We start from the raw sequence: 57671 nt of genomic DNA, 5'->3' as shown, positions 1-57671 counted from the left end.
TCCGCAATGAATTGAGCGAGGGTGTTCAGACGACAGCTACTGCCGGCAAATGGCGTAATCGAGCTACAGATATTCTCGGTAATCACGAATATGGAGTCTGTGTACATAATGAATCACAGTCGTTTGGAACTGTCTCTGGATCGGTTATTACACTGGGTGCTGACGGAAGCGGTAATTATCAGTACGCCAATGGTTCACCATGCACGACGGCGTTTGAACATGTTGAGACGACCCTCAACAGCGAAAACGATCCTACTACATCGTAATACATGGAACTGATAATAAGATGCAAGGGTAGTCTGGGTAATTTACACTCACTTCAAATGAGAGCTACAAGAGTATATGATCAATAGTATTCTCGGTCAATACTATTTCAGGTCAAGTTATATTTTGAGAACAGCTCACCGTAATATCTGTAATTACGAATATGATGTCTGATATTAAATCCGTAAACCACCCCACCCTACTCAGCCGCTAGCGCGGCTCCGGTGAGGGTGGGGCTGGGGTTTCCTGCCCTGTTCTGTTTCGACAACACGCTTTCCATCCACGACGCCACAACTTCCTGACGACGTGAACACAGCGAGCGCAGTCTCGATGGGTGTTACGCCTTTGGACTGCCCCAGTCCTAGCTTTTAAAACCACGAGATAACATATTAATCGCTACGTTCGCGTCTCTATCAATCGTTACTCGTTTGATTCTGTGGTTCGGACGATTTTCACGTCTGCACCACGCCATCGTTTGGGAACGAGGACATGAGCTCCGTTCCCTGTGGCTGTCACCTCACCGTCGATAACTTCGTGACCTTCGAGTTCGTGTCTATCCACTGTCGTAGTATATACACTGTTGAAATATAAATGGGTAGATTCGCGGGCTTGTGGTGTGGGATGGCGAGAGAGCATTGTAACTGAGATGATGACGGCAGTGTATCCACATTCCTGCCCTCCGCCGCACTCGGTCGGCTTCGCCTCGCTACTTAAGAACGGAGGCAGGGGCTTACCGTCTGTGAACTGCTAAAATCAGCAAGCGCCGGCATGAATCGGTGTTCGCCATCCACATTCCGAACAACTTACCCAGTAGGTATCTGAGTCGTATTCGACTGTACTATCGCAGGATTGGCATCTGATGATATCGCTCATAGCACACGATTCGCACGCAGCCAATGTGAGGGCTTCGGTTGACGCGTGTCATTTGCCTTATGTAATGTCAACACTGCGCGCGCTCGCCAGATTTAACAGACCTGCAGCGAGTAAATAAAATATGAGTGTTGAGCCCGCTGAGGCGGATCTTTCAGAGGATGAACTCAAAGGACTCGAACTTATTCGAGAGACGAGTGGTATTCATCAAAGTGATTTCTGGAAAGAGCTTGATATTTCGTCACGTAAAGGAAGCCGAATTGCAGATCGACTTGCCACGCTAGGGTTTATTGAACGAGAAGAGACCGTTTATAATGGACATAATACATATCATCTCGAACCAGCCGCTCGCGAACTTGATTTCTCAATGCTGATGGCAGGCGATATGCTTTCACCATTCATCGGAGAAGAAGAGGTTAATCCGACCAGTGATGCCTTCTCGCAGTGGTTGATGAACCTAGCGTATGATGAGTGAACTGTCTTGACAACAATCCTTGGACTACTGTAATCTGTGGACATTATCCAGTATCAGTATAGTGAGTCCCATCATTTTGCTATTGGATCAGACTCAAAATAATTAGCATCGACCACCACTCGTGTATATCTCTAGTGACGTGTGCGGATAATGTATTGACGATTATCACCAGGACATAGAATCAACGTATACTAATTCGATGTGTCGAAGATATGTGTATAAGTACTGATAGCTACGTTTTTACTCGTTATCTGGATCTTCAGTCGCCTCAAGATCATTATCAGTGATATACGTCGAGATTTCATCGTTCGTCAATTCAATGAATTCCTCAGTATCAGTCGCAACCGTTGCAACATCAACGCCAGCAGCAGTGAGTTCATCATCATTTGAGATCGCAACTGTACGAAGTGCAAGACCAATACCTTCATTCAGGCTCAGTTCGTTAGTATAGTTCTCCTCAAGATGTTCTTGAAGATTACTCCGGTCAGCACCAATTGAGACAGCCTCCCACTCATATGGGGTTCCAGATGGATCTGTTTCATAAAGCCGTGGTGAGCCATCCTCAATACCACCGATGAGGAGTGCAACTCCAAATGGACGCGCACCACCGACTTGTGTGTACTGCTGAATATTGTCTGCCACGTTTTTAGTGAGCGTCTCAACACCAACTGGTTCACCGAACCGAAGACGATTGACTTGTGCCTGTCGACGGGCGAAGTCAATCAGTTGGCGAGCGTCAGCAACGTGACCGGCAGACGCGATTCCTACATGATCATCGGTTTTGTGTATTTTCTCGACACTTGTCGGCTCCATAAGTGGTGAGCGCGATCGTTTATCTGCGGCGAGTACAATGCCGTCAGGTGTTCGAATACCAACACTTGCTGTTCCACGTTTAACCGCCTCACGCGCGTATTCGACTTGGTAGAGACGACCATCAGGTGAGAAAATTGTGGTTCCACGGTCGTATGCCTGCTGTTGGGCTTGTCCCTGCATAGTATCACTCGAAGTCGAGTCTCGTCGCCCCCGTGAACGTATCTGTATCACAACCACTGTCAGCGCCGGTATCAGTGTTACTGGTGTCGTCTATACTGCCTGTTGCAACATCGACACATAACCCGCGAATGACAGCAGGTCGTGATTCGTTCTTGAACACGACGTTGCTCTCCTTATAACATCCGGTCCGCCCGTTCAAATACCTTTCCTCACAGGCCCGAACAGTCCCCGAGATGCCCAACACACGGATTCCGACAGCATAATCATCAATTTCGTTGATGCATGCAACTGCGGTGCGTGCGTGCGACTCTGTATCGCGACGTGTTCGGATGATTGTCTCTCCACGACCATTTGTGAATTCAAAATAGAACACTGCCAGATCGGTCTCTGCACTCTGTGTGTCACCGTAGAGATCCTGCGCTGCATACCACAACTCACGCTGGAATGTTGCCCGGTCAATACTCGCATCTGGCCACGACTCAATCACGACAGCAAGATATCGCCATCGTGGACGGAGATGTTTCGGAAGGTGTTTCATATGAGTATTAGCATGATTCGGGCAAATAAATCGCGCTTAGTAGAACAAAGTTAATAATAAATTATTGTTGCTCAGCAACAATGACACCGACCTGTTCGTGGATAAATTCGACTTCAGTGACCGCCATCCCAACATCAGTCAGTGCATCGGTAAGGATACCAACAGTTGCTGGGTCATCAACCGATGGACTGTAGAATGGTTCTTCTGGATCAGGCGATCCAAAGAACATCACATCACCAAGGACAAATCGATCGGGTTCGAGTGCTGAAATAACTGTGATTGCTTCGCGTTTTTCATCATCCGAGAGATGATGCATTGCAAAATTTGAGGTGACAATATCAACATCAGTGTCAGAGTCGAGATTTGGTTCACGGAATCGTCCTTCAGCAAACTTAATATTCTCAATGTTCTCCGCACTTGCTTTCATACGTGCCTCATCAAGCATCCCCGTGCTGATGTCGCGACCAATGACACAATCTGCTGTTGATGTGAGTTCAAATGCAATCGCTCCTGTTCCAGTACCGAGATCTAGCACAGTTTCGCGTGCTGTTGGTGCAGCATGGTCGACAACATGTCGTGCACATGCATGATATGCTTCTGAATCTTGTTCGTCATCATATGTCGATGCTGCCTCAGAGAATCGTTCAGCATGTTCATCGATTGTCTTCTTCATATCGACCATATTCAACCCCAGGGGCTATGAACGACTCGGAGCGTCGGTGTCGGTTCCGTGCGATAATCTCATTCCATCCCGTGAGCCCATCGTAGATACATGTCTCGCCAAGACCGATCTCGGCACCGACTGCGGCAAGCTCTCGTGGCGTTCGGAATTCAAGATGTGAGTTTGGGGTAGCACTGACAACATATGGCGCGTCGTAATGATCAATAAGACGTCTCAGCTTGTTGAGTCGCTTGAGATGTTTAATCCGACGCCCACCGTCGGCACGGATGGCAGGTCCAAGATTTAATTCAACCGCAACTTCGTTGCGTACAGCAGCGTTAATTAATACATGATTGATGTCTCCCATACGAGAGTTATTTGACCCAATAAATGGCTGAGTGAGTACGTCAACGCGTGGTTGCTCAACGGCAAATCGGTTTAATTTATTTGTCCCACCGCGAACGGATACAACCGTTCGCTGAGGACGCTCATTACCGAGAGCGCCGCTTGCATGCTGCGGATCGGTGCTGATAATCTCGACACCATTGACAATATCAGGCTCTGGTGGCTCTGATTGTGGCGTAGTGGATTGCAACGCCGGAATATCTGCATCTATGTGCGATTGCCCATCTGGCTCAGATTCAGATTCAGATTCAGATTCGGATTCTGGATTAGTGCTCGAGGTTGTATGCTTGTCTAAGCCACTGCTAGATGTGTCAGTTAACGCTGTTCGAATCTGATCAAAATCTGGGTCAGCATCAATAGCACGGACAACAATCCCATTATAGCCGTACTCGATAGCGGTATGTGCACACCGGGTGACCGTACTTTTGCTATCAGGATACACATAGACCGCTTCATACATAGATATCAAGACAGACTACATGGACATGGAAATTACGTTTCTCGACTATCGTTGTCAAATTACGATTAAGTAGTATACTAGTGTTGTTGAAGATGGTAGTCGTTCACTAGTTACTACACAATATTCTCAGTAATACTCAGATATGTTCGTTAATCGATGAGTCGTTGGGCTGCATTCGTGAGTGTACGTGATGCCTTCATAACCGAACTGACAGTAACGTACTCGCGATCAGCATGTGCGACTGCACCAGTATCATCAGCAAGAACGCCAGGACCGAACACAACAACAGGTGTAGGGGCAAAGTACGATGCCTCTGTCGCTGCAGTGAAATATCGCTGTTGAGCTGATGGTTCAACCTGTCTTACGGAATCTGTGAGAATTGTGACCAGTTCATGACCTGGATCAGTCGAAAACGCCTCTAAAAACGGGGTTGGACGGTCTGTTAGTGAAAATTCAACTCCAATATCCGTAGAAACCGCTGTATCAATCGCGGTTGTGAGTTCGTCTCGAAATGTGTCAGCGGTTTCAGGGGGGACGCTTCGACGGTCAAGAATAACGCGACAGGATGCTGGCACTTGATTGGTTGCCGTCCCACCGTCGACTGTCGTCGGGGTCAATGTTGGTTTTCCCAGCTGTGGATGTGTGGCGTTGAGTCGATCTGTATCGTACGTCCGAATTGTTTTGAGCGCATCCTCAAGTGCTGTAATAGCATTTACTCCGGTTGTTGGCGCTGCAGCATGTGCAGCAGTGCCAGTAAGCGTCAATGTTCCCTGAAATCTTCCCTTTGCTGCTGTGCACACATCAAGTCCAGTTGGCTCACCAACAATATACATATCAGCGTCAAGATCAAGCGCCGCAGCGCCAGTAGAGAGAACTTCTTCATCCGGTGTCACAGCCAATGTAAGCGTTGTTTTCGGTGTTAAATCCACACTCAAAAATGCAGTAAGCATCGCTGCTAGTGGACCTTTGGCATCGCATGCACCCCGACCGCGGATTCGATCAGTGGGATCCGTGTTTTTAGCGGATAAGGATGACTGAGTTGACATGGAATCATCTGAGCTTGCGTCTGTGTCTGGTATGATATCGTCCGGAATTGTCGCCACATCTTGAGGTCGCTTGAGTGGAATATGTGGTGAGACCGTGTCAATATGTGTATTGAACACGATATGTGTCTCAGGAGTAGATTCTGAGTCTTGTGAGTCAGCATGTGAATTTGTAGCCGTATCACGCTGTGTTCCTCGCGTCGCAATTGTATTCCCAGCCGCATCGACATGCACATCAATATCATGACGCTCAAGCGTTGTAACGAGTAGTTGACGCATCTTCTCGACATCATCATTCGACGGGCAAGCGACTGCTCGCTCAAGAAAATCAATCGGATCAAATGGATGATTATTATTGAGTGACATCGTCTGGAGGTGTGTTCGGTGATGACTCTATGGTATTCTCAGATTCCAAAGCAGAATCTGAGACTGATGATGAGTCAGAGTACGGTGTTGATCGAGTCAATGATTCAGTGATAACTTCGAGTTCTGTTTGGAACGCACGTTCTACCGGACCAGTGAGTGTCGCTGACTGACCAGGGGTGACAGTGACACGAAGTTCACCGCCTGGTGGTCTGACCGTCATTGGAATGTCTGAATCAACGATTCCGAGCCGGCGAGCAACGGCACCGACAGCTACTGCCCCTGTTCCGCAAGACTGTGTTTCATCTTCAACACCGCGTTCATATGTTCGTTGTTGGAATTGAGCAGCACCGGTTAATTCCCCGAGTGTAACATTAGCACCGACTGGAAATATATTTGCATGCCTAATTGGAGGCGCAATATCACTTAATCTGATGGAATCAATATCATCAACGATTGCAACAGCATGCGGGACTCCCGTGTTTACTGCAGTGACGGAAAGTGAGTCAACCTGCTCATCAATAAACGCAGTATCGCGGTCAGCGACGAGTGGGACACGGCTTGGATCAAATGTCGGCGTTCCCATTTCAATTGTTACAGTGTCGCCCGAAAGTGTCGCATGCTGGGTGCCAGCAGGAGTTTCAATCATCAGATCTGTCGCTCCTGTTCGCTCAGCCGCCCATGCAGCCGCAACTCGGGCACCATTGCCACACATTGCTGCGGTTGAACCGTCCGGCTGAATAAGTGTCATAATTACCTGTATCGGTGTATGCTGTTGTTCAATCGAGAGGAACAATACACCGTCAGCACCACGTCGGTCGGTCGTATCATGTGAGATGCCCGTGTCGCGATCGCAGTGAGCTCTTGCAAACGCCTCACGATCAGGAATTCTTTCTGTGTCGTTGACGATGATAAAATCATTACCAGTACCATGGTATTTCACGACGCTGACCAACGCGGTCTCAGTGCTCACTGTGGTCCACCGCCAGGGGGTGCATGTGTTGTTGAAGATACGGGTACAGTCGAATCGGATGTTACCGAGGAGCTCGAATGAGATACTATTGATGACAGTTCTATTGAGTCCTCATCTGACGCTGTTTCAATTACATCTAACTCATCAAGCGTCTCGCGACGACGTGCGAGCTTGACAGTATTATCATCATAAATGACCTCTGCGGGTCGAGGTCGAGCGTTGTATGTACTTGCCATCTCGTATCCATACGCTCCTGTGGTCCCAATTGCTAAGATATCGCCACGCGTTGGTGTTGCGATTGATCGGTTTTCGGCAAATATATCAGATGATTCACATATCGGACCAGCAACGGTCACTGGTTTCGAATCTGTTGTTGATGACGCTGAGATGTTCTGAATCTCGTGGTAAGCATCATACATCGCTGGACGGAGCAGCGTTGTCATCCCGGCATCAACACCAACAACGGTTGCTTCGCGTGCATTCTTAATCGTATTCGCCCGTGTCAAGAGGATACCTGCATCAGCAACGACATACCGACCTGGTTCGATTGCCAGTGTGGCATTGACTGTTCCAAGTGCATCTCGCGTTCGCTCAGCCACATCATAAAGATCAAGCGGTGGATCACTCGGGCGATACGGGACGCCGAACCCGCCACCGACATCAACAAACTCAATCGATCCCGCGCGCTCAGCGACTGTTCGTGCGAGAGTTCCCATCCGACGAACAAGCTCCTCATGTGAGGAGAGATCCTCGCCACTGATCCCACTACCGGCATGCGCGTGGAGCCCAACAAAATTAAATTCTGCTGCCCATTCAGCGGCTAGTTCAGCTACACGTTCATGTGGAATACCAAATTTCGCGTTGGCACCAGTGGTTACTTTCTCATGATGACCAGCGCCAACATTTGGATTCACACGAATGCAGAGGCGACCATCGAAACCACGTTCTCTGAGTCGTTCAACCGTATCGGCTGCACCAACAGTAATTGTCATCTCCCTATTGTCACGCCACCATTCAACGATTGCATCGAGATCACGGGCTGGTGGATTGACCGCAGTATACTGAATCCGAGCGCCATCGAATCCGGCGGTAAGTGCCGCTTTGACTTCGCCAGCGGAGGCGCATTCAACATCGATCCCAACATCACGAATTACTTCGAGAACTGCCTGTCCACTGTGTGCTTTGATTGCGTATCGGACTGTTGCCGCTGGAAACGCGTCAAGAAGCCGAGCACAATTTTCTCGAACTCTATTCATGTCCATCACATACAATGGGGTTTCAAATTCTGCAGCAAGGTTACAGAGGGCACCCGCATCCCATGCAGCAAGCCGCCTGATAGGGACACCAGTTTGTTCAGTATTAGTGGTGTTCATTCGCGTAAAGCCTCTTCACGACGCGTCTGATCAACTGTTTCGGCTTCAATATCGACTGCAACAACAGCTGGTTTGTACGCCCCTGATTCAAAGAGGTCATGATCACCAAGTGAGGATTCAACATATCGAGTGAAAGCACGTCGGTTTGCAGGGAGTTTTCCGTAATAGACTGTCTCATCGACAAGATCATATACGGGAATTCGAGGCGACAATAATGTGTTCTCGCCAATAATGGTATTCTCACCAATATGGAATCCAGACGTTACACGACATCCAGCACCAAGCGCAGCATCCGATTCAATAATCACTGGAGTATCTTCAACTGGTTCTAGAACTCCTCCAATAAGAGTATTTGCTCCAAGCTTGACGTTCGAGCCAATCTGTGCACATGACCCAACAGTATCACAGGAGTCGACTAATGTTCCATCGCCAACATACGCACCGATATTGACGAAGGACGGCGACATCATAATACAGTCTGCGCCGAGATGTGCGCCTCGGCGGATCACAGTCCCATCAGGTGTATTTCGCGTCCCACGATCGCCGAGGTCATGACTTTCACGTAACGGAAGAACATCATGATAAGTAACATCCCCATACTCCCGCGGTCGGGTTTCTCGCAAGCTAAAATTCAATAAGATTCCCTGTTTAACCCATTCATTTACATTCCATCCCTCGGGACCAGTGGTATTACCTGTTGGTTCGGCTGCTCGGATATCACCAGATTCAATCGCTGCCAGAAATGTATCAAGCGTTTCATATACGGCTGTGTCAGTTGTTTCTGCGGTGAGTTCGTCGTTGTTGTACTGCTGCCAGAGAGTATGGATATCAGATTCAATGCTCATGATGAATCCTCGGTATATTCATCACTATTAGCACCAGCATCTAAGACAGCATCGAAGTCATACTGACTGGGAGGGCGTCCAGCAATCCACGTCGCTGCATCCAATGCGCCAGCTGCGAAAATACCTCGTGACCCAGCTCGGTGTGTGAGTTCAATTACCTCATCACCGCCAGCCATGAGCACCTCATGTTCACCAGCGATATCACCAGCACGACGTGCATGAACACCTATTTCTGATTCGCTACGCGGTGTGTCGCCCACACGACCGTGAACGCGCGTGGCGGACTCCGTTTCATCTCGTGCAGTGTCAATGTCATCAAGTAGTGTTACTGCCGTCCCTGATGGTGCATCGCGCTTTCCATTATGATGGGTTTCAGTTACTTCGATATCATATGACGGAAGGGTTGAGACAGCTTCAGTGACGGCTCGACGAAGTGCTGCGATACCACGTGAGAAATTTGAAGCCTTGAGGATAGCGGTCGTATCGCTAAGTGAGGATATCATCGAATGTTGAGCATCATCGTACCCGGTTGTCCCAATAACGGCTGCGATATCCCTGTCTGCCATGTCGACAGCATCAAGATATCTAATACTTGCGTCCGGAGCAGTGAAATCAATTAATACATCTATACTGTGTGTCTCAAACGCATTTTTGAGTGCTGTCTCAGATATTTCGCCAGTTATCTGAACGGTTGCATCTGGTGCATCAACCGATTCAGTGCTTGGGTCAGGTATCGCATCAGGAGTTCGCGTTATCGCAAGCGTGAATCCGATATCAGATCGCTCATTCGCCAGTGACCGAAGTTCAGTACCCATTCGACCGCTTGCACCGGTAATGGCAACTCGAGTCTTGGACTGTGTGGGTGGGTCAACATCAGTAGTATCTGTAGAGGTCTTGTCGGTACTTTGATCTGTGTTTGCTTGTGTTTCGGACATTGATGTGATCAGATGACCTCCGACTGTCCAGCGAGTGTCATCTCACGATCAGCGTCAAGCTCATCAAGAATTGATTCAAGTTTCATGCGGTGTTCATCGGCTAGCTCAGTTAATGGAGAACGAAGTGTCCCAGGACCGTATTCACGGTACTGCATTGCAGCTTTCACTGGAATAGGGTTGGTTTCGATGAAGAGGTGGTCAAAAAGTGGAGCCAAATTATAATGAAGAGTTCGTGCACGCTCATAATCGCCACTGACCGCTGCACCAACCATTGCAGTTGTTTGAGCAGGTTCGATATTCGCTCCGACGGAAATAACTCCATTACCGCCAAGTCCACAGAGTGGGAGCGTGAGGATATCATCACCGGAAAGCACAGAGAAAGACTCAGATCGGGTCTGCTCGATCACGGATGATATTTGACCAACATCCCCGCTTGCGGCTTTGTAGCCGATGATATTTTCATGTGAAGCAAGCGCAGCAACGGTCTCGGGTTCAATATTCGTCCCTGTTCGTCCAGGGACATTATATACGATTTGTGGAGTATCAATCGCATCGGCGATGGTTTGGTAATGATTCCTAAGCCCAGTTTGCTCTGGAATGTTGTAATACGGCGAGATTAATAACAGTGCATCAGCGCCGGCATCAGCGGCACGCTCTGAGAGATTGAGCGCTTCACGGGTTGAATTCGACCCTGACCCAGCAATGACAGGCACATCATCGACGGCGTCGATGACCGTTTCAATAACTTCAATATGCTCATCATGGGTCAACGTTGCACTTTCGCCCGTTGACCCTGCTGGAACAAGCCCGGATACACCTGCCGTTTCAAGTCGTCGTGCATTCGTGGCGAGTATATCGTGATCAATGCGTCCGTCTGGTGTGAATGGCGTTGTCATCGCAGGGAACACGCCAGTAAGATCAATATTTGTCATGTGATGTATGTGAGTATGTATGTCGATTGTTCTTACGAGACGATACTATATTGTATGACGTGAACTCAGTATAATGACTGTGGTTGGTGACGCCAACATTGACGCACGGTGTCGTGTCAGCGGCTCAGATTTGAGACACATCGAAGAGACACTATATTGATGATTCCGCCAAGGACAAGAGTGCTAGGCTTGCCCAAGACTGGAAAAATTGTATGCATGCGCTCGCGGCTATATTTATATCTATTATTCTGTTCGTGCTCGCACTTAACCCAGGCGTAGTGCATACACGCGCCCGACGTGGATCTCACACAGAGCGGAAATACTCCACACAGATTGAGGATACCCTGGTGAACACGCCAGTTTGACATCCTCCTCCGCGTAAAAGCGGGGGAATCCTGAGCGTGAGCAGGAGCAGTGGAGATTGCAGGGTTGCAGTTCCACCAAACCCCGGCACAGTGAGAACCCATGTGGGGTTCACGGACCGTCGCGGATAGAGTGGGAGTGCCAAGCTCCCGGTACTCCTATCCTCCATCGTGTTCGGACTCTCACAGTTGGTTGTGCCGTTGGGAGTCCGGCAGACTTCGGTGGACTCGAAGTTACTGTCTGTGCTGTGTTCAGGCAGTCGGGCACTGCATCGATTCAGTCTCGGAACCGACCCGACCCGACCGGTCACCTGAGTGGGTCCGATTATTGTTTCATTGCTTGGGGCGGACAGACCGCCATCATAGGACTGACCGGAGTCGCTCGGTTCCCAGCCTGATTCCTATCCATACGCGGAACTGTCTGTCAGTTTAACTGACGGATTGTGAACTCTCAAAGTGGCTCTCGTAGCGGAGATTGACTCCGACTCCGAATTCGAATTGTCGGATTCATCCTGTCCTGTCCTGCGGCTGAAGCCGCAGGGATTCTGCTTGAGTCTGTATAATGAGTTGAATATACTGGCACGGATCACTCGTTGACGATGAGTCGTCAGCGATGATGCCGTGATATCTATCATAATTAATTCGCTGATTACACACGATTAAATCCATTTCGTCATATGTGTATGAGAGCACCGTAATGAAACGATAATGACTATGAGATGAGTCGAAATGATCGAATTTTTATATAATATCGTATATGAATATCGATACGGATACGACCGTAGATTAATCTATGAGCCGTATACAAAATATGTATGACCGAGATTCATCCCGGACAGCGGGTCGCGGTGCTAGCAGACGCACAGAACCTCTATCATACCGCACAGAGTTTGTACTCACAGAAGATTGACTACGGCTCTTTGCTCAAAAAAGGCGTTTCGGGGCGAGAGCTTACACGTGCAATTGCATATGTTATTCAAGCAGATGCACCTGAAGAGGAGACATTTTTCGAAGCACTCGTTGATATTGGGTTTGAGCCGAAAATTAAAGAAATTAAAACGTTCGGTGACGGTTCAAAGAAGGCTGATTGGGACGTTGGAATGAGTCTCGATGCGGTGACCCTTGCCAATCACGTCGATACTGTTGTTCTTTGCACCGGTGATGGTGATTTTTCTCGGCTTTGTTCACATCTAAGACATGAAGGAGTCCGCGTTGAGGTGATGTCGTTTCGTGAATCAACCGCTGATGAGTTGATCGATGCTACTGATACCTTTATTGACCTTTCAGCACGTCAGGAAACATTTCTTTTATAATTATGATTATGATCACTGAATCAGCTATAACTAACCGGTGGGAATCGCTTCAGAGTCAATCCCGAGACACTCGCTTCAATTTAGGAGTAGATCATATAGATAATTTAAATACCGAGTGCTTGAATGAGTGGGACGCCGCTTAGCAAGGCACCAACGAGGTATCCACCAATTGCACCGCCGTTTAACAGTGGCAACCCAGCATGTGCTCGACCTTTCAGCACGAGCCACATGAGAATAAACAATCCAATAAACGTCCCAATCATTGCCGTGAGTGCTGGAAGAGTCATCGCAGGGATACCGAAAACGCCAAGCGAGGGAGTCAGCTCAGTCGGAAGAAAGAATGCCGCGCTTGCGACTAGAACCGTTGGCATGACTGCATCACCAAGCCCAATAAAGAATGCATCCCGAACGTTGTCTGCTTCAGTGGGACTCTCATCTGTGTTACCACCCATATTGGCATTGTCTTCAGCTTCGACTGGGTCACGGTGGGTACCTGTTTTATGATTGTCAGCAGAATCGTCGCTGGCATGATCATCTGTTGTAACTGATGTGGTATCCTCACGAAGAGAGTATGAAAGCGATGTTGGGATAACAAGAACAACAGGGAGATTCAAATCCATCACCCCGGAAGCCAACTCAAGCATATGTTCAGTCCCATAAACGCTAATTGCGTCATAGACTGCGAGAATGCTCAACAAAACAAGTGCTGGAAAGAGTCCAAAGCTGATCCCGAATAATCCTGCTGCACCCGCGCCCATCAGTACGCCCGCAGCATCAATAACATACCATTCAGGATAAACGACTAGAAGTACTGCAATCCCAGCAGCGAAGATGAGTGCTAACCACGGTGAAACAAAAACGGAAAAAACATACCATGCGAGCGACCCAGCTGCGAGGGTTACAAACCCCTTCACAAGCCATTGAAAATTATATTTGAACGCAGCAAGCATCACCACCGTTGCAACGAGGATTGCCCCGATGTATACAAGACTATTTGTTGGATTTGTTGGATCCTCAACAGTCTGATATCCCTGTTCATAAAATGTCGGGACAAGCGCGAGTGCACCGAGTTGGACAAGAAAAAAAAGCACTGCGGCAAAGCCGACGCCGAAAGCGACGCGTCTGTGCATGCGGTTATTTTTCGGTCACAATGTATGCTAGTTGCGTTTCGCGGTCTAGTCTGACACAATTGTCTTTATCATTGTATTATCTGGCGTATATCTTTTCTCCGATTACAGCCGCTGGAGAGCAGCTTTCAACTGGGGTGATCGCCACATATGGTCGGTGAGTTGGACCAAATACATCAACCACCCGACCGACCGTTGAAAGTGATTCATCAACCGCTTGCGCGCCGATTGAAGGGGACGTTTGCATATCAGCATCGCATCTCGCAATCAAGAGATGTTGGACGTGCTGTGTTACTTTGCCAAGACGTTGCATTAGTGTATTACTCTCGAAGAATATGAGTGTAGGCAGCGACTGCCTGAACAAGGTCATTTTTACTTGAATCATCAGCGCCTTTGACGACGACGCGCCCGTTTGTTCCCCATTCGCGAGGATGTGCAACATCGTGTTCAATAACAGCATCATACCCAATCTGTTGAACAGCCTCTGCAATTTCATCGACCTCTGGATCGTCAATGGCATCTTGGAGCGAGACGCGGCGACCATCAGATCGAGTGATTGACGCGTCAAGATAGCGTGGCCAGATAACGTTCTCAACAGCCATAGACGAAGGACTACAGTGTGGATATAATATACTGTCGACTGACGGATGTCAATTAATGACGACAAATGATGTAGCGATATCAATCTTCACTCCCGTATATTGATCATCCAGTTGAATGATTATTATACTCAGATGATATTAGAACGTGAGATATACTAATTTATTATTGTATGTCCTGTGGCTGTCCGACGGACGCAACTCAGCAATGATAGATCAAGCTGACAATTTTGATACGCCCTACCGCCAGTGGTCGATTATGAGGGGAGCCGCACTTCCAAGCACAAGCTCTCGCAGCCAGCGTTGGCTGAAGAGTGGGAATTCGTCTGTGTCTATCTGGTAGACGGCGTCGTAGCAGTGTATGTCGGTTTTACTCTTTGGTCAAGCCACGACCCCGATGCACTCGCCTTGCTATCTGTAGACTTTCTTGTTGAAACTCTCTAAGACTACGAAATACGTGTATTATTTGCGCTCAGGAAGATACCGGATCTGTGTATTATTGATATCTAATCACATTCCGCATCAGCCGTGCCGCTATGGGTATTTGTTTTAGCGATTGTATTCGTTTCATGATGGGTGTGATGATAAAAATACACGAGAGCATCTCCCGTATCAGCCTGTACCGGATCAAAACAGACACGTTGGTACCGATCGTTTTCAATAAGATTCACCATGAGTCCGGCATCATGTGCTGAGACGGAATCATATGCGTCATCACAGATTGGGCATCGACTCGGAGCGTCGCCTGGGACGCGCATTAGTTGATTTCAAATTAGCATTCATGTATTTATATCATTCGGCCTGAACTGGCTCAGAAGTCAATATCAAATAACATATTTTTGATTTTCACGGTTTTCGTGAGGTAGTTCATCGGTATGTATCATGGTGCACCGCTGTCTCGGATGAGGTTTACAGGAATTTCAACCCGAATGTCATAATTATAATTCGAATTCAGTGAAATCACTATGCTGTTTCTAATTAGGATTAATTTATCTGAATCTGAATCAGAATCAATAAGAATAGACTCCTGTACGCAGAGTAGACGCAACATTACGTCGTTTGACCGCGGATACGCACCGTCACTCAGCCCCTGCTCAAGATGACTGAGTTAAACGGGTTCCCATCAACTGGTAGAGGCATGGTTGCAAACCTGAAATTCCCACGCTTGGGATATCTGCATCTCCAGGCGCAAGAGGATGTCAATCGGAGAAAACGTGGAGGGCTAGATTAGCAGTGTATTATTATGTCAGCGGAAGACGATTGAAAATACGAGATATGTAGTGTATCTGGACAGTCGATATCAACGATTTGCATCAAGTTCGCGAGTATGATTACTGTCGGTGTCGGCATCGGAGTCAATGTCCATATTTGCTCGGGATTTAGACTCTGAGCTAGAAGTAGCGTTGGTAACATCATCAGTAGCACTGAGGTCGGTCGAAAACTCAACAGATGCACCAAGAATTTCAGCGAGAGACGTTGTTGCTTGTCTCAGTTCCTCTATCTGTTGTTGTTGCTGCTCTAACTGTGAAATGACTTCTTCGACTGACGATTCAAGCGTTTTGAGATCTGATCGGAGTCCCGGCGGAACATCTTCTGTTAGCCGAGCAATAGTTTCGCGCATATCAGCAACGGTTTCTGCTGAAGCAAGATCATACTCACCAGGGTTTGTGAGCATCTGCCGATGAGAAAGGATAGCCTCGGAGACACTCTCGCTACCGTCTGGGAGTCGAATTGATAATGGTTCTGCCGTCGATCCGCTTGTATCAACGATATTATTTATTTGATCGTGGTCTGTGTATTCGTCTTCATCGGATGATGCAGCACTATGATTTGATTTCATATACGGTCGATTCTATGCGTGCCCTAATAAGTTCTCGTCAGACAATAATAAATTATCCTATATTATTGATGAATATATATGGGCATACTGATATCAATTTCACTGATAAGAGCTGGGCGGGTCCCTGTCCTCGGGGGTATGGCGACGGACAGGGCTCAGCTGGCGTATTCCGCCCGTCAGAAGGAAGCATGATGACAAATATATATCTTGTGTGCGCTCAAATGCACTGAAAACGCTGGATTATATATCATATATTAGTTTCTCTTTAGTAACAAGCGAATACCGATCAAAGTCACAAAAGCAGTGAGGCCCTACGTGAGTCAATTCAAACTGGTAAGTATACTGAAATAATTCATTTGGTATGTATCAACCGTATTCAGTGCCACCAAGTATGTTCAGATAGTATTATAGATATGTCTCTTGCAGACCGCGTCCGTGACCGTATGTCGGCTGTCGGTCGAGGATTCGACGGTGCGACTGATCTGCTAACGATGCAGTGGCGCGATGTTTTATTCGCACACTGGCGTGTCAATCCTGAGGTCGTCGAAAAGCAACTGCCATCAGGAGTTACCGTTGCAACATACAACGGTAACGGTTTTCTTGGAATTGTCCCATTCAAGATGGCCGATATCAGACCCCGTGGATCGCCTATCGGTCGGTCATTCCCTGAATTGAATTTGCGAACATACGTCCGCCAGCTAGGGTCGAAGACGCACGGTGTGTACTTTTTTAATCTTGATGCTGATGATACGCTCGGTGTTGAAATTGCACGACGAGGATTCAAATTACCGTACTATCATGCTGATATGGAGTTATCATACGACACTACCGACAAGAGCGAAGATAAGAAGATCCACATTGCAAGTCAACGGACGCAGGATAATGCGACCCCAGCACGGTTTGAGGCAACGTATGGACCCGTCAATAAAGCAAGTTACATAGAACCGACCCCAGGGTCATTGACTGCATTTCTTACAGAAAACTATCAGTTCTATACGGATGGACGGAGATTGTATCAAGGAACAATCCGTCACTCACCCTGGAAGGTGGCAGAAGGACATCTCACAATCGAAGAGAACACATTATTTACCGCAAATGGGTTTGAGCATCCAACTGAAGGACCGGTTGTTCATTATGCACCGGGGACTGATGTAACAGCCGGGTGGATTCAGTCGGTCGGTGATTCATAACGATTGGAGAATTAATATTCAGGTGTAGACCTCCCATCGCGCCAGATCGTCGTTTATTGATTAATGACGGTAAGATACTCAAGAACAATTTTTGAGATTCGTGCCTTACTTATCGGTGTGTTGATATATCATTTTATGTTCTATAAGTATCGATGGATGTCAATACGCAACGATTGATTACACTCGAAGTTTCATCTCAAGGTCGTATCGATGAAAAAAGTGCTATTCGTTTCATGTAAGTTGTTATCATGGTAGTTGACCTGATGATGACAGCCGTTCATATTGTGGCAGGTACGATATGGACTGGCAGTATCGCATTTATGACTATAGCCGTCCTTCCCATTGCTGCGACAGGCGAGATTGATGCGACTCCCCTGGAGCGGATTGTCGGGCGGTTAATCACGCTTTCTCGTAGTGGGGCTGTTCTGACGATGCTTACGGGCGGTTACTTAGCTGCAACAACGTATACAACTAAGACATTGCTTAGCACTATCGATGGTAACCTCGTGATTACAGCAGTATTAATATGGTTCATACTTGTTGTCTCTGTTGAAATTGGTCGTCGAAAGCTTGTGGGTGGACTGCAGGCAAAACGTGTTCGCGCACCAGCTGCCGCATCCACTCGGAGTTTTCAGCTGGCAACAGTGGCGAGTATACTGTTAATTATTGATATTGGATTGCTCGCAACGAATATGATTGTCTGATGACTCTCAATTATCATATACGAGCGCACAACCGAGTGATGAACTTTACTACCAATCAAAGTCGTAGATTCCTTCCCTGGGAAAGTGACAATCCCATCCGTCGTGGGTGTAGTGCTCTAATTTCTATGTTGTTTGTACAGTGGTGACGTGAACTACCTCGGGATCAAGCCCCGTGGTATTCGCCTCGATTTTCTGTAAACTCAAATTAGCGACTCAGACGAGACGATATTTATGCCGTCATATCTTAATAATAAAAACGATTATGCGTGTGTATCGACCCCTGATTGATATCAAAACTGTTTCATTACAATGAATCGACTTGACCCTCGGATTCGGTTTCTGTGGATTGGTCGTGCCCTGGCGATTGCAGCACTACTCAGTGGGATCACCGCTGGTGCACAGTGGTTATTTGATCTTTCTGTATTACCCGTCTGGGCACCAGGAGTGACATTCGTTGTCGTCGGCGGTCTTGGTATCATACTTGCGATTGCCCGGTATCGAATTTGGCGATATGAAATCAGAGCAGATTCGCTATATCTCGAGCGAGGGGTCCTCACACGTGTTCGAACGGTTGTCCCATTTGTTCGAATTCAACATGTCGACACTGCGCGCTCACCGATTGAACGGTTTAGTGGATTAGCAAGCACTGTGGTATACACTGCTGGGTCGCGGGGGGCTGATGTTGCCGTTCCAGGTCTCAGTCGGATGAACGCAAATGATCTTCGCGAGCGCCTTCGAGAGTTGGCGATTCAATCAGAAAGTGAGGACGCAGTGTAGTGATGACCCAGGTGCGGACACTTTCAGCAATATCAATTCCATATCGTGTCCTCCAGCGTAGTGGAAGTATAGCGTTTGCACTTATATTCATACTAACGGGCCAGGGAGGCGATCTCCCTGAACTTCCTGTGATTGGTGTTGTTGATTCAAGCCTCATCGGCGCCATTGCAATCGTTATTGTACTTGCTCTCGTCGGCTATGAGACTGCGTATGTTAGGCGATTTCAATATAAGCTGACCGCTGATAGTCTTGATATCGATTCAGGGGTCCTTTCTCGACGGAATCGTGAGATACCGCTTCGTCGGATCCAGAATGTCGATATTTCTCGGAATATTATCCAGCGCGGTCTCAACATTGCTATTGTCTCATTTGAGACAGCAGGTGGTGAATCTACGGAAGCGACGTTACGATACGTTTCAGCGCAAGAGGCAAAGCGGCTGCAACGTGAGCTCGGACGTCGAAAGCATGCTGATGGCGATAGACGCAAATCACAGAAGGTAGATTCAACAGAACATGACTCAGTTGGCGGCGAGAGCAACACTAGTGGTAGCTCAGCAGGTCACACAGCAAGTGAGCTATTCACCCTCGGTGATAATGAGTTAGCACTTGTTGGATTCTTTTCGATTGATCTTCGAGTCCCTGGATTGCTTGTTGCGGGGATTTCAACATTTGGACCTATTCTGACGAGTATCGTTCCGACTGCAAGTCCACTCAGATCATTACTTATGTTCATTGGTGGTCCATCAGTCTTAACTGGGGGATTCACGGCTCTATTGGCACTTTTACCGGTCTTTATTGGAGTTGTTGTGCTTTCATGGCTAGTTGGTGCAGCCTCGGCTGTCTCATCATATTATGGATTCCAACTGACTGAAACGAGAGGAGAGTTGCGGTATGAACGGGGGCTTTTTCAGCGATACGACGGCTCGATTCCATTTGAAAAAATCCAGACACTGACGATTGAGGATGACCCACTCAAGCGATACTTTGGATATGCAACATTATATGTGGAAACAGCAGGATATGCGCCCGGACAGGGTGGCAGTGGGGGACGAGGGTCTGAGGTCGCAGTCCCGCTTGCACAACGTAATCGGATAAATGAATTAATCAAACGAATCGAACCGGTTGACACAATTGAATTACAGCGCCCACCAAAGCGCGCGCGACGGCGATATCTCGTTCGTGCCGGACTCATTGTTGGCGTGGTTAGTGTTGGATTGTTTGCGATTAGTGTCGTTACGTCAATTGCATTCCCATGGTGGGTTGCGGTTGGATTACTTCCAGTTGGCGGAATTATCGCTATTGCACTGTGGCGTCACCGGGGACATTGGATTGGTGAGGACTATTTTGTCACCCGAAATGGTGTCTTTACTCGAGAGACGCGAATTGTGCCATTGTACCGGATACAAACTGTTATTGATACACGGACTGTGTTTCAACGACGACTTGGATTAGCTACAATTACGGCTGATACCGCTGGGTCACGGTCGCTTGGTGGGAGTGATGCACGAGCAGTCGACATCAGCGCTCAACGTGCAACGACACTTCGGACAGAACTTGAAACACGTCTCCAGCAAGCAATTCATGACCGACAGGAGCAAAGTCAAACAGAGACAACATCCGCAGCAGATGTCTCATTGCCAGAGTCAGACACGACTCCGAGCGATGAGAGTAAACCGATCACAGCTGAAAGTGATACCGATGATTCGATGGGTCAGATAGGCAGTACAACTACGAGTGATGATGATCACTCAATAGATAGTCACAATCACAGCGGCGATGATAATAGTGATGACAGTAGCAATAAAAAAGCACAGGAAAGTGATAATGCAAAAGACGATACAACTAGTTCCGAGAATGCATCTGTTGACAGAGACGAATAAATCTTTTATACAAATTAAATCGAATAGTTCGATGATCTTCGATTATCAAACTCAAGCGAGATTAGTCCACTAGCAGATCATAAAAGTGACTATGTTCTCTACCGTCATTGAAAAATAGGATATTCTGATTGATATAAACTAACTTTGATAACTCAGGGGTAATCTGAGGGGTTTCAAATTATACGTCGAGATGATATTTGGAGAATATTACGCCATACTCAGGGTTTTGTCTCTATGATGAGGGTGATGTGTGGCACGTGCGAGCGGCTTTAATTTCCCGTGTGAACGTTTCTGCTGTTTCAGTAATCGACTCAAAATCACCGGCAGCAATCGCGTCAGCATCAATAAGTGCACTACCAGCGCCAACGACTGCTGCACCAGCCTCAATATAGTTCGCAACATTCGCGGTATCGATTCCTCCAGTCGGCATCAACGGAAGATGCGGAAGTGGTCCAGCAATACTCGAAAGATGTGTTGGTCCAACTGTCGCGGCTGGGAATACTTTCAGAAGATCTGCACCGGCTTCGTATGCATTGAGTGCTTCTGTTGGAGAGAGGATACCTGGCGCAACGAGTGTTCCATGTCGATTACACAACGTAACAATGTCAGGATCAAACGTCGGTCCAACGACGAATTCAGCGCCGCTTGTTATCATCTCCTGGGCTGTCGGCACATCAACTACGGTGCCAGCCCCAACAATGGCTTCTGAGTCAGTAAATGATGCACGGACCTCACTGATTAGGGTAGCTGCATTAGGGTTGTCAGCAGTTATTTCATATGCAGTCACACCGCCATCGTGAAGCGCTGTTACGACGTCAATGATCGTATCCGCATCCGCACCCCGCATCACAGCAACGACACCACTGTCCGTCAATTGATCAAACAGGCTTGATATGTCAGATGTCATTTCACTCAATCAATATTGATACCGGAGATATACTGAATGTTGCCCCTCCATGTGTAATGTATTGACTTCTATATGATTACAATAACTTGATATTATTCGGTCTGAGGAACAGCTCTTGTGCCAGCAAAAAATACAATAATCGAAACAACCACTACAATACCAAGGTTGATCAGCGGGGTTGTTGTTGCGTCGACGTATGTCACCGATCGAATTCCCCGGGCAACGTATGTGAGCGGTGATAGGTTTAATGCAGGACGAAACCAAACCGGGAGCAGCGATGGGGTCACAAACGTCTCTGAAAGAAATAACAATGGGAGTGCAATAGCGTTCGATGCAGCAATAACCCCATCTTGAGAATCTGCGATGCGACCAATAATGGCACCGACTCCACAGAATAATATAACGCCGAGAGCGACAAAGGGGAGAATGAATACTGTTGTCAACCCTAGTGGAAGTGTAGTGTTGGTCACAAACACTGATAAGATCAGTAATAGCCCAGCGGCGATCCCGATGACAACCACATTGACAAGTGATTGTGCAAGAAGCCATTCACCACGAGATAACGGTGTTGTTGCAAGTTTCTCAAATCGACTGCCACTACGATATCGGGCAACGGTACTGCCAACACGTGACAGCGGTGTAAATAACACTACAACGGAGAGATACCCGGCAATATAGTACGCCCGGGGTTCAGCAAAAAGACCACCACCTGTCGGTTGGGTTTGCACCAATGCACCGAATATAATCACGATTATCGCTGGGAAAAAGAAAGTGAAAAATACTGCTGTTCGTCGACGGATAAACGCATGCCATGCAGCAGTGAATTCGGCATAAATACGGCTACGACGGGTCATCGGTCAGGTTCCTTTGTAGCTGTCGTGACAGTAGTTTGTGATATGTTGTTATCAGTACTGTTCACAGCAGTCTCAATATCATTGTTTGTAGTTAATTTATCGACCGTTCCGGCAGCACTGAGGGGTTCGCCAGCCAGTTCAAGATAAACATCTTCAAGATTAGGTTGTTTCCACGTAAGTGATTCAACAGTCACGGTGGTCATATCAACGGCATTGATAACGTCACCAATATCACGCGGACCGACAGCTTCAATGACTGTGCGAGTGCCTGATGCGGTAGTCTGAGTATCGAATGGAAGCGATGAAAATACTGTTGAATTAAGCGCAGTCTTAGTTTCGATAATAAGTTGGCTCCCCCCAGCGTAAGTATCGATGAGTGACTGTGGGTCACCGACAGTCAACAACTTACCATTATTCAGGAATCCGACACGGTCGGCAAGTCGCTCGACTTCCGTCATCGAATGGCTTGTGAGGAAAACAGTCGTCCCGCCAGCGGCTAGCGTCTCAAGAAGTTTCCATAACGAACGACGACCTGCAGGGTCAATACCGGTTGTTGGTTCGTCTAAAAACAGAACTGCCGGGTCATTGATTAACGTGATTGCAACGCAAACACGGCGTTTTTGCCCACCCGAGAGCGTTTCATACCACTGTGTCGCCGAACTATCACTGAGACCAACATCGGTAAGCACACTCGCAGGATCACGGGCATCGTCATACAGTCCTGCGTAATACTCAATAAGCTCATATGCAGTCAGTCGACCTGGCGGTGTGAACGATTGCGGTAGTACGCCGACTTGTGATTTATCAAGCTCTGTTGGATGGACTCCAAGGACGGACAGCTGTCCTTTCACAGCTGTTGTTCCGGTCAGTGCGCGAACAAGTGTCGTTTTACCAGCGCCGTTTGGTCCGACCAATCCAAACATCTCTCCAGTATCGACTGAAACTGAAACATCATCAACTGCTGTTACGTCGCCATATGACTTAGATACATTTTCGGCGACGAGTGCCGCTGTCATACATGTATATTCAGCACATGATATAGTAAACAGTTCGAATCAGATGAGTCTCGATAGTCATAATAATTCAAATATTATCTCAACTCAGGAATTAGTCCTCTCAATATGGTGGGTATAGTTATAAACTGAGAGCCAAGCTTATCCGAACTCCGCCCTATTGTTATGTATGGATATCACTATTGTGGCGGGTCAAGGAACACAAATCCCGATTCAGGCTGGGTTCGGGTTGGGTCCGTCCCTTGTCGGGTTGCTAGCACTGTTCCTTGCAATTGTCACTGTCTATCAGATGGTCGAGATTGTCGATGCATATGAAAAGGAAGCATTGACTGTCTTTGGTGAGTTCCGTCACCTACTTGAGCCAGGAATTAGCTTCATTCCACCGTTTGTATCGCGAACATACGCATTTGACATGCGAACACAGACACTAGATGTTCCGCGACAAGAAGCAATCACGCGAGACAACTCACCAGTCACTGCTGACGCTGTTGTGTATATTAAAGTCATGGACGCAAAGAAAGCATTTCTTGAAGTTGATGACTACAAAAAGGCTGTTTCGAATCTTGCACAGACGACCCTTCGAGCGGTACTCGGCGATATGGAACTTGATGATACGCTGAATAAGCGACAGGAAATAAATTCAAAGATCCGTGAAGAACTCGATGAACCGACTGATGAGTGGGGAATCCGTGTTGAATCTGTTGAAGTGAGAGAGGTTAATCCTTCAAAAGAAGTTCAACAGGCAATGGAGCAACAGACCTCTGCAGAGCGCCGGCGTCGTGCAATGATTCTGGAAGCACAAGGAGAACGCCGATCAGCAGTTGAGCAAGCAGAGGGTGAAAAGCAATCGAATATTGTTCGTGCACAAGGTGAAAAGCAAAGCCAGATCCTTGAAGCGCAGGGAGATGCCATATCGACGGTCTTACGAGCGAAATCCTCAGAATCAATGGGTGAACGTGCTGTCATTGAGCGTGGAATGGAGACGCTCGAATCGATTGGTGAAGGTGAATCAACAACGTTCGTTCTTCCACAGGAATTAACCAGTCTACTTGGTCGGTATGGTCGGCAACTGACCAACTCAGATGTGCAGGAAGAAGCTGGTCTTGAAAGCCTTGATTTCGATAATGAAACACGTGAGCTTCTTGGACTTGATAATATTGAGAATATTCTTGGACAGATTGACGAGGCTGCAGAGATGGACCTCGAAGAGCTTGAACAAGAAGCCGAAGCAATCAAAGCAGGCGAACCAGGCGATATTAAAAATGCAGACCAGATTGCTGCTGAGAAAACTGATGAGATGCAAGACGGCGAAGCCGAGCGTGCCGTTGAAACCGAGCGTGAATAACTAACTCAGGACTCGACCTAAGAGTACAATGACTTTCGTTACCCCGTATTATATTCTACCTTTCAGCATAGATTAGATTGTGATTAAATTTGGTAATCAAAGTCAGTTAATTGACATACATATAGATGGGAAATCGCAATATCGACGAGGATAAGCGGGCGACACTGCGACGGTTCGCTACAATCGGTGCCGCATCACCACTCGCAGCACTTGGTGGAGGGAAAGTAAGGGCGGACTCAGACGCAGAACGTACACAGAGTCAAAACCAAACGGAGACTCATAATAATTCAAATGAGCATAGTGAGGTCCGTGAGGCAATTGTTGGGTATGTTGGATCAACGCCTGGAGCGCACTTTTCGAAGGTCCGTGATGATCTTAAGCTTGGGACCGGTGAGACACAACATCATCTCCGCCGGCTTGTCGATGCTGATAGACTTACTGTTCATCGTGATGGTGATTATAAACGATTCTTCTTACCCGGTCGGTTTAGCGGGTTTGAACAGGTAGCCCTTGGGTTTCTCCGTCGAAGGACTCCACAGGGTATACTGATTGAGCTTCTGAGAGATCCAACAGCGACTGGTGCCGACCTCGCCGCAGTTCTCGATGTATCCCAAGCAACGGTAAGTACGTATATTTCAAAACTTGACACTGCTGGGCTCATATCTCGTGTTGATGGTTATAGCGTCAATCAGCCTGAAGTAATCCTCACACTGATACTCAGATATGCCGATTCACTTGGACCAAATGCGGTTGCAGTCGCCGATGAAGCAGCCACATTGTTCGAGTATAGTCCATAACTTTGGAACTAATCGGACATCAGATGCTACAATTATCAAATAAAAAATACTAAACACAAATCGTGAATGAATGTATCTACCGATATATCATTGAAGTGATCTTAGCGATTAGTTGATTTGAGATTAACTTTCCACGTTGTACCCGAAGAGTATCCCCACTTTTCAATAGTAATTGTAGTGTTATTGTCGTCAATAATTGCAGGCATATTCGCGCCCACTTCTTTTGCCGACAGACCAAGCTCATCGGCGATAAGCCGAGATTTAAAATAGGTTTGCTGATCAACCCGTTGTATGAGATATTGCAAGATCCGTTGCTGTTTTTCACTCAAAGTTGACTCAGGTTGGTTCTCGGTCGCGTGCACGTCCACGTTTGTTTCTGTTTTTGACTCTGACTCCGCATCTGTTGTGGCACTCATATATAATAATACATAATTCATCGTATGAGCGATTTGGTACAGACAGTTAACCCGCCGCTGTCTAGTAATTTAGTGAGAGGACGAACTCAAGCAAACGGGTTTTTCACAGCTACAGAGTGACCCGCGGTACGATCGTTTAATAATTACGAGGCTAAGTCCCCTTCCTCACGGAATGAGTGAAACGAACAAGTAGGGAAGGGGATACAGCCGTGCATTATCTTGGCAAGACATGACTAGCATGCTTTCTAACGCTAAATTGTGACGAGCAGTCTTCATCAGACTGACTTAGAATGGAATAATAATCACGGTCAGCCTGAGTTATCGTCGCCATTATTGAGTAGGGCTGGGACAGTCCGAATCGGAACGTTTGTCGAGACTGGTATCACTGTGGGTACGCATCATGCGGACGTACCGCTTGTAAATACTATCACAGAAGTAGAAAGTCCAATGCGAGAGCACGGAAACCCCACCCTCAACGGGGTAATGTGGTATTTCACCACATCTGTACGTCACCGTATGAGAATATGAATTACTATCCAACCGAAAGCGGCTCATCTTTTTTATCATAGAGATAAGAATATATGTAATTTAGCGGCACGATGATCTGTGCTGCATCTGAAGTCAGAAAGTTCATACATCGTGCACCGCCACACAATGGCAATGGAATCCCCGTCTGCTGGGTCAGCGAAATCAAATGCAACTGGGAGTGATGATAATGATGATGATGACGATGATACTACAGCCACAGGCAGACAAACATCCAGTAGTAATGAACCGCCAGCAGCCGGAAATAACGTCAGTGTAACTGTTGTTCTGCCAGCGTACAATGAGGAATCAACACTAAAGTCAACAGTTGAGAAGACAATCAACGCACTCGAATCATTCTGTGAGCCGACGTCAATTGAAATAATAATTGCTGAGGATGGATGCACAGACAATACACCAGAGATTGCAGATCAGCTTGCTGCTACGGATAGTCGCATTCGACACATGCACAGCGATACGCGATTAGGACGAGGAGGGGCACTTGAGCAGGCGTTTGAGCTCGCGAATGGCAATGTACTCGCATATTTCGATACGGATCTCGCGACAGATATACGTCATCTCGAGGAACTCATCACCCGGGTACAAACAGGTGAGGCTGATGTTGCGACCGGGTCACGGTGGTTGCCTGAGAATATCGCCGATCGACCAGCAAAACGCGGCATTCCAAGTCGGATCTATAATACGCTTGTTCGTCTTTTTCTTCGCTCAGACCTTCAAGATCATCAATGTGGATTCAAAGCGTTCACTCAGGAAGCATTTGAATCACTCAGACCTATCGTTGAGGATAGTCACTGGTTTTGGGACACCGAAATGCTTGTTCGGGCGCAACGGGCAGATTTAACCGTTGTTGAATTTCCTGTTGAGTGGACCGCAAAAGGCGATACAAAGGTTGATCTTGTCCGTGATGTCTTTGGCATGGGAAGTCAGATCTTGCGGACATGGTGGCAGATATCGGTACAACCGCGATTATCGCCACGGGTGAGTCTCGGGGCAGGCGCTGTATTGGCTATTGTTGCATTAGCGTTAATGACGCAGTACATTGATTTCAATACCGTTATTACTGAAGTTCGTACTGCTGACCCATGGCTAGTTGCCGCTGCGACGGCTGTGTATATTATATCATGGCCGATTCGCGGACTGCGATATCGCGACATATTATCTGAACTTGGATACTATGAGCGCGTCCGTTTCCTTACTGGAGCAGTATTTATCAGTCAGACAGGTAATCTTGTCTTCCCTGCACGAGCAGGTGATCTTGTCCGTGCGTATGTTATTAAAGCACGACGAGGGATTGCCTACCCATCGGGGTTCGCGTCGCTTGCAGCGGAGCGTGTATTTGATTTATTGACGATTGCATCATTAGCTGGAGTCGTCTTGCTGGGATACACTGCAAGTGGTCAGACAGCGACTCTTGCTCGAACAATTATTGGCGCTGACGGTGCTGGTCGCGTGGCTGTCATCGTCTCAATGAGTGTCGGTGTGATTGCTGTCGCGACTGTCGTTGGGATTATATTAAGTGCACGGAGTGAGGTTAACATTCCATCGACTGTTGTCTATCGAATAAGTACTGATAGTTATGCTCAGATGGTCGTTAGTGTAATAGATCAATTCATTGAAGATTTACAGACCGTCGCTGGGACACGTCGTGGATTTGTTCGGGTGGGGGCGACGAGTATCATTATCTGGTCGATTGATGTAGTAACTGCATTAATTGTCTTGACAGCGTTTTCACCTAACTTAGGTGCTGTACAGTTACTCGCGGTGAGTTTCTTTGCTGTTAGCGTTGGAAATCTTGCTAAGATTCTTCCATTATCACCTGGTGGTGTTGGACTGTATGAAGGTGCATTTACACTGCTTGTTGTTGGACTCACACCAATTACAACAAGCGTTGCTATTGGGGCTGCAGTTGTCGATCATGCGGTAAAGAATCTTGTAACAATCGTTGGTGGATATGCATCGATGTTTGGATTGAACGTCTCATTAATGACTGCCGTCGAGGAGACACGCAGTGCCCGCAATCATGATGCCGATATATCTGATGAAGAGGTCACTCATACACAGGCACAGACACAAACACAAACACGGAGTCGGTGATTATGATTTGCTTTGATATCAGAGCGTGCGATATTGAATACGCTCATAGAAAGAATAAACATCAAATAATTTGATACTGTTAAAGGCGTAGAGCAAATTAGTCGCTTGTTAGTAGTCATTGACGATGCATGACAAGTCCGTGTCGGCAGGCGGATAGATGGGGACTTGGTTGATTATGAAAATCATCATCAAGAATGTGAATCGATGTATCAACATCCCACCCTCTGTCGCGGAATATGCCTGCGTCTGCATGCGTTCCATGACCGCAGTGATGAAGTACGACATGGTCGGGAGTAGCCGTTTCAACTTCCGTCCGTGTGACTTCACAAGAGCGTTCACCAGAATGAGTGATGTCCATCTACAGCAGCAATCATCTCCGGACACAATTGCCGGCTGCCATCGGCGAATCTAACCATTCCTCGGCATAGACGGTCACTGTCGTTACTCGTAACGCGACGACGGACAGCCCTCAGTCGTTCAGGTGCATGCGATACAAGTGTTGACCAAGCCGTCGGTCGATCAGTTTTCTCAGCAAGTGTAAAAAGGGATTAGTAACTAAATCAAGGGTATCTGGCGCAAGATGACAGACGGTGCAGCCACAATCACGGAGTCTATCACGAATCGATATTTGAACTGCATCGGCAGTGCAGATAATATCAGGCTCAAATGTCTCAACTCGGTCATAATCAGGATTGAGTCATCCGGATGACGGGACGGTCAATGAAACAATGTGCGGTAACCCCGGCAATGGTGTCGGCAGCTTTCATATATGAAGTATATCGTTGTATATGAGTCGTATAGAATCTTATTCCGAACTATTTTTATCAGTTGACTCAGTTACTTGGGTACGAACCGCTTTGGGTCTCTCATCATTTAGGGTGTCTGCGGTCGTTCACTCAGTCATTCGCGCGATAGTATATCGTCCGGGTACCTGTCGATTTCAAGCCGTGTAACTGGATTCAGACATCAGAATACATGTATCATGTTACGGACTCAAAGCATTCGTCTCTATACCGATGAGCGAGAAAACCACATACACTCGCGAGAACGCGAGAACGAGAGTTGAATCGAATCACGAGTCAAACGTAGTTACCGATAATACAAACGACCGCATTCGAACTGACGGCGGGACTGTTGGACAACGATGGGTCCGCCCGGGAACCGAAGAATCTGAAGAAGAATCCGTATCCGAGTCAGAAGAAGAGAAAACAGCAAGTGAAGACCTTGTTTGTCCAGAATGTAGCGGTAATGTTGTCGTTGATGATGAACATGGAGAAACAATTTGTGATGACTGTGGTCTTGTGATCACTGAAGATTCCGTCGACCGCGGTCCCGAATGGCGTGCTTTCGATGCGAAAGAAAAAGACCAGAAGTCTCGGGTCGGAGCCCCAACGACAAATACAATGCATGATAAGGGACTTTCGACGAATATTGACTGGCGTGATCGTGACGCCTATGGCAATTCACTATCATCAAATCAACGACAAAAGATGCAGCGACTTCGAAAGTGGAATGAGCGGTTCCGCACTCGAGACTCAAAAGAACGGAATCTCAAGCAGGCACTTGGTGAGGTTGACCGGATGGCTTCTGCACTTGGACTTCCTGAGAATGTTCGTGAAACAGCATCTGTGATTTATCGTCGTGCGCTTGATGAGGATCTACTACCTGGAAGGTCAATCGAAGGCGTTTCTACATCGTGTGTTTATGCGGCTGCACGAATGGCTGGTGTGCCTCGGTCACTCGATGAGATCGCGGAAGTGTCACGTGTTCCAAAAAGTGAGGTTGCACGGACATATCGATATATCGCCCGAGAACTCTCACTAGAAGTAAAACCCGCAGACCCAGAGCAGTATGTTCCACGGTTTGCTTCTGAACTTGGACTTTCGGATGAATCAACACTTCGTGCGCGTCAACTACTACAGAATGCAAAAGAAAAGGGTGTACACTCAGGCAAATCTCCAGTTGGACTTGCTGCTGCAGCAGTGTATGCTGCGGCGTTATTGACAAATGAAAAAACAACGCAAGCAGCAGTGAGTGAAGTAGCCGACATCTCTGAAGTAACGATCCGAAACCGTTACCACGAACTTCTTGAGGCAAAAGATGCAGTTGGAGCCACATAATTCACAGCGGGAACAGCGCAGAAGCTCATGGCTTTAGCCGTGGGTAACTGACTATAGACACGAGTATCAGATTACACGATCGTCGTGTTATGATTTGGTGGCTGTCTAGAATGCCAGATATATTCTCGTTCTCGTTGTATACATTACTTGTATAATCAACGCGCTCATCATATGAATATAGTATACATATGCAGTAGGCACCAATGACGTCTGCACGAACAATATCATTTGATACGTTCCAACTCGCCGCCGCGACGGCAGATCTTAGTGACGAACCTGCTGCTCGAGAGTACGCCGACATCGTCGAGTTTCGACTTGATCTTGCACATGCAGACGCGTCACTTCCAGATCCGCTTACCGCAATAACAGCATATGATCAACGCGATTCTCTTCCGTTATTGGTGACCAATCGCCCAGAATGGGAAGGTGGGAAATACGGTGGTGACACGACGGATCGACTCAAAATGTTACGCACTGCAGCGACACATGATGCTGTCGTTGCCGCTGATATTGAGTTGAAGACACTGAGAACACGACAAGGAAAGAAAGCCGCTCGCGATATTCGAAATAATGATGTGAGCATAATTGCATCAACACATAATTTCACCTCAACCCCTCCACGGTCTGTTCTTGACCGGCGTCTTCATGCAGCTGCACAGCTTGGTGATGTTGGAAAGCTTGCTGTTACAGCACAAACACATCGTGATGCCCTCCGTGTGCTTGCTGCGACTGAGCAGGCATCTAGATGGGGTGACATCGTTGCTACAATGGCAATGGGTACACCTGGTCGCCACACTCGGGTAGTTGCTCCTGTGTACGGGTCGCGAATCGGATATGCGCCTGTCAATCCTGCAGATGCGACTGCCCCAGGACAGTACGATATCAAAACGTTTTCAAAAATGATTGATAATCTCACTTATGAATAATTTAGAACTAATTAGCATATCTTGAGCCGCTACTACGGAGGATTCATCATATAATTTGAACCGATTGTAGGGACTGAGATACCAACAGTTCTATAAGAACAATCGTAATAGCGGGCCGGGAGGAATTTGAATCCTCGATCTTCTGGTTAAGAGCCAGACGCTTTAAACCAGCCTAAGCTACCAGCCCATAGTACCTTATTATCGGTCAGTCATAAAAACGCTTCAATTTGCTCACTAGCATAGTAACCATTATCTCGTGATATAATATTATATATACGAGTTTGACGAATTCTTCTTATTACCAAGAGATATGGAAGTTTACTTCTCAATAATACTTTCTTCAACCGCTTCACCAAAGTGACGGGCAGTCTCCTCGTAGAATAATCGAATCTCATCCCCAGATTTAATATCTGTAACCGCGGTTCGTCCTGATTGTGTGTTGAGTTTAATTGTCTCAGCGTTTTGTAGCAGTGTTTCAACGCGGTCATCATCATATTCAAGCTCAATGCGAAACATCGGTCGCTTTTCGATTTTTACACGACCCACGATTGCCTCACGTGTTTGTCCATCAGTATTGACAACCTGAACTGTATCACCGCTTTGTAGTTCTGAAAGGTACGCTGTGCCACCATCAGGCGTTCGAAGATATGCATGAACGGCACCAGCGTTCACGCGAAACGGACGTGAGGCAACATACGGTGACTCGGCTGTCTCAGCATGGACAAACACAAGCCCACGGCTCATACTTCCAATAAGCATTCCTTCATTGTGTTTCATGAGATTTGCCGTGTCAACACAAACGCGATCAGCCATTCCAGCGCGCTCAATATCGATAACAGTCGCCCACTCCAGTTCAAGTGTTTCTTGCTCAGTGGCGTCACGGACAGCGACCGTTTCACGTATCTCATCTGGGTCATCGCTATCAAGCAATACACCATCAGCACCGATTTCAAGCGTCTCAAAGGCAGTTTGAGCCTCTTCAGCTGATGTGACACCGGCAATAAGAGTCGTCTCTGAGCCAATGCGTGCAATGAGGTTTTCAAGCGGAATAATCGTCCAGTCCTCACCAATAACAATAGTATATGATGCATCAGCTGCGGCGGTCTCTGCCAACGTCTCATACTCTTCTGAGGCAATTCGTACATATGCACCGGTATTGGTATTCCCTTCAGTATTACCACTACTAGCGTGATTTTCAATGGCACTCAGGTCGGTTGATTCAGAGAGTGTTTCTGGGAAATCGCTTGTCCCATCGCCTTCGCTATTTTTTCCGATAAGAGCAGTATCGGCGTTTTCAATCTCTTCCGTCTCTGTTTTGATGGTAGCGCCAGCGCCGGTGCCACCAGCCGTTGTCGGGGTGAATGCTGCCACTGAGACATCACCAAGTGCTTGAACGCGTGAGATATCCTCCGGGTCGACAACCACACAGTCGACGCCAGCCTCAAGTCCCGCCGTGATACGACGTTTTCGGGTTTCCCAGTCACCAACATCACTATCGGCTTTTATCCACACACGACGTGAGCGTGATTCTGTCATTGTCGGGTCGACTCGGTCAGCGCGCTTGAACGTGGCGACTCCTCGTTGTATCGAGTGAGTATAGCAATTAGATGATTATCAGCATGAAAATGAGTATATTTTATATAAATAAAATATAAGCCAGTTGGTATAGCCGGTGTGACAAGTATTTCTCAGATCTCAATTTCAAGTCCGGCAGTATCAAGTGCAGTATCAACACTTGCATCATCATGAATCACAGCGCTGACTGCTCGAGTAATTGATCCAGGATTATCATGTTGAAAAATTGAACGTCCCATCGAAACGCCTGCTGCACCAGCGTCTATTGCACCACGAACCATCTCGACAGTCTGGCGATCAGTGCCACGGCTTCCCCCAGCGATGACGACCGGGAGTCGAGTGGCTGCACAAACTTGTTCAAATGAGTCAGGCTCTCCAGAGTAAGCAGTCTTGACGACATCTGCACCAAGCTCTTCTGCAATCCGAACAGCATGAGCAAGACTTTCTGGGTCATGTTCATCGATACCTGGTCCACGGGCGTAGTTCATTGCGAGCACAGGGATACCATAGCGATGCGCCTCTTCGATAATATTACTCAGTTGCGTCAGCTGATCAGGTTCATGATCACTGCCAACATTCATATGGAATGAAACAACATCAGCACCGGCGCGAAGAGCCCCCTCAACACTTCCAGTCGGTCGTTTATCCGTCGTATCAGGACCGATTACAGTCGAGCCATTCAGATGGATAATATACCCTTTTGTGTTTTTATTTGGATGGACTCGAGAAGCAACACCACGCTGTGTAAGAACAGCGTCTGCGCCATTATCAGTGATGGCATCAACAGTTGATTCAAGATTGACAAGACCCTTTACTGGACCAAGTGTAATACCATGATCCATTGGGACAATAAGATAGCGTCCATCTGTCGAAATGCGAGTGAGTCGTGCGGTGAGTCCAGCTCTAACTCCGGTTCCTGTGTTCATTATATGTTAACCTGTATCAATCGGCGGTTATAGTCATTTCGAGGTGATAATACTCCATCGTATCCATATCAGCGTACACCACTGAGGTGACGTTAGGTGTGGTTGTATGTCACGCTATGAGTGTTCAACTACTGTGTACTGAGAATTGATAATAGGACGTGCCCCACCCCTGCTCACATGTATAGATAATTATCTTATGTGTCTGGTTTAGGGATACGTTTTTCATATCCTCGTTGAGCTCCATCTGTAAGCTCACGAGCCTTTGTTTCAAGTCGGTCAGCAACTGTTGCTACTGAGTCGCCGGCATCAGTACCCGAAGCAACGATATCAACCAATGCACTGCCAACGATGATACCATCAGCACCACCGGCGACAATTCGTTCAGCATGCTCTCCGGTCTTAATTCCAAAGCCGACTGCCTTTGGAACATCATATGCATCAAGTCGAGAGAGGCTTGATTCAGTTTGTGTAGAGACATCTTCACGGGCACCGGTCACACCAAGTCGGGCCTGTACATAGACATAACCTGATACTTGTGACATGATTGTCTCAAGTCGCTCACCTTTGGTTGTTGGAGCGACAATAAATACAAGATCAAGATCAAATTCATTACAAGCCGCCCGGAGTGGGTCTGATTCTTCAGCAGGCAGATCTGGGACAACAAATCCCGAAAGCCCAATATCTGCTGCGCGTTTGACGAATGGTCGCGGACCCTCTTCATCACCATACTGATAAATGAGATTATAATATGTCATGCATACGAGCGGAGTATCATCTGGGTCAACGTCGAGATCGTCGACAAAGTCAAAAAACCGCTCGGGAGTCATCCCCGCCTCAAGCGATCGGACAACAGCACTCTGAATTGTCGGTCCTTCGGCAATCGGCTCTGAGAAGGGTAGCCCAAGTTCAATGACATCAGCACCACCGCGTGCGAGTGCTTCTACATACTCAAGCGCAGATTCATAATCCGGGTCACCCGCTGCAAGATATGGAACAAATGCCGGACCACCACTAAATGCGGAAGCAAGCCCTTGCTCCCGTGTATTGCCCCCAGACATTCAGAGTCCTCCAGCGAATTCAGACATATCAGGTGCAATGTCAATATCCTGTTCGGCGGTCTCCTCAATCGCTATTTCTAGGTCTTTATCACCCCGACCAGAAACATTGATTAAAATACTATCACCGAGCGCATTACCATGTTCTTCAAGATATCCGAAAGCATGTGCAGTCTCAAGTGCTGGAATAATACCCTCTAGCTGTGAGGCGCGATGGAATGCAGTAAGTGTCGCTTCATCATCGACATTCACCGGAGTGACGCGGTCCGTATCGACAAGATGTGCAAGCTCCGGACCAACGCCAGCATAATCAAGTCCTGAAGAAACGCTATGACTTTCCATAATTTGACCGTCACTATCTTGAAGTAACTTTGTCCGGGCACCGTGAAGGACGCCCTCATCACCGGTTGATAATGAGGCTGAATTTGGTGCAACACCGGCGTCTTCATCAACCTCAAGACTTGAGCCACCTGCTTCAACAGCATAAAGATCAACATCGGTGTCGTCAATGAAGTGTGCAAATGTCCCCATTGTGTTCGATCCTCCACCAGCACACGCCAACACAGCATCAGGAAGTCCGCCGGTTTGTTCACGTACCTGCCGACGTGCTTCCTCAGAAATAACAGAGTGGAAGTCACGAACCATCGACGGGAATGGATGTGGACCGACAATTGAACCAATGATGTAATGTGTATCCTCAACGTTGGTTGCCCAGTCACGCATCGTCTCGGAGATAGCTTCCTTGAGTGTTCCACGACCGATTGTGACAGGTGTTACTTCCGATCCATTGAGTCGCATCCGAAATACGTTCGGTCGTTGACGATTAATATCACGTTCACCCATATAGACCTCACAGGGCATATCAAGATGTGCAGCTGCCATCGCAGTCGCTGTGCCATGTTGACCGGCACCAGTCTCGGCGATGATTCGCTCTTTACCCATGTACTTTGCTAATAATGCCTGTCCAAGGGCATTATTAAGCTTGTGTGCACCACCATGAAGAAGATCCTCACGTTTTAAATAAACATCACAGCCATGTCGTTCTGAAAGACGTTCTGCGTACTGCGTCGGTGTTGGTCGACCACCAAAGTCCCGAAGTCGTGCTCGGAACTCATCCATGAATCCATCTTCATTCTCTAACACGTAGCGTTCATACGCGTCAGCTAACTCCTCGATGGCAGGCATCAATGCTTCTGGAACGTATTGTCCGCCATATTCACCAAATTTCCCGTCTGCGTATCGTTGTGTCATGATCTATGTGTCTCCGTTGTTGCGTCCGTTGCGGTTGTGAACCGTGTTGTGTTTGTTTGTACGTCCCCGTTCATAATAGCCGTCCCGATAAGAAGTGCATCAGCTCCAGCCGCACGCATTCGTTTGATATCTTCAGTGGTTTTGATACCACTCTCAGCGATGAGCGTTACATCATCAGGGACATCTGGTGCCAACTGTTCGAAGGTTTGGAGAGTAACCGCAAGACGACCAAGGTCACGGTTATTGATCCCAATAATACTGGCACCAATATCGATTGCGCGCTCGAGTTCATCACGCGTGTGAACCTCAACGAGTGGCTGGAATCCGCGGGTTTTCGCTGCTTCATATACGCTCGCTAGTGAATCTGTCTCTGGAGTATCAAGAAATCGTGCGATGAGAAGGACCATATCAGCTGCAATTGTATCAAGTTGAGACTCACGGATAATGAAGTCTTTTCGAAGAACTGGGACTTCAACCGCCTTGCGTACTTGAGTGAGGGTATCAACTGACCCGCCGAAGTGTTCCGGTTCTGTTAATACTGATAATGCAGTTGCGCCACCCTCAACCATTGCTGATGCAAGCGCAACAGGATCATCATTTCGCGTTCCATCGGTTGTTGGACTGGTCGGTTTAATTTCCGCAATAATCGGAATCTGATTGGCTGCCTCTGTCGTCGAAACAGCTGACTGAAATGATGCTGCATCAACAGTGCATCGGGATGTACCACCAGTACGCTGTTTTGCAGCCGCGAGAATTGATTGCACCGCAGGTGCAAGAGATTCGTCACTAGCGTCCATCTATGTTCATTAATGAACTGAATTGCACATAAGGCTTGCGTGTTTTCTCCGGCTAACGTTCAAACGGGGGTAGCACGAATCAATAGACATGAGTACAGAGGTTGGCGTTTTCGCTCGACAGTTTACACAAATCAACCGAGTTATTACAATCGGCGTCGCGAGTGGACGGATCATGAGTGTTGATTTCCAATCGACAGTTCCGAGTGATGCTGATGATGACCATACATTACTTGCCGTATCGATGCGTATCTTAACGGTGACACAGATCACCTTTCAGACGTTGATATTGCACTTACTGTCCCGACAGACCAACGACGCGTGCTTGAAGCGACGCGAAATATTCCATATGGTGAAGCAGTAACTCTCGATCGCGTTCTTCGAATGGCAGGGCTTGACGAAGATGATACAGATGACCGATCAACCGCTCAGCGTGCGCTTGGTGAAAATCCTATTCCACTAATAATCCCTGACCATCGGATTCGAGATGCACCAAGCGGAGCCCCACCAGATGTCATCACAGAACTTCGGAACATAGAGCAGATTGAAACGGTCTGATATATCTAAATTTATATGAATGATATCATCAAATGCTCCTACGTCCATCACGGATTCTTAAATCGAATACTGGGTCAGACCCGATGAGAGATGTGAGTAAAGAGAACTCAGTTTATAGAATCAGCTTCGATACGAGTACGAAGGTTCTCCAGCGCGGTATTAAGTTCACGTTCATTATATCGCTCAGCAAATGGCTTTACTACTGAATCAAGAACTGGAACAGGAATGTCATACCGGGCAGTGTATGAAAATACTGTTGTTCCTTCATCAGCCTCAAAATTCCACTGTATCTCGCCGGTAATATCGCCGTCCATCTCCCAATGAATGGCTGATTCAGGCTCATATGTTGTTGCAGTAATTTCACCGGTGAGATCAATTCCAGCCATTGAGTATGTGTATGCTACACGTTTTCCTCCGTTTGAAAGTTCTTCAACCGGCTCGGAGCGTGTTAAACTCGGGGTGAACTCTGGTTGATTTCGTGGATCGTCCAAGTATTCGAAGACCACTTCAACAGAGGCATCAATCTGTGTTGTTGCTGTGACATCAGTTCGCGTCATGAATTAATTGAAATTGAGGTTCCCTACTGTAAAGAATCACGCGTCTGACACTGAATAAAACTCAATATTAAACCCCTCATGAATAACAAACTCAAGCGCATTAACAAAGTAATGTGCGATAATAACAATAAGAAGACTTTCAGTTATAATAAACACAGCCGCAAGAATGAATCCAAACACTCCCGTCACAATAACTCCGATCCGTCCTTGTGCACCGTGTCCAAGCGCAAATGCAATAGACGATACAATTGCTAAGGTCCACGGTGAGATGTTATATCCAACGGCAATAACGCCGATGAGCGCGCCACGGAATAATAATTCCTCAAAGCCTGCGATAATCGGTAATACGACAACAAGAAGTACAACCCATTCGACTGACGTCTCAGGAGCAAGTGCAGACCGGAGCGCTTCACCTTCACCAAGTCCAAAATGTGCACCAAGTGTTGAACCAAACTCATTGCCAATATAAAGGATAATGCCTGTACCGGTACCCAAAGCAAGCACGAGGATTCCTGTCGGACCTGTTCCAATGCCAAACGCTGAGATAGGGATGCGCGCAATCCATGCACCAATTATCAGCAACATCGCAAATAATCCCTGTGACACGGTGACATTAGCAAGTAACGCTGTTGTTGAGAGATCTGGTTGTGATAATTTCGCGTGTATCTCGCTTTCTGATTCCTGATAAGTCTCGTGTGGATTACTGGTATGATTTGACTCTGCAGTGGTGGTATCGTCTGCACTTACAGTATGATCACCCATATCAAACGGGTGTGCAGACTCGGCGGTACTCAAGAGATCATCATCACATGCTTGCCCCGAGTCAGAGCTGACACCGGCAGTGGTCGCGTTGCTTCGATTACTAGTTGATGATGCGGTATTATGATCGTGATGTCGATTTAGTCTCGAGTCGGATGTGATTACAGGCTCAGAAAGCTCTTGAGGCGGGTGATCTGGGTCCGAACCCGTCTCAGTAGCTGCTGTGGAAGCATCTGAGCCAGTATCAATTGCTCCGCGTGAAGCATGTGAAAGAATCAACAATCCAGCAGTAATGAGAAAAGTGAATCCAGCGAAGGTTGCCCATTGTGGCATTGATATTAATTCAATGTTGATTACAAATTAGTTTGCGTGGTCTGTATACAAGAGATATTGAGAAGTAGTGAAATGAACGTCAAAGCGATATGAATATGAATACAAATATAAATTCGGATAAATCAGCGTGTCGTTACTGTGGATTCGGGTTTGATGGTCCAGAGACTGTTTCGTTCTTGCCCTGTGAAAGCGCTGACCCAGTGATACTCTTCAGTCGAGCAACGAGTGAGTCCTTCTCAGCTTCACCCTCAAGTGCAATATCAAGCACCTCGCTGATATGCGAAACAGGAATGATTTCAACCATTTCTTCGTATTCTTCTTCAATCATTACATCCTGTGAGTTTGCTGCTGGGATGATGATTCGCTCACACCCGGATTTTGCAGCTGCCTCAATCTTGTGAGTGACACCACCAACTGGAAGGACATCACCACGAACGGAGAGACTGCCTGTCATTGCAAGTGACTGATCGACGCCGACATCTTCAAGCGCTGAAATGACCGCTGTTGCAACAGTGATCGACGCGGAATCACCATCGACACCCTGTTGTCCTGTCTGGACAAATTGGATGTGCATGTCCTTTTCAGAGATGTTCTCATCGGAGAATTTCTTAATAATCGCAGAGACATTATCAACAGCCTCCTGTGCCATCTCTTTGAGCTTTCCAGTCGCGATGACCTTACCTGGACCTTGTGACGGCGTCACTTCTGCCATCACAGGAAGCATAATACCGGAGTCTTCACCCATCACGGCAAGACCATTCACGCGACCAGCCTGATATCCATCAGATACCTGCAGTTCGTAGTCTTTACGACGCTCGATGTAATCATCAGCAAGCTGCTGCTCGATCGAGCGACTACGTCCCTTCGCCTGCAGCACATGATCTCGTCTGACGTAATCAGCATTTGAGGCACGTGCAATGTCACCAGCAACTCGAACAAGACCCCCGAGATTTCTCAGTTCAAGCGTGAGGTGTCCCTTTCGACCGGCGCGGCGACGAGCCTCAAGAATGATTTCTTCAATTGCTTCAGCATCGTAATCTGGAAGTCGACCGTCTTTGTTGACTTCCTGAGCAATAAATCGAGTATACTTCCGCCGCATGTCCGGAGTATCCTCGATTGTATCATCCATATACACTTCGTATCCGTATCCCTTGATTCGTGAACGAAGTGCAGGATGCATGTTCTCCATTGCATCAAGATTCCCCGCAGCAATCATGATGAAATCTGTCGGGACCGGTTCCGTCTGAACCATTGCACCTGAGGATCGCTCAGACTGCCCAGTAATTGAAAACTCGCCTTCCTGAATAGCGGTCATCAGATGCTGTTGGCTGCGAATATCAAGCGTATTGATCTCATCGACGTATAGAACACCTTTATTCGCTTTATGAATTGACCCAGGCTCAACACGATCGTGGCTTGGTGTTTCCATCCCACCTGATTGGAATGGGTCATGACGGACATCTCCAAGAAGTGCGCCAGCGTGAGCGCCTGTTGCGTCTTCGAATGGTGCCGTCGTCGTGTCAGCATTGTTAACGATGTGATTTGGAATCATCGCATCTCCGCCGCGTGATCCATAGCGGAACGCGAGGTAGATGACACCGGCAGCAAGGATCCCAAGTAAAATCTGTCCAGCAATAATAAGTGAATATCCAAGAACAATTGCAATGATGATCCACATGAGGAATGAACGCATCTGATTCCGCTTGCGTGCCTCTTCCTTGTGGGCATCAACAATCTGGTCACCTTTACCAGCCGGAACTGTTCGAACTTTTGGATTGTTGCCGTCGTCTGGGTTATGATAGACAAGAACGTCTTGCAGTTCTTCTTTTGGAAGGAGTTCTGACATTGCTTTTGCAAGCATCGACTTCCCTGTTCCAGGGGAGCCAATCATCATCACGTGGCGTCGCTGTTTTGCCGCCTTCATGACGACGTCTCGTGCATGTTCTTGTCCAATGACTTGGTCAACAAGACGATCTGGAACATCGATCTCAGCTGTTGAATCGATTTTTAGTCCACCAAGAAGGTCTTCTTCGCCAACATCATCTTTAACCTCAGCGTCAACTTCAACATCGCTGCCGAGTTCCTCGATTGATCCATTCTTGCCATCTGTGGTGTCACTTGGATCAACCGTGTCAGTAGAGTCATCATAACTATCATGGCCACGGTCGCGGTCGCCGTCACCGCGATCATCGTGGTCTTCGCGGCCGAGATCATCGCCACGGCCGTTGGCACCTGCGTTGGCGCCAGTATCAGTATCAGTACCGGCTTCGACGTTGGCATATTCCTCAGAGTGCCCATCGCCATCGTGCTGTGGCGAGTCGGGCGTCTCATCAGTAAAGCCGCTGCCCTCTGCCGGAGGGTTCTCGTCTGAGTCCGTATCGTTACTCATAGAATGCGTCGCTATCAAAAAACAAGGCTGGAGCACTGATATACTTTCTCCCCATTTGACCGGGACAAAACAGCAATAATCACGGGTGAGAGCGCTGATATTACCCAAATCAGAAAAACCGATAGACTCGGATTATTTATTTGTGATGGTCCCAACAAGGGAGATATGCGGGGGTTCTATATCGGCCGATTTCAGCCATATCACAACGGGCATCACAAGATGGTTAAAGCAATCACTGCTGAGGTTGATGAATTAGTGCTTGGAATCGGGTCAGCCGGGCACTCACACACACAACAGAATCCATTTACCGCCGGTGAACGGGTTATGATGGTGACAAAGTCCGTTGCTGATTTTGATGTCACAACATATGCGGTGCCGATTGAGGACCTCGATCGAAACTCTGTGTGGGTTAGTCATGTTCAAAGTATGTCTCCGACATTCGACGTTGCATACTCGAACAATCCTCTTGTGATTCAGTTATTCAGCGAAGCCGATGTCGAGGTACGACAATCACCGATGTTTAATAGAGAGATTCTCAAAGGATCAACACTTCGAGAGCGCATGATACATGATGATGACTGGAAATCGCTGGTTCCAAGTCAGGTTATCGATGTAATCGAAGAGATTGACGGCATTGAGCGGATGCGTCGACTTGGTGCAACCGATACCTCAACAAATCACGAGAGGATAAGCAGCACAACTGAAAATGAACTCAGTGATGATGTTAAGAATCATAATAAGGATATAGAGGAGAACTCAGATCCAAGCCCAAACCCGAATCCAGGCACAACTGAATAATGATCACTCTTGCATCTGATTTTGGCTCGCCATACCCTGCTGCGATGAAGGGTGTTATATTACAGGAAGCTGATACCCGACTCGTTGATGTGACACATGACCTACCCCGACAGGACGTCCGAGCAGCGGCATTTTGGTGTCGAGAAACGATCCCATATTTTCCACCGGCAGTCCATCTTGTTGTCGTTGACCCCGGGGTTGGGACCGACCGTGATGCAATTGTGATTCGAGTTGACAATCATGTATTGATTGGTCCAGATAATGGCGTTCTCAGACCAGTTGCCCGTCGACTTAGTGAACACGCATCAGATGGGTTACCGAGACAGGATGACCGTCTTGAGTACTTTCGATATGATTACACAGAGCCACAGTCAGCAACATTTCATGGGCGTGATGTGTTTGCCCCGGCAGCGGCTGTCATCCATGATCATGGGATTGCCTCATTGGAGACACTGGATGCAGTGACATCTATTTCTGCCACAGCAACAGTGCAGTGTGAGTTTCCATCAGCAACGATCAACGCTGACAGTGCAACTGCAGAGGGTGAAGTGCTCGTCACTGATGACTTTGGCAATGTGATCACGAATATTCCGGGATCATTTCTTACCGGTCGAACTGGTGAGATGGGCACAGTTGGGACAACAACTGCAAGGGTAACATCGACATTCACTGGTGTTGATACTGGTGAGCCATTGCTCACTATTGGGAGTCATGGCTTTGTTGAGTGTGATGTAAATCACGGTCGAGGAACAGAAGCGTTCGAACTTACCACCGAGGATACTGTTCAGATCACGTTTTGATCAAAGTCTCTCTGGAGAGAGATTCCCTGAGTATGCAAGTTTGACATCCTCCCCGCCCGTCAGCGAGGATTCCACGAAGCGGAGTGTGAGGTTCCGTGTTTTCTTGGGGTTCAAAGACGCTTTCAGGTGACTCTTCAACGGGAGCCGTCCAATTGTGACCGAGGACGTGCATTACAACGGATATAGCCCTGTCAACAGGGTCTTCCCATCCAAACGTGCTGGACGCTTCAACGGCAATACCGCTTCCCTCCACGGTCGCTGGTCGAAGACCAGTAGACGGTGAAACCGTCGTGCCATGCGTGAAGAAGACCATTATTATAGAGCACGGTCGAACCCCCCATAACTTCTAAGAATCCAAACTCGAACGGCTGTCGGCTGTGGGTTCTGTAGTAGGTTGTCGGATTTCATCCCCGCGCGAAAGCACGGGGCTCTCTCCTCGACTTTCCGTAATCGTGAAACGTTCACCAGCGTACTCGTTCTGGTATAGAAAATTGAACTGCGGATAACCAACCACAATGAATGCAACCCGGCGTATATTTGGAGATATAAACTACCGAAGACTCATTTTTTGAGGACCTTACTCAGAGGAAATCACATCGTCAATTCTGACGATCATTGTCGTTGCCTCTGTCGCAGCGGTAATTGCTTCATGTTTGACCGCTGCAGGGTCGACAATTCCTGCTGTAAGTGGGTCCGCGACCTCACCAGTTTGTTCAGTCGCCACAAGACCAGCACAGTCCTCAGTCTCAAATGTTGAACGAAGGTCAACAACGGCATCGATTGGATCCATACCCGTATTTTGTGCCAATGTTCGGGGTACAGCATCAACGGCATCTGCAAATGACTCAACAGCGAGTTGCTGTCGACCTTCAATACTGGCTGCTTCAGAGCGAATCGAATCTGAAATAGCAATCTCAGTGCCACCAGCACCAGGGACCACACCACTTTCAAGTGCAACAACGGTGGCGTTTACTGCATCATCAATGGCGCGGGAGAGCTCATCAAGAACATGTTCTGTGCTACCACGGACTAAGAGTGTTGCCGCTGTGCTCTCAGCACCACCCTCAACAACAGTTAGTTCATCTTCGCCGTATGTTTCGGTTGAAACACTGTCAACGGTGCCGAGGTCACTAGGTTCGAGTTCCTCAAGTCGACCAAGACGAGATGACCCTGTCGCACGAGCAACAGTGCGGGCATCATCATCATCAATGTCTTCGAAAGCAATGATCTCCTCACGGGCGAGATATGATGCAACACGGTCACTAATCGAGTCCGTTGAAAAGACAACATCAGCACCGGCATCCGAAAGTGTTGATGCATACTCACGAAGTTCATCATCTTCAGCGGTAACGGCTGCCTCAAGTTGATCAACGGATGAAATCGCATACTCCGCATCGACTTCACCTTCACGAAGACCGAGCTCAACATCTAATACCGCAATGGATGCATCAGTCGCCGTCGTAGGCATTCCATCAGCGACGCGCTCAGTGTCAATCACAACGCCCTCAAGTAGATCTGATGCAGAAGACGACGCACCTGTTTGAGTGTGTGTCTTGATATCATCGGCATCAAACTCATCGTTGGCCTCTCGGACTCGTTGTACGGCATCAACAACAAGACTAGCTAAGCGATCAGCAGCCACATCACCGGTTCCTTTTCCGGTCATAGATGACTCAGCAACAGACTGGAGGAGCTCATCATCGATCTCAACATTGTCGACCTGAGCATCGATAGCATCGTGCGCTAGCTCTGCAGCCCTACTATATCCTTCGGCGACGACAGTTGGGTGTAGCCCATCATCAAATAGTGATTCGGCTTCAGAAAGAAGTTCACCCGTCAATACTGCTGCCGTTGTTGTTCCATCGCCAACGGATTCTTCTTGTGACTCTGCGACTTCGACAATCATCTGTGCAGCAGGATGCTCAATATCCATTTCACCGAGGATTGTCGCACCATCATTCGTGATTACGACGTCACCGCCGGAGTCAACGAGCATTTTGTCCATTCCACGCGGACCAAGCGTTGTTCGAACAGAACTCGCAACGGCTTTTCCAGCTTCAACGTTTGCGTTCTGTGCATCCTCACCACGAGTACGCTCACTCTCCTCTGTCAGTACCGCAAGCGGCTGCATTCGTGTCGACATTGTTATGAAACCTCATTTAAAATATACAAGCACTTCTATAAATAAATTACGAATAGAAAACGATTTGGGAATCATAAACATACCAAATAATCGCAATACTACGGCAGGATTTATATCCAATGATCAAAAACATATGTCATCTACTCAACACGGGCTTTGCATGGTGACAATCTCATATTAAATTCAGATTAACGATTGATATCATGATAACTGCATTATATTATCAGCATCAGCAGAAGGATATCGACACAGATTATGTGTAAGATCAATAGCTAGATCAGATAGTTCAAAAAGCAGATTCGGTATTACCAACAAGGCATTTGATCGCTATTCGACGCCGCAAGATTCGAATCGATGATCTCTAAAATACAGTGATATGACCGATTTGGAGTGTCTCGATGAACTCCCCCGACCTACTCACTCACGGCTCGTCGCCGGTCGGTCCTGAGGACGGGGACGGGGCTTCCAGCGAAACCGACGTTTCCGTCAATGTCTGCCCAGATGCAGATGCACGCTCAGGCTCAGAGAGGTTTCTTCGTTGTAGTGCGTGGTGTGGCACCCGCAGCCCGCTCTACTCGACTCGATACCCTCCTCCGAGTCGAACAACTCAGAACTGAATTGGGCTTCCCTATGCTCTGTGGAGCGTATGTATCACATGTTAGACTATTCGTTATCGTGTGTGTTTTCCGGGCTTCCCTCCCTCCATACTCGCTACTCGCTCACTTCGGTCGCTCCTTGAGGAAGGGATCTTGCGCTTGAATTTAGATAATACAGATGCACGGGATACTATCGCCAGTCGTATCGAGTGACAGCGCGATCAGCGCGTGCAGAGCAGCCGTTGGGATTTCGTGTCACTGACCGGTCAGCAAATCGTGCTTGTAACCCAGTTATGAGACCGGAAACAGCACCGATAACAGCATCTCGCTCAACGCTTAGAGATGCTGAAAGAGTGCGATCGTCAGCGAGAAGATCTTCGATAGTATCAATCGCATCACAACCAATATGAGCGAGCGTTCGGCGTACCACGGTGGGACGAATGCCATAATTTTTTATTAATCGATAAGCTAACGAGCGATATTTCCAGCCGATATCTCTGCCCTCCGTTCCACCATCGGTTTCATACTCAGTGCGAACACACATCTTTGGTTCCCATGCAACGTGCTCATTTGTTGCAGCCAACCGATGAGCAACATCACGAGCCCCGCCAGTCTCGAGATATTCATCAAACCCATCAATATCCTCAATCGTTGCTGCAGTAAATGCAACATTTCCACCGTTGAAGTACGTCACCGTTCGTCCGCCGATATCGGTCTGCTCACGGGCAGTTGTTGTCATTCCAGCAGATAGCATCTGGTGAACAGGTCCGGTGACGACTGTGGCACGGGAGAGTCCAGATTTAATTGCATCAACCCATGTTGGCTCGACTGTAAGGTCATGATGCAAAATAGCAATTGCTTCTCCGGTCGCCTCAATGATACCAGCATTTCGAGCAACGTTCAGTGTTCGTTCTGAAACCTCAATTAATACATCAACATCTGTGCGATTTTGAACCATCCCACTCGTGCCATCGGCAGAGGGACCATTGACCACAATAACTTCTGCTGTAGGAGCGTGCTCGGCGAGAGCATCAAGATTATTTGTGAGTTGCTCACGAGCATTTAACGTAGGGATGACAACAGAAAGGTCAATATTAGGCGTATCAAGCGGTGATGGAGGCATCAGTTAGTGTATTAGTCGTCTGCTGTGACCGCTTCATCAGGTACGTTATGCGGTGTTTCGAGATCGGTCCTACCTGTTGTCGTCGAATCAGTGGTCACGGTTGCAGTCCAGTATGAGACTGATGCAAGCGCGTCACCAAAATCACCATCTCCAAGTGATTTATCAATATCACGAAACCCACGAGCAAGATCGTTTGGTATCTTACGGTAGAATCCGTACGGGAACAAAAAGTCATGAGTGTCATCTACCATTGCAAGGTCGGCGTCTGAAAGGAGTTCTTCGACCCGTGAACGGGAATATAAATGTGACCCCATTGGGAGAAGCCAATTGTAAATGATACGTGTACTACGGTGATTAAACGTGTCGAAGAAGATAATATCGTTTGAGACCCGTGCCATTTCTGTGAGAAATGTTGCCGGCGTTTCCGCGAGATGGAAAAATCGGACTGCAAAGACCGCATCAAAGTGATCGTCAGGGAATGGGAGTCGAGCAGCATCACCACGAAGTAATTCAAGATTATCACTCACACCACTGTCGCGTGCCTTTCGCCGACCCTGTGCAAGCATTGCATCAGAAATGTCAATCCCGACAATATTTGCTCCTTTTCCTGCAAGCATCGAAGTAAACCGACCCGTCCCGCAGGCAATCTCAAGGATATCAGCGTCAGCCACGGGACCAAGGGAGTCAAGAACAGCACGCTTTTCTCGGCGATCAATAAGCTGACCACCACGCGAGAATCGCTTTGACTCGTATTCTTGCGCAACGTCATCAGCTTGATACCACTCTTTTCCTTTCACACTACACATATGTGCTCACTCAGATAGTAAAACCGTATTGGATACATCCTGAGGTTGTGTCCGTATCTACGTCTGATTGTTATACATGATATAAACAGTAAATTAAACTGATTTTTTATGATATATAAGGTGTTTGTATTATACTGAGAGGCTTTGAGGCAACTTTTACACAATGTAGTATTATTAGCACGTACATGAGCACCAGCACAGTCGACCCAGAGAATGCGGTTCAGCTTTCAGAATCGGAGTTCCGTAGTCGTTTACGAGAACTACCACCAAGTGCTAAACTTGTCGCCAAGATACTTGAGATCGATTCTCCTCTCTCACAGGGGCAGCTCGCAGAAGAGTCACTATTACCAGATCGGACTGTGCGGTATGCATTAAATCGATTAGAGGATAGTGATCTTATCGGCTCTCGATATAGTCTCAAAGATGCTCGTAAGCGGGTGTACTTTCTCAATGACTGTGTGTAAGTTCACATCACAGCGATGAAAATGAGTATATTGATGACAGAAATTTTAAATACATAGCATCGGTCAGTCCATGACACACGTTCGCCGTATTCCAGTTGCTGCTGATTCACAGGTCCCGACAGGAAGAACAAACGCATATGTTATTGCATTAACTGATAGCAAATCTAAGGAGCATACAGAACCCCGTCCAGAGGCGATCCTCGTTGATCCTCCGGCACGGGCTTCTGAAATCGACACAGTAGTTGATACGGTCAATGTAAGTCATATTCTTGTTACACACACGCACCCAGACCACATTGGGGGTGTCAAATCATACGCTAATATTACCAATGCAACAGTGTGGTGTCGGCGTGGTCGGGTGCAACGGTTTTATACTATGACAGGAGTAGATCCTGATCAGACATTCCGAGAGGGTACGATGCTTCCCGTTGGTGAGAGTATTCGATTGCTTGATCTCCCAGGACATGCCCCAGATCATATTGGGATTGAGACTGAGGTCGGGATATTATGTGGTGATATTGCCCGCGAAGCAGGAAGTGTTGCGATTACAGCACCTGATGGTGCGATGCGTGCATACTTCGTTGCACTTCGGCGTCTACACGCCCGACAGCCGCAGCGTCTGTATCCTGGACATGGGGAGGTTATCTCTAATCCGAGGGAAGCTTGTATGCGCCTTTTAAGCCATCGTCAAAAGCGCGAAGGGCGGGTGCTTGACGCAATCAATGGTGACATGACATCCGTTAAATCCATTCTTAATAAGGCATATGATAAGGATATTGCTGGCGTACGTGATCTTGCACAATCGACCGTTGTCGCACATCTTGAGAAATTAGACGCTGAAGGGCGTATTGAGTTTAATCGAGAAGAGAAGGTAGTGAAAAAAATATGAATGACACTGATACGACGGATCTGAACGGTACTGAACAAGAAGAGACACCAAGTCTCGAAGCAGAATTAGCACGCGCAAAATCACTTTCAGTTGAATCACTTGCCGATGCGATTGAATCAATTGGATTTGAATGTACACGATGTGGTGCCTGCTGTACAGCTCATCATGAAGGGGATGATGAGCAAAAATCCGAATACAATGATGAACCAGATTCGGTCAATGCTGCAGGGAGTGACACATCAAGGGATGATAATCTAAAGACTGATAATTCTGTTAGCACTGTAGATAGTGGTCATGTTGATCATAGTAGTCAAATAGCGGATCAAACGCAGACTGTCGATAATGAAGGGCAAAAAGAACATCATGATATGACCACACAATCAGCGTCGACAGAGCCACATACGGCAACCGTCTTTCCCGATGAAATTAGAGAATTGCAAACGGCAACCGATGATATAGGGGATGATCCAGTCGCCACTGGTGATGGTGATGGACAGGCATCGACTGAGTGGCGTGATGTTGCCCGTCCAATGCCATATGGACTTGATGATGAGAACGAAACCGGGACAACATTTGAATGGGCGCTACAGACTAACGCATGCGGGGATTGTGTGTTTTATGACGAGACAGATGGAATTGGTTCATGTCAAGCACACGATGATAGACCACTAATCTGTGCAACATATCCATTCAGCGTTGCTCTTGGCGGGACCAGTCAGCCGATGGGTGAAGCTGTTGATAAGGCTGGTATGGTACGTGCACACGAATGTGAGGGTCTTGGTCGCGATATAAGTCGTGAGGCAGCCGAAGAGTTGGCAGCGACGCTTCGAACCCGGGCGATCCGCGAGCTCAACGAAGCGATCTCGCTTCGAGATGCGTATGAACCAACAGGCGATACCGACGGAATCGTCGTACATGACTCCGAAGGTGCAAAGCGACCTGATGGAACAGCGATTGACAATTGATACCATCAGAGTGTGATAGAGTCGGGTACCCGTTCGATTATATTCGGTCAAGAAATTCGTACATTACTACATTGAATATTTATTTGTGAGAATTGCTTGTGTTGTCTCGATGAAACAATCAGTGTTGGCGGATGAGACACAGCAGAGTGTGATAGCACTCGTTCGGCGGTACTACTTTACCGATACGCTGTGATTTTTTACCGGAGGTCTATATTGTGGAAATCTCAGATAAACTACTGTGTCTGTTCAACGCTGATATTCAGACGGAAGATGATCAGTATATCGTCGAAGTGCCGAAACGTGAGATCGAAACTGGATCTGTCGACCCAGACGAGACGTATCGTGTTGCGCTTATCTCGCGGTCAGCAGCCTCAGAAGATGAATCGATTGAGCACGAACAGCCATCATCAGAACCGCAACCACCGGTTGAGCCGGAAGAACTTCGATATGTCGAGATTGAAGATATTGGTAAACAAGGTGATGGGATTGCCCGTGTTGAACGAGGATATGTGATTATTGTTCCTGATGCAGAAGTCGGAGACCGCGTTAAAATAGAGGTGAGCGAAGTCAAATCTAACTTTGCCGTCGGTGAAGTAATTGAAGAAGAAATCTAAGATGGATTAAATTCCTTGATATCATTCGGCATGTACGAGTCATAGCCGCGAATCAAAATCCAGACACCACATCATACTATCTTTTTTGAGTTCATGATATCTGAACGATTAGCAGAATTTGCCATTGGTTGATACGGAATTGAGCTGCATTACACTGCATTGAATTGGGTCAGTTACACTGTGATTCGACTCACACTGTGTGAACTGCCTCTCGAGCCCCATGACGTTCGCCGTGTAGTTCTGTAAATCTAGTATGCGATGTAGTGTTCACGAGTATCAATCTGCGCGCGATTCATCATACCCACTTGCATGAGTAAATAGTGATAAATCAACGTTAGAGGCAGGAACGTCAGCAAGACCGTCATATGGTCGATTTATTACGATATCGCCGGCAGTTCGCGAACCAATTCCAGGGATTGCTGTCAACTCATCCATAGAGGCTGCATTTGGATCAAGTGGATATGGAACAGCAGTAATTGACCGATATCCATGGTCAACGACTGCGACATCAGTGGTCTTTCCAAGTGGTCGTTCACCGGGGATACCGACTAACAGTGGATATGTTCCAACCTGTCGGCCGAATGTCCGCCCATCACGGTGATATTCAAGATGCACATCCGGAAGAATAGTTCCAGCGGGGACAAGCCGTTGGAGCATCGGTTGGTCGATTTCTTCACGAACCTCCTGTTTGTATTGTTTAAATTGTTTTTTATGTTCGATGGCGACGTCTGCACCAGTCTCTGCCATTTCGGTTCCCTCAAAAGCCATTACTTGTCGAATATTAATTCGACGCAAAAGGAGTCCAGCATCGAAAACACGGTGGAGAAAACGCTTGTTATGAGTAAACGTGTCTTCGCGCTCACCAGTAAGTCCATGGAGGAGATTAATGCCCGGAAGTAACTTTGGGAGTCTATCCGGTGCCTCGACACCGTAGCTTGGGGCATTAGCAGGATCCTCACCCGGTCGCCACCCAGCGACTTCATTCACGATACGAACAGCTTCAAAGCATTCATCTGCAGTGACGTTCAGCTGATTTTGATCTTGGACCACGGGGTCAGCAGACTCAAGTCCAAACGCAGCTGTGTCACCTGGCGTATTGTATGTAGAGATGATATCAAGGCATTCTCGAGAGGCTTCGGGCCAATTGACGATAGTGATCGGGTTCATGTTATCAAGATGTAGCGTCTGAATATCAGGTGCAACATCACGAATCCCACTGTATAATCGTCGAAGCGCGTCCGGATTAGGTGCTTCACCGTCCCCACCGAACGCAAGGATATCTGCCTGTCGACCAATTCGGAAGTGTGCTATTCCACGATCAGCGAGCGATCCAACTTCGCGAATAACTGAGTCGGCGGTCCGAAATGACGGGTCACCGTACATCGGCTCCGTACAGAATGAACAGCGATAGGCACAACCACGAGATGTTTCAATCTCACAAATGAGATACTCAGGATAGTTTGGATGCTGTGTAACGACAAAGGCGCCTTTTGATGCCCAGCGGTCAAGTTCATCAGTACTCCGATATCGGTCGTTGAAACCCTCAAGCCCATTTTCAATGAGGTCGTATGCCGCTGCTTCAACATCAGCCATCGCAAGATAGTCATAGTCAAGATTCTGCCGCTGCATCTCTTGAGCACCGGCGTTTTCATCACCAACACCAAACCGAACAGGTCCACCCATCATTGAGACGCCATCAGCCGTCCAGGCTATTTCGCGGACTTCATCAGGTTCAGCAGGGGTTCCACCGACATACTTCCCCGGAACCGTCATGCCGCCAAGATATATCAACAGGTCTGCATCTGCAACATCGCGCCACCGTCCGCGGTCATCTCGAAGAGAATCAATAGTATGGTAGGTTATTTGTTCATGAGGAACGCCGGCATCAACAAGGGCACCAGCGGTAAACCGTGGATACGTCGAGATATACGGCGGAACACCAAAATGTGCGGGTTCATCAACGTACCCATCGACAAGCGTTACTGAGAGATCAGATGGATGAATTTGTGTCATAGGTAATATAGTGTAATACAGTATAGTTCGGTGTGGTGTGTGTATTCCGGTTGAGTTGCTCGCGTGAGGTATATTCAGCGTAGAATTATGAGTCTATTGTGCTTGGAAATCGAAAACGCGAGCGATGTAATCGAATCGTGCTCAAGAGTGAATATCATCTCGTCACGTGCACTACCCTTACCCTACTCGCTCACGGCTGACGCCGGTCGCTGTTTGAGTGGAGGGCTTCCTGCTTGCATGACGCGCTTTGCAGATACAACCGTATCCACAGCGAGCGCAGTCTCCACAAGCGCTGATTCGGAGTGTTCACGGACCCACAATGGCTTGTCGGTCGAAGCACCGCACGCCGCACACTCCTTGGTCGTCCCTCTCGGGCTCGGGTTCACCGCGACGAAGCGAGTTCCTTTACGCTCGCAGTTGTATTCAAGTAACAAAAGGAACCTTCGCCACGCAGCAGGCGCTGTGTTGCGGCTGTTCGACGGTGATTCAAACATCCCCCTTTCACGATCAGGTCTTCGACCGCCACAAGCTCGTACTCCCGAGCGTAGTAGTTCGAGAGCTTGTGTAGGAAGTCGCGGCGCTTCCGTCGGAGATCGGCGTGATACTCTGCGACTCGCCGCCGGTGCTTCTCGTAGTTGTTTGACCCGTGTTCCTTCCGTGAGAGGGACCGCTGTTCGCGTTCCAGACGCTCCCGTTCGGCAGAGAGATCGGGCGACCCGACTGCCGTTGCCGTCCAGTCGGTGTCGTGGGCGTACTTGAGAATCCACATCTCAATGCCGATGTACCGCTCGGTATTCTCAGACGGCTCGGATGGGGGGTGGTTCACGGTCCATTTCGACGCCGAACGTGGCGAACCACTCGCCGTCGCTTCCTTCTTGACCGTGACCTGTTTGAGATTCGCGTCGTCGAGGATGGCGCGGTGAAGATCGGTATGTCCGCGAGTGTCGAGAGTGACAGCACAGCCTGACCGCCCTTCTTGTTGAGCTTGGAGCCAGACTGACTGTAGGTGAAACTGCGGAACTCCCGTGGCGGCTTCTATTTGAGCTGACCGACGTCGTAACCGTTCTCTTTGAGTTTGGAGAGTCTCCTGAGGTTGTCGAACAACCGTTCAACGACGGTTTGGAAAACCTTCGAGTACACGTCCAAGAGACCGTCCCACCACTTTTTAAGCTCAGGGAGTTCCGACTGAAGCGTGGTCATGGACGGCAGTTCGCCGTGTTCGTCTTGGTACTTGTTGAGGCGATAAAGCGTGTGGTTGTAGAGTTGTCGACAAATGTCGCGGTGGCGGTCTAACTCCTCACGCTGGACGTCAGAGGGCTTGAGGCGGTGTTTGTAGGCGTAGTGCATGGCTCTCTACTCGCGCTGGTCCTTGACGGACTGCTTCAGCACATCCAGCGACACCTACCCCATCGAGATGAGGCAGTACGAGTCGTCCAGAACGAGTTGTCCCACAGTTCAGTTTTCAATTCATCTCCGTGCTTGTTACGGATATGGCGGGCGGTCGCGCGCTTGACCGTGTTGATGAACTTCATGATCACGAGGTCCGTGGTTGGTTTCGTTCGGAACAGGATGTGAACGTGGTCGTCCTCTCCGTCGAGGGTCGTCAGTTCGACGCCGTAGTTGTCCGTGAACCCGCTGATAACCCTGCGAATGACTTAATCTGGGTTCGTGCTGTTGTCCGGTACCCCAATGAACAACCGTTACGACTACGTGGATCTGCAGCCGTATCGCTGTCTGAACAGATGATAACAGCGCTGTATCCCCCCACCATACTTCGCTCCCTTCGGTCGATCCGTTGAGGGTAGGGTGGGGGCTTAGCGCCTATATCCAGCTAAGAGCTAAAGTAACTATATCTATTCTGTCAGAATGCAGGAGAGATATATTACATGAATCGGGCGATTTGAAAGCTCACAGCATGATCATCCGAGTTAGTCTGCAGGTTGGAGTCATACAGACCGACTTATGACTCTATTAAGACACAATCCAACCCTCATATTGCCATGTATCATCAGCAGATGACGGAATAGTAATACCATCTCGGGCAGCATGAAACGTCGCCACGGCAGCAACGATAGCGTCGAGTGCATCACCATCATGATCCCTGAGTGCATTTGTTTTTGCATCTGTTGTGATGGTAACGTCATCACGGGTGGCAATCGCTTCGATAATTGTTTGACGGCGACTACGTGCATCGCTGGTCTCTGATTTGTATCCCTCACCTGGAAGCTCAAGTCGCTCAAGTGTTGCTGCAGGGTACGCTTCGACGACCCAGGGAACATCTGTTGTTGCCGATTGCATTGGTCGGACACGGACACTATTGTTTGTCACAAGTGGTGCGAGCACATCCCGGATTCCGTAGAACGTCTGTGATTGTATGAAAAAATGATACGGGGAAAGGGCATCAACACGGCTGTCTGTTGATCGTTGTATGTATGTCCGTTCTGTCGTATCTGCGGAAGCAGCAACATCTCCTGCCCATGACGCAAATGTCGATGGATCCATCGTATCACCTGGAAACCACTGGAGAAATGATCGCCAGTCAGTAACCCCATCAGCAGCCTTAATATGCATCATTGGGAGGCTGAATGGAAAATCACATCCAAATGCAACTGGTTCGGTGTCTGATATCGGATGAGTAGCAATGAAATTAACTAGACCGGATAAGACAGCATCACGATCGGCAGTTGTGTTTAATAGTGTCGGTGCAGGAGTGCAGGACTCAATATGAAGTATTTCCTCATCAGATGTGTCTAAGACATGACCACGTGCTAGGAATATACTGTCACCAGCGCGGGTGGCTCCAGAGAAATCAACACCGTAGATGGTGTGTGCGAGCACAGTATAGTACTATTCTGCAGATGACATACACGCTTCGATATCATGATCCAACACGGGATCAAAATAGAGACATACTACTGAGAGTTCATAGATTCAATGTGAACTCATATAGTAAATATGATATTTATACATATATCTAAGTTCCCACAGGAGTAGGCTCATCTCTTATCGATTATACTAGATTGGTTATTATCATTTAGAGAGTGTAGGCAAGCGCGCCCGCGATATTTATGATGATGGCTGGTGAATCATCATTTATGCCAGCAACGCTTGAAGTCGAATGCACTGATGGAAACTGTACATTAGATATGTTTGAGTTACATTACACGTATGATATGCCCGATGATGTTGGTGTAGCCGACTTTGTGTGTCCATATTGTGGTGAAGCTGAGACACTTGAAGCAATCGAGCTATGAGTAGGCTTAGTGAAATTGGGGAGTCAGCGGCACAAACTATTCTTGACCGGGTCGGACGAGGAGTCTCGGAAGTACAAGAACGAACACCACTCCCATATGATCTGCTTGAAAGTGATGAGGCATATCTAATTATTTTCGATGCGCCTGGCATTGAGCAGACTGATGTGCAGGTGCAGTTTCTTGATGGTAAGGTTGAGGTCCGCTTTGACCGGTTCCGTGATTTCTATGAAGACTTTGAGATGCGATTTCCTGGTCGTGGACTTGCACTTGATGGGTCGGTTTCACTTCCTGATGACGCCACCGTTGATCCTGAGCATGCAAATGCAACACTCGGACGGAATGGGATATTGAAAATTCGACTTCCAAAGGATGGACGTCAGCAAACGGTTACGGTGAGTGAGGAAGATGAGGAAGTTGATACAGATGATGCCGGTAAGGATTCAGCAGATACCGGAGAGGCAGATGTAACCGATAGCAGTAATGATAATGATGTATAGTGCTGGGTATGCGTCATAAGACAGCACCACTGGGGTTTGTACTATCTTCTCGTATGGATTGCATAACTGCTTATACGAGTATGTGAGATACGATCATAACACAGATTTCGTGAGGGAATTGATTAAAATGGGTTATTATACCCGACAAAGTCGATGCTAATTGAAGATAGCGAATATAATAATTGATTATACAGAATCAAGGAGAATACCTGCGCCTTGAGCCGCAGGATGAATCCGACACCCGAGTAACAGTCCACGGTGTGAGAGCCAGCCCGAGATTTCACAATCCATCGTTTCAACTGGCAAGCAATCATTCTGAAAGAGTAGGAATTGAGCCAGAACAGAGTGATTCTGCTGAATCCTCCGATGGCGGCCTGCCCGCCCCGCCCCAAGCAACCAAGCAATAATCGCAACCAGTCGATAACCAGCGTATTCTCACGGAATACGACTGGACTCTAGAGTTAACTGCTGGAAGCACAACTCGCAGGAACTCCGAGTCCGTTGAGGTCTGCTGGACGCCCTAAGGCAGACCCAACTCTGGGAGTCCGAATATGACAGAGGATAGGAGTACC

55 protein-coding genes, 1 tRNA gene and 3 pseudogenes (1 of these 59 only partly in view) are annotated in these 57671 nt (G+C 47.7%); 21 read left to right on the top strand and 38 right to left on the bottom strand.

What is annotated here, in order from left to right; translation table 11 throughout:
• Window positions 1-266, top strand: the 3' end of a protein-coding gene (locus J07HQW2_RS12855; RefSeq protein WP_021055982.1) for an NRDE family protein. It extends 583 nt beyond the left edge of the window; the window shows 266 of its 849 coding nt (coding positions 584-849); its start codon lies beyond the left edge, outside the window; it ends in the stop codon at window positions 264-266.
• Between the two features lie 418 nt (window positions 267-684).
• Here the strand turns inward: J07HQW2_RS12855 and J07HQW2_RS18800 are convergent, their stop codons facing one another.
• A complete protein-coding gene (locus tag J07HQW2_RS18800) occupies window positions 685-825 on the bottom strand; it encodes a DUF2080 family transposase-associated protein (protein WP_303704132.1) in 141 nt (46 codons plus the stop codon).
• Between the two features lie 433 nt (window positions 826-1258).
• Between J07HQW2_RS18800 and J07HQW2_RS12850 the strand changes: the two genes are divergently transcribed.
• Window positions 1259-1609: a helix-turn-helix transcriptional regulator gene (locus J07HQW2_RS12850; protein ID WP_021055980.1), complete on the top strand. Its 351-nt coding sequence runs from the start codon at window positions 1259-1261 to the stop codon at window positions 1607-1609.
• A 240-nt stretch (window positions 1610-1849) separates the two neighbouring features.
• Here J07HQW2_RS12850 and psmA read toward each other — a convergent pair whose 3' ends face one another.
• The 10 genes from psmA to dapA form a co-directional block, all read right to left on the bottom strand.
• Entirely contained in the window at window positions 1850-2602 is a 753-nt protein-coding gene (gene psmA, locus J07HQW2_RS12845) for an archaeal proteasome endopeptidase complex subunit alpha (protein ID WP_021055979.1), read from the bottom strand.
• Window positions 2603-2606: 4 nt separating this feature from the next.
• Window positions 2607-3140, bottom strand: a complete 534-nt coding sequence (locus J07HQW2_RS12840; RefSeq protein WP_021055978.1) for an Rpp14/Pop5 family protein — start codon at window positions 3138-3140, stop codon at window positions 2607-2609.
• A 61-nt stretch (window positions 3141-3201) separates the two neighbouring features.
• On the bottom strand, window positions 3202-3813 hold the full coding sequence (locus J07HQW2_RS12835) for a class I SAM-dependent methyltransferase (RefSeq protein ID WP_021055977.1): 612 nt from the start codon (window positions 3811-3813) through the stop codon (window positions 3202-3204).
• Window positions 3794-4666 carry an RNase P subunit p30 family protein gene (locus tag J07HQW2_RS12830; RefSeq protein ID WP_021055976.1) on the bottom strand — a complete coding sequence of 291 codons (873 nt, stop codon included), beginning with the start codon at window positions 4664-4666 and terminating at the stop codon, window positions 3794-3796. The genes J07HQW2_RS12835 and J07HQW2_RS12830 overlap by 20 nt, the downstream gene beginning before the upstream one ends.
• 149 nt (window positions 4667-4815) lie before the next feature.
• A complete protein-coding gene (locus J07HQW2_RS12825) occupies window positions 4816-6075 on the bottom strand; it encodes a M20 family metallopeptidase (RefSeq protein ID WP_021055975.1) in 1260 nt (419 codons plus the stop codon).
• Window positions 6062-7045 carry a diaminopimelate epimerase gene (dapF, locus tag J07HQW2_RS12820; RefSeq protein WP_021055974.1) on the bottom strand — a complete coding sequence of 328 codons (984 nt, stop codon included), beginning with the start codon at window positions 7043-7045 and terminating at the stop codon, window positions 6062-6064. The genes J07HQW2_RS12825 and dapF overlap by 14 nt, the downstream gene beginning before the upstream one ends.
• The gene (lysA, locus tag J07HQW2_RS12815; RefSeq protein ID WP_021055973.1) at window positions 7042-8418 is read right to left on the bottom strand and encodes a diaminopimelate decarboxylase; all 1377 of its coding nucleotides are present in this window, start codon (window positions 8416-8418) and stop codon (window positions 7042-7044) included. The genes dapF and lysA overlap by 4 nt, the downstream gene beginning before the upstream one ends.
• A complete protein-coding gene (locus J07HQW2_RS12810) occupies window positions 8415-9263 on the bottom strand; it encodes a 2,3,4,5-tetrahydropyridine-2,6-dicarboxylate N-succinyltransferase (protein ID WP_021055972.1) in 849 nt (282 codons plus the stop codon). The genes lysA and J07HQW2_RS12810 overlap by 4 nt, the downstream gene beginning before the upstream one ends.
• Window positions 9260-10198 carry a 4-hydroxy-tetrahydrodipicolinate reductase gene (gene dapB / locus J07HQW2_RS12805; protein ID WP_021055971.1) on the bottom strand — a complete coding sequence of 313 codons (939 nt, stop codon included), beginning with the start codon at window positions 10196-10198 and terminating at the stop codon, window positions 9260-9262. Before dapB ends, J07HQW2_RS12810 begins: the two co-directional genes overlap by 4 nt.
• Before the next feature lie 8 nt (window positions 10199-10206).
• Complete coding sequence (dapA, locus tag J07HQW2_RS12800) at window positions 10207-11130, bottom strand: 4-hydroxy-tetrahydrodipicolinate synthase (RefSeq protein WP_021055970.1); 924 nt, start codon at window positions 11128-11130, stop codon at window positions 10207-10209.
• A 1177-nt stretch (window positions 11131-12307) separates the two neighbouring features.
• On the opposite strand from dapA, the gene J07HQW2_RS12795 reads away from it, so the two are divergent.
• A complete protein-coding gene (locus J07HQW2_RS12795) occupies window positions 12308-12805 on the top strand; it encodes a LabA-like NYN domain-containing protein (RefSeq protein ID WP_021055968.1) in 498 nt (165 codons plus the stop codon).
• A 104-nt stretch (window positions 12806-12909) separates the two neighbouring features.
• Here the strand turns inward: J07HQW2_RS12795 and J07HQW2_RS12790 are convergent, their stop codons facing one another.
• From J07HQW2_RS12790 to J07HQW2_RS12770, 5 genes are all read right to left on the bottom strand, one after another.
• Window positions 12910-13935, bottom strand: a complete 1026-nt coding sequence (locus tag J07HQW2_RS12790; protein ID WP_021055966.1) for a presenilin family intramembrane aspartyl protease PSH — start codon at window positions 13933-13935, stop codon at window positions 12910-12912.
• Window positions 13936-14011: 76 nt separating this feature from the next.
• Complete coding sequence (locus J07HQW2_RS12785; RefSeq protein WP_021055965.1) at window positions 14012-14245, bottom strand: H/ACA ribonucleoprotein complex subunit GAR1; 234 nt, start codon at window positions 14243-14245, stop codon at window positions 14012-14014.
• Between the two features lie 7 nt (window positions 14246-14252).
• Window positions 14253-14534 (bottom strand): signal recognition particle subunit SRP19, encoded by a 282-nt coding sequence (gene srp19, locus J07HQW2_RS12780; protein WP_021055964.1) that lies wholly within the window; start codon window positions 14532-14534, stop codon window positions 14253-14255.
• Window positions 14535-15037: 503 nt separating this feature from the next.
• A complete protein-coding gene (locus J07HQW2_RS12775; protein ID WP_021055963.1) occupies window positions 15038-15289 on the bottom strand; it encodes a DUF8145 family protein in 252 nt (83 codons plus the stop codon).
• A 542-nt stretch (window positions 15290-15831) separates the two neighbouring features.
• Window positions 15832-16371 carry a hypothetical protein gene (locus J07HQW2_RS12770; RefSeq protein ID WP_021055962.1) on the bottom strand — a complete coding sequence of 180 codons (540 nt, stop codon included), beginning with the start codon at window positions 16369-16371 and terminating at the stop codon, window positions 15832-15834.
• A 443-nt stretch (window positions 16372-16814) separates the two neighbouring features.
• Here J07HQW2_RS12770 and J07HQW2_RS12765 point away from each other — a divergent pair, with 443 nt between their 5' ends.
• The 4 genes from J07HQW2_RS12765 to J07HQW2_RS12750 all read left to right on the top strand — a co-directional run bounded on the left by J07HQW2_RS12765 (window position 16815) and on the right by J07HQW2_RS12750 (window position 20922).
• Window positions 16815-17561: a YqjF family protein gene (locus tag J07HQW2_RS12765; protein ID WP_048075678.1), complete on the top strand. Its 747-nt coding sequence runs from the start codon at window positions 16815-16817 to the stop codon at window positions 17559-17561.
• A gap of 248 nt (window positions 17562-17809) precedes the next feature.
• Window positions 17810-18265, top strand: a complete 456-nt coding sequence (locus J07HQW2_RS12760; RefSeq protein WP_021055960.1) for a hypothetical protein — start codon at window positions 17810-17812, stop codon at window positions 18263-18265.
• Between the two features lie 309 nt (window positions 18266-18574).
• Window positions 18575-19042: a PH domain-containing protein gene (locus J07HQW2_RS12755; protein WP_021055959.1), complete on the top strand. Its 468-nt coding sequence runs from the start codon at window positions 18575-18577 to the stop codon at window positions 19040-19042.
• 2 nt (window positions 19043-19044) lie between these two features.
• Entirely contained in the window at window positions 19045-20922 is a 1878-nt protein-coding gene (locus J07HQW2_RS12750) for a PH domain-containing protein (RefSeq protein ID WP_021055958.1), read from the top strand.
• 232 nt (window positions 20923-21154) lie between these two features.
• Here J07HQW2_RS12750 and J07HQW2_RS12745 read toward each other — a convergent pair whose 3' ends face one another.
• The 3 genes from J07HQW2_RS12745 to J07HQW2_RS12735 all read right to left on the bottom strand — a co-directional run bounded on the left by J07HQW2_RS12745 (window position 21155) and on the right by J07HQW2_RS12735 (window position 23699).
• On the bottom strand, window positions 21155-21829 hold the full coding sequence (locus J07HQW2_RS12745; protein WP_021055957.1) for a bifunctional 4-hydroxy-2-oxoglutarate aldolase/2-dehydro-3-deoxy-phosphogluconate aldolase: 675 nt from the start codon (window positions 21827-21829) through the stop codon (window positions 21155-21157).
• A 92-nt stretch (window positions 21830-21921) separates the two neighbouring features.
• Complete coding sequence (locus tag J07HQW2_RS12740; RefSeq protein ID WP_021055956.1) at window positions 21922-22683, bottom strand: ABC transporter permease; 762 nt, start codon at window positions 22681-22683, stop codon at window positions 21922-21924.
• The gene (locus J07HQW2_RS12735) at window positions 22680-23699 is read right to left on the bottom strand and encodes an ABC transporter ATP-binding protein (RefSeq protein ID WP_021055955.1); all 1020 of its coding nucleotides are present in this window, start codon (window positions 23697-23699) and stop codon (window positions 22680-22682) included. Before J07HQW2_RS12735 ends, J07HQW2_RS12740 begins: the two co-directional genes overlap by 4 nt.
• 166 nt (window positions 23700-23865) lie before the next feature.
• On the opposite strand from J07HQW2_RS12735, the gene J07HQW2_RS12730 reads away from it, so the two are divergent.
• Both J07HQW2_RS12730 and J07HQW2_RS12725 read left to right on the top strand, forming a co-directional pair.
• The gene (locus J07HQW2_RS12730; protein WP_021055954.1) at window positions 23866-25041 is read left to right on the top strand and encodes an SPFH domain-containing protein; all 1176 of its coding nucleotides are present in this window, start codon (window positions 23866-23868) and stop codon (window positions 25039-25041) included.
• A 125-nt stretch (window positions 25042-25166) separates the two neighbouring features.
• Complete coding sequence (locus J07HQW2_RS12725; protein WP_021055953.1) at window positions 25167-25838, top strand: winged helix-turn-helix transcriptional regulator; 672 nt, start codon at window positions 25167-25169, stop codon at window positions 25836-25838.
• 101 nt (window positions 25839-25939) lie between these two features.
• Here J07HQW2_RS12725 and J07HQW2_RS12720 read toward each other — a convergent pair whose 3' ends face one another.
• The gene (locus J07HQW2_RS12720) at window positions 25940-26254 is read right to left on the bottom strand and encodes a DUF7123 family protein (protein ID WP_048075295.1); all 315 of its coding nucleotides are present in this window, start codon (window positions 26252-26254) and stop codon (window positions 25940-25942) included.
• A gap of 660 nt (window positions 26255-26914) precedes the next feature.
• Here J07HQW2_RS12720 and J07HQW2_RS12715 point away from each other — a divergent pair.
• Window positions 26915-28894, top strand: a complete 1980-nt coding sequence (locus J07HQW2_RS12715; protein WP_021055950.1) for a flippase-like domain-containing protein — start codon at window positions 26915-26917, stop codon at window positions 28892-28894.
• Window positions 28895-29009: 115 nt separating this feature from the next.
• On the opposite strand, the gene J07HQW2_RS18795 is transcribed toward J07HQW2_RS12715, so the two are convergent.
• Complete coding sequence (locus tag J07HQW2_RS18795; protein ID WP_021055949.1) at window positions 29010-29252, bottom strand: TroA family protein; 243 nt, start codon at window positions 29250-29252, stop codon at window positions 29010-29012.
• A gap of 658 nt (window positions 29253-29910) precedes the next feature.
• Here J07HQW2_RS18795 and J07HQW2_RS12705 point away from each other — a divergent pair.
• Both J07HQW2_RS12705 and J07HQW2_RS12700 read left to right on the top strand, forming a co-directional pair.
• On the top strand, window positions 29911-31014 hold the full coding sequence (locus J07HQW2_RS12705; RefSeq protein ID WP_021055948.1) for a transcription initiation factor IIB: 1104 nt from the start codon (window positions 29911-29913) through the stop codon (window positions 31012-31014).
• Window positions 31015-31217: 203 nt separating this feature from the next.
• Window positions 31218-31940, top strand: coding sequence for a type I 3-dehydroquinate dehydratase (locus J07HQW2_RS12700; RefSeq protein ID WP_021055947.1), 723 nt, complete (start codon window positions 31218-31220; stop codon window positions 31938-31940).
• Window positions 31941-32051: 111 nt separating this feature from the next.
• Here the strand turns inward: J07HQW2_RS12700 and J07HQW2_RS12695 are convergent.
• The 6 genes from J07HQW2_RS12695 to trpC form a co-directional block, all read right to left on the bottom strand.
• Window positions 32052-32127 (bottom strand) — tRNA-Lys (locus J07HQW2_RS12695).
• 131 nt (window positions 32128-32258) lie between these two features.
• Complete coding sequence (locus J07HQW2_RS12690; RefSeq protein WP_021055946.1) at window positions 32259-33476, bottom strand: 3-dehydroquinate synthase II; 1218 nt, start codon at window positions 33474-33476, stop codon at window positions 32259-32261.
• Between the two features lie 152 nt (window positions 33477-33628).
• Window positions 33629-34441, bottom strand: a complete 813-nt coding sequence (locus J07HQW2_RS12685; protein WP_021055945.1) for a 2-amino-3,7-dideoxy-D-threo-hept-6-ulosonate synthase — start codon at window positions 34439-34441, stop codon at window positions 33629-33631.
• 194 nt (window positions 34442-34635) lie between these two features.
• A complete protein-coding gene (gene trpA / locus J07HQW2_RS12680) occupies window positions 34636-35499 on the bottom strand; it encodes a tryptophan synthase subunit alpha (protein WP_021055944.1) in 864 nt (287 codons plus the stop codon).
• Entirely contained in the window at window positions 35500-36747 is a 1248-nt protein-coding gene (gene trpB / locus J07HQW2_RS12675) for a tryptophan synthase subunit beta (protein WP_021055943.1), read from the bottom strand. It abuts the gene before it with no gap.
• A complete protein-coding gene (gene trpC, locus J07HQW2_RS12670; RefSeq protein ID WP_021055942.1) occupies window positions 36744-37544 on the bottom strand; it encodes an indole-3-glycerol phosphate synthase in 801 nt (266 codons plus the stop codon). Before trpC ends, trpB begins: the two co-directional genes overlap by 4 nt.
• A gap of 88 nt (window positions 37545-37632) precedes the next feature.
• Here trpC and J07HQW2_RS20090 point away from each other — a divergent pair.
• Window positions 37633-38099 (top strand): annotated as a pseudogene (locus tag J07HQW2_RS20090) (MGMT family protein).
• 107 nt (window positions 38100-38206) lie between these two features.
• Here J07HQW2_RS20090 and J07HQW2_RS12660 read toward each other — a convergent pair.
• From J07HQW2_RS12660 to lonB, 3 genes are all read right to left on the bottom strand, one after another.
• Window positions 38207-38656: an SRPBCC family protein gene (locus J07HQW2_RS12660; RefSeq protein ID WP_021055939.1), complete on the bottom strand. Its 450-nt coding sequence runs from the start codon at window positions 38654-38656 to the stop codon at window positions 38207-38209.
• 36 nt (window positions 38657-38692) lie between these two features.
• Window positions 38693-39748, bottom strand: coding sequence for a CPBP family intramembrane glutamic endopeptidase (locus J07HQW2_RS12655; protein WP_021055938.1), 1056 nt, complete (start codon window positions 39746-39748; stop codon window positions 38693-38695).
• Window positions 39749-39881: 133 nt separating this feature from the next.
• Window positions 39882-42137 (bottom strand): ATP-dependent protease LonB, encoded by a 2256-nt coding sequence (gene lonB, locus J07HQW2_RS12650; RefSeq protein ID WP_021055937.1) that lies wholly within the window; start codon window positions 42135-42137, stop codon window positions 39882-39884.
• Between the two features lie 165 nt (window positions 42138-42302).
• Here lonB and J07HQW2_RS12645 point away from each other — a divergent pair, with 165 nt between their 5' ends.
• Both J07HQW2_RS12645 and J07HQW2_RS12640 read left to right on the top strand, forming a co-directional pair.
• The gene (locus J07HQW2_RS12645) at window positions 42303-42935 is read left to right on the top strand and encodes a nicotinamide-nucleotide adenylyltransferase (RefSeq protein WP_021055936.1); all 633 of its coding nucleotides are present in this window, start codon (window positions 42303-42305) and stop codon (window positions 42933-42935) included.
• Window positions 42935-43735 (top strand): SAM hydrolase/SAM-dependent halogenase family protein, encoded by an 801-nt coding sequence (locus J07HQW2_RS12640; RefSeq protein ID WP_021055935.1) that lies wholly within the window; start codon window positions 42935-42937, stop codon window positions 43733-43735. The genes J07HQW2_RS12645 and J07HQW2_RS12640 overlap by 1 nt, the downstream gene beginning before the upstream one ends.
• Here the strand turns inward: J07HQW2_RS12640 and J07HQW2_RS12635 are convergent.
• From J07HQW2_RS12635 to J07HQW2_RS12620, 4 genes are all read right to left on the bottom strand, one after another.
• Window positions 43725-44048, bottom strand: a complete 324-nt coding sequence (locus J07HQW2_RS12635) for a hypothetical protein (protein ID WP_021055934.1) — start codon at window positions 44046-44048, stop codon at window positions 43725-43727. The two genes, J07HQW2_RS12640 and J07HQW2_RS12635, sit on opposite strands and share 11 nt — an antisense overlap.
• A 264-nt stretch (window positions 44049-44312) precedes the next feature.
• Window positions 44313-45878, bottom strand: coding sequence for a thermosome subunit alpha (gene thsA / locus J07HQW2_RS12630; protein WP_021055933.1), 1566 nt, complete (start codon window positions 45876-45878; stop codon window positions 44313-44315).
• 786 nt (window positions 45879-46664) lie between these two features.
• Complete coding sequence (locus J07HQW2_RS12625) at window positions 46665-47567, bottom strand: glycosyltransferase family 2 protein (RefSeq protein WP_048075676.1); 903 nt, start codon at window positions 47565-47567, stop codon at window positions 46665-46667.
• Window positions 47568-47608: 41 nt separating this feature from the next.
• On the bottom strand, window positions 47609-48394 hold the full coding sequence (locus tag J07HQW2_RS12620; protein WP_048075294.1) for a class I SAM-dependent methyltransferase: 786 nt from the start codon (window positions 48392-48394) through the stop codon (window positions 47609-47611).
• A gap of 194 nt (window positions 48395-48588) precedes the next feature.
• Here J07HQW2_RS12620 and J07HQW2_RS12615 point away from each other — a divergent pair, with 194 nt between their 5' ends.
• From J07HQW2_RS12615 to J07HQW2_RS12600, 4 genes are all read left to right on the top strand, one after another.
• Complete coding sequence (locus tag J07HQW2_RS12615; RefSeq protein ID WP_021055930.1) at window positions 48589-48867, top strand: helix-turn-helix domain-containing protein; 279 nt, start codon at window positions 48589-48591, stop codon at window positions 48865-48867.
• A 70-nt stretch (window positions 48868-48937) separates the two neighbouring features.
• Window positions 48938-49756 (top strand): MBL fold metallo-hydrolase, encoded by an 819-nt coding sequence (locus J07HQW2_RS12610; protein ID WP_021055929.1) that lies wholly within the window; start codon window positions 48938-48940, stop codon window positions 49754-49756.
• Complete coding sequence (locus tag J07HQW2_RS12605; protein ID WP_021055928.1) at window positions 49753-50721, top strand: YkgJ family cysteine cluster protein; 969 nt, start codon at window positions 49753-49755, stop codon at window positions 50719-50721. Before J07HQW2_RS12610 ends, J07HQW2_RS12605 begins: the two co-directional genes overlap by 4 nt.
• A 215-nt stretch (window positions 50722-50936) precedes the next feature.
• Window positions 50937-51335 carry a TRAM domain-containing protein gene (locus J07HQW2_RS12600; RefSeq protein ID WP_021055927.1) on the top strand — a complete coding sequence of 133 codons (399 nt, stop codon included), beginning with the start codon at window positions 50937-50939 and terminating at the stop codon, window positions 51333-51335.
• A gap of 276 nt (window positions 51336-51611) precedes the next feature.
• Here the strand turns inward: J07HQW2_RS12600 and J07HQW2_RS12595 are convergent, their stop codons facing one another.
• The 4 genes and pseudogenes from J07HQW2_RS12595 to J07HQW2_RS12580 form a co-directional block, all read right to left on the bottom strand.
• The gene (locus J07HQW2_RS12595; RefSeq protein ID WP_021055926.1) at window positions 51612-53348 is read right to left on the bottom strand and encodes a radical SAM protein; all 1737 of its coding nucleotides are present in this window, start codon (window positions 53346-53348) and stop codon (window positions 51612-51614) included.
• 182 nt (window positions 53349-53530) lie between these two features.
• Window positions 53531-54695 (bottom strand): annotated as a pseudogene (locus tag J07HQW2_RS12590) (RNA-guided endonuclease InsQ/TnpB family protein).
• Window positions 54696-54749: 54 nt separating this feature from the next.
• A pseudogene (tnpA, locus tag J07HQW2_RS18790) lies at window positions 54750-55000 on the bottom strand (IS200/IS605 family transposase); the annotation flags it as partial.
• Between the two features lie 319 nt (window positions 55001-55319).
• A complete protein-coding gene (locus J07HQW2_RS12580) occupies window positions 55320-56186 on the bottom strand; it encodes a DUF429 domain-containing protein (protein WP_021055921.1) in 867 nt (288 codons plus the stop codon).
• 257 nt (window positions 56187-56443) lie between these two features.
• On the opposite strand from J07HQW2_RS12580, the gene J07HQW2_RS12575 reads away from it, so the two are divergent.
• Window positions 56444-56602: a DUF7559 family protein gene (locus J07HQW2_RS12575; RefSeq protein WP_303704130.1), complete on the top strand. Its 159-nt coding sequence runs from the start codon at window positions 56444-56446 to the stop codon at window positions 56600-56602.
• Window positions 56599-57099 carry an Hsp20/alpha crystallin family protein gene (locus tag J07HQW2_RS12570; protein ID WP_021055919.1) on the top strand — a complete coding sequence of 167 codons (501 nt, stop codon included), beginning with the start codon at window positions 56599-56601 and terminating at the stop codon, window positions 57097-57099. The genes J07HQW2_RS12575 and J07HQW2_RS12570 overlap by 4 nt, the downstream gene beginning before the upstream one ends.
• Window positions 57100-57671 lie beyond the last annotated feature (572 nt).

The sequence above is a fragment of the Haloquadratum walsbyi J07HQW2 genome (genome assembly GCF_000415985.1).
In the GTDB taxonomy this organism is placed as follows: domain Archaea; phylum Halobacteriota; class Halobacteria; order Halobacteriales; family Haloferacaceae; genus Haloquadratum; species Haloquadratum walsbyi_B.
The sequence above is the reverse complement of the archived record's forward strand: the minus strand, read 5'-3'. Positions and strand labels throughout refer to the sequence as shown.

Coding starts and splice junctions, on each gene's coding strand:
- J07HQW2_RS12735 (WP_021055955.1), bottom strand. CDS start 23,699: ATGACAGCGGCACTCGTCGCCGAAAATGTATCTAAGTCATATGGCGAC.
- J07HQW2_RS12745 (WP_021055957.1), bottom strand. CDS start 21,829: ATGACATCTGACATATCAAGCCTGTTTGATCAATTGACGGACAGTGGT.
- J07HQW2_RS12810 (WP_021055972.1), bottom strand. CDS start 9,263: ATGAGCATTGAATCTGATATCCATACTCTCTGGCAGCAGTACAACAAC.
- lysA (WP_021055973.1), bottom strand. CDS start 8,418: ATGAACACCACTAATACTGAACAAACTGGTGTCCCTATCAGGCGGCTT.
- J07HQW2_RS12825 (WP_021055975.1), bottom strand. CDS start 6,075: ATGTCACTCAATAATAATCATCCATTTGATCCGATTGATTTTCTTGAG.
- J07HQW2_RS12765 (WP_048075678.1), top strand. CDS start 16,815: ATGTCGGCTGTCGGTCGAGGATTCGACGGTGCGACTGATCTGCTAACG.
- J07HQW2_RS12795 (WP_021055968.1), top strand. CDS start 12,308: ATGACCGAGATTCATCCCGGACAGCGGGTCGCGGTGCTAGCAGACGCA.
- psmA (WP_021055979.1), bottom strand. CDS start 2,602: ATGCAGGGACAAGCCCAACAGCAGGCATACGACCGTGGAACCACAATT.
- J07HQW2_RS12770 (WP_021055962.1), bottom strand. CDS start 16,371: ATGAAATCAAATCATAGTGCTGCATCATCCGATGAAGACGAATACACA.
- J07HQW2_RS12595 (WP_021055926.1), bottom strand. CDS start 53,348: ATGACACAAATTCATCCATCTGATCTCTCAGTAACGCTTGTCGATGGG.
- J07HQW2_RS12655 (WP_021055938.1), bottom strand. CDS start 39,748: ATGCCACAATGGGCAACCTTCGCTGGATTCACTTTTCTCATTACTGCT.
- dapB (WP_021055971.1), bottom strand. CDS start 10,198: ATGTCCGAAACACAAGCAAACACAGATCAAAGTACCGACAAGACCTCT.
- J07HQW2_RS12690 (WP_021055946.1), bottom strand. CDS start 33,476: ATGACAGAATCACGCTCACGTCGTGTGTGGATAAAAGCCGATAGTGAT.
- J07HQW2_RS12775 (WP_021055963.1), bottom strand. CDS start 15,289: ATGCGCGTCCCAGGCGACGCTCCGAGTCGATGCCCAATCTGTGATGAC.
- J07HQW2_RS12640 (WP_021055935.1), top strand. CDS start 42,935: ATGATCACTCTTGCATCTGATTTTGGCTCGCCATACCCTGCTGCGATG.
- J07HQW2_RS12740 (WP_021055956.1), bottom strand. CDS start 22,683: ATGACCCGTCGTAGCCGTATTTATGCCGAATTCACTGCTGCATGGCAT.
- J07HQW2_RS12575 (WP_303704130.1), top strand. CDS start 56,444: ATGCCAGCAACGCTTGAAGTCGAATGCACTGATGGAAACTGTACATTA.
- J07HQW2_RS12790 (WP_021055966.1), bottom strand. CDS start 13,935: ATGCACAGACGCGTCGCTTTCGGCGTCGGCTTTGCCGCAGTGCTTTTT.
- J07HQW2_RS12785 (WP_021055965.1), bottom strand. CDS start 14,245: ATGCAACGTCTTGGCAAAGTAACACAGCACGTCCAACATCTCTTGATT.
- J07HQW2_RS12605 (WP_021055928.1), top strand. CDS start 49,753: ATGAATGACACTGATACGACGGATCTGAACGGTACTGAACAAGAAGAG.
- thsA (WP_021055933.1), bottom strand. CDS start 45,878: ATGTCGACACGAATGCAGCCGCTTGCGGTACTGACAGAGGAGAGTGAG.
- J07HQW2_RS12720 (WP_048075295.1), bottom strand. CDS start 26,254: ATGAGTGCCACAACAGATGCGGAGTCAGAGTCAAAAACAGAAACAAAC.
- J07HQW2_RS12705 (WP_021055948.1), top strand. CDS start 29,911: ATGAGCGAGAAAACCACATACACTCGCGAGAACGCGAGAACGAGAGTT.
- J07HQW2_RS18795 (WP_021055949.1), bottom strand. CDS start 29,252: ATGGACATCACTCATTCTGGTGAACGCTCTTGTGAAGTCACACGGACG.
- J07HQW2_RS12725 (WP_021055953.1), top strand. CDS start 25,167: ATGGGAAATCGCAATATCGACGAGGATAAGCGGGCGACACTGCGACGG.
- J07HQW2_RS12850 (WP_021055980.1), top strand. CDS start 1,259: ATGAGTGTTGAGCCCGCTGAGGCGGATCTTTCAGAGGATGAACTCAAA.
- J07HQW2_RS12715 (WP_021055950.1), top strand. CDS start 26,915: ATGGAATCCCCGTCTGCTGGGTCAGCGAAATCAAATGCAACTGGGAGT.
- J07HQW2_RS12750 (WP_021055958.1), top strand. CDS start 19,045: ATGACCCAGGTGCGGACACTTTCAGCAATATCAATTCCATATCGTGTC.
- srp19 (WP_021055964.1), bottom strand. CDS start 14,534: ATGGCTGTTGAGAACGTTATCTGGCCACGCTATCTTGACGCGTCAATC.
- lonB (WP_021055937.1), bottom strand. CDS start 42,137: ATGAGTAACGATACGGACTCAGACGAGAACCCTCCGGCAGAGGGCAGC.
- trpB (WP_021055943.1), bottom strand. CDS start 36,747: ATGACACAACGATACGCAGACGGGAAATTTGGTGAATATGGCGGACAA.
- J07HQW2_RS12835 (WP_021055977.1), bottom strand. CDS start 3,813: ATGAAGAAGACAATCGATGAACATGCTGAACGATTCTCTGAGGCAGCA.
- J07HQW2_RS12570 (WP_021055919.1), top strand. CDS start 56,599: ATGAGTAGGCTTAGTGAAATTGGGGAGTCAGCGGCACAAACTATTCTT.
- J07HQW2_RS12660 (WP_021055939.1), bottom strand. CDS start 38,656: ATGACGCGAACTGATGTCACAGCAACAACACAGATTGATGCCTCTGTT.
- J07HQW2_RS12760 (WP_021055960.1), top strand. CDS start 17,810: ATGGTAGTTGACCTGATGATGACAGCCGTTCATATTGTGGCAGGTACG.
- J07HQW2_RS12685 (WP_021055945.1), bottom strand. CDS start 34,441: ATGAACACAGGAACCGGAGTTAGAGCTGGACTCACCGCACGACTCACT.
- J07HQW2_RS12830 (WP_021055976.1), bottom strand. CDS start 4,666: ATGTATGAAGCGGTCTATGTGTATCCTGATAGCAAAAGTACGGTCACC.
- J07HQW2_RS12610 (WP_021055929.1), top strand. CDS start 48,938: ATGACACACGTTCGCCGTATTCCAGTTGCTGCTGATTCACAGGTCCCG.
- trpC (WP_021055942.1), bottom strand. CDS start 37,544: ATGGACGCTAGTGACGAATCTCTTGCACCTGCGGTGCAATCAATTCTC.
- dapA (WP_021055970.1), bottom strand. CDS start 11,130: ATGACAAATATTGATCTTACTGGCGTGTTCCCTGCGATGACAACGCCA.
- J07HQW2_RS12645 (WP_021055936.1), top strand. CDS start 42,303: ATGCGGGGGTTCTATATCGGCCGATTTCAGCCATATCACAACGGGCAT.
- J07HQW2_RS12840 (WP_021055978.1), bottom strand. CDS start 3,140: ATGAAACACCTTCCGAAACATCTCCGTCCACGATGGCGATATCTTGCT.
- J07HQW2_RS12615 (WP_021055930.1), top strand. CDS start 48,589: ATGAGCACCAGCACAGTCGACCCAGAGAATGCGGTTCAGCTTTCAGAA.
- trpA (WP_021055944.1), bottom strand. CDS start 35,499: ATGTCTGGGGGCAATACACGGGAGCAAGGGCTTGCTTCCGCATTTAGT.
- J07HQW2_RS12755 (WP_021055959.1), top strand. CDS start 18,575: ATGAATCGACTTGACCCTCGGATTCGGTTTCTGTGGATTGGTCGTGCC.
- J07HQW2_RS12700 (WP_021055947.1), top strand. CDS start 31,218: ATGACGTCTGCACGAACAATATCATTTGATACGTTCCAACTCGCCGCC.
- J07HQW2_RS12635 (WP_021055934.1), bottom strand. CDS start 44,048: ATGGTCTTCTTCACGCATGGCACGACGGTTTCACCGTCTACTGGTCTT.
- J07HQW2_RS12730 (WP_021055954.1), top strand. CDS start 23,866: ATGGATATCACTATTGTGGCGGGTCAAGGAACACAAATCCCGATTCAG.